Annotated in this window: 54 protein-coding genes and 3 pseudogenes; 22 read left to right on the forward strand and 35 right to left on the reverse strand. The window is 71.0% G+C overall.

Annotated elements, in window-relative coordinates:
- From ACLJPL_RS31745 to ACLJPL_RS31755, 3 genes are all read right to left on the reverse strand, one after another.
- Nucleotides 1-288 (reverse strand): transposase (locus ACLJPL_RS31745; protein ID WP_411084415.1); only part of this gene is annotated, 288 nt, incomplete at its 3' end.
- Between the two features lie 79 nt (nt 289-367).
- Nucleotides 368-814, reverse strand: coding sequence for a MerR family transcriptional regulator (locus ACLJPL_RS31750; protein ID WP_411084416.1), 447 nt, complete (start codon nt 812-814; stop codon nt 368-370).
- Nucleotides 811-1,143: a hypothetical protein gene (locus ACLJPL_RS31755; protein WP_411084417.1), complete on the reverse strand. Its 333-nt coding sequence runs from the start codon at nt 1,141-1,143 to the stop codon at nt 811-813. The genes ACLJPL_RS31750 and ACLJPL_RS31755 overlap by 4 nt, the downstream gene beginning before the upstream one ends.
- A 332-nt stretch (nt 1,144-1,475) precedes the next feature.
- Between ACLJPL_RS31755 and ACLJPL_RS31760 the strand changes: the two genes are divergently transcribed.
- Nucleotides 1,476-2,123, forward strand: coding sequence for a hypothetical protein (locus ACLJPL_RS31760; protein WP_411084418.1), 648 nt, complete (start codon nt 1,476-1,478; stop codon nt 2,121-2,123).
- A 75-nt stretch (nt 2,124-2,198) separates the two neighbouring features.
- On the opposite strand, the gene ACLJPL_RS31765 is transcribed toward ACLJPL_RS31760, so the two are convergent.
- The gene (locus ACLJPL_RS31765; protein ID WP_411084419.1) at nt 2,199-2,678 is read right to left on the reverse strand and encodes a MarR family winged helix-turn-helix transcriptional regulator; all 480 of its coding nucleotides are present in this window, start codon (nt 2,676-2,678) and stop codon (nt 2,199-2,201) included.
- A gap of 105 nt (nt 2,679-2,783) precedes the next feature.
- Between ACLJPL_RS31765 and ACLJPL_RS31770 the strand changes: the two genes are divergently transcribed.
- Nucleotides 2,784-3,665, forward strand: coding sequence for an NmrA/HSCARG family protein (locus ACLJPL_RS31770; RefSeq protein ID WP_411084420.1), 882 nt, complete (start codon nt 2,784-2,786; stop codon nt 3,663-3,665).
- Nucleotides 3,666-3,769: 104 nt separating this feature from the next.
- Here the strand turns inward: ACLJPL_RS31770 and ACLJPL_RS31775 are convergent, their stop codons facing one another.
- On the reverse strand, nt 3,770-4,339 hold the full coding sequence (locus tag ACLJPL_RS31775; RefSeq protein ID WP_411084421.1) for an SMI1/KNR4 family protein: 570 nt from the start codon (nt 4,337-4,339) through the stop codon (nt 3,770-3,772).
- An 85-nt stretch (nt 4,340-4,424) separates the two neighbouring features.
- A complete protein-coding gene (locus ACLJPL_RS31780; protein WP_411084422.1) occupies nt 4,425-4,985 on the reverse strand; it encodes a CGNR zinc finger domain-containing protein in 561 nt (186 codons plus the stop codon).
- A 103-nt stretch (nt 4,986-5,088) separates the two neighbouring features.
- Here ACLJPL_RS31780 and ACLJPL_RS31785 point away from each other — a divergent pair, with 103 nt between their 5' ends.
- Nucleotides 5,089-6,261 (forward strand): epoxide hydrolase, encoded by a 1,173-nt coding sequence (locus tag ACLJPL_RS31785; RefSeq protein ID WP_411084423.1) that lies wholly within the window; start codon nt 5,089-5,091, stop codon nt 6,259-6,261.
- A gap of 30 nt (nt 6,262-6,291) precedes the next feature.
- Here ACLJPL_RS31785 and ACLJPL_RS31790 read toward each other — a convergent pair whose 3' ends face one another.
- Nucleotides 6,292-6,813 carry an AAA family ATPase gene (locus ACLJPL_RS31790; protein ID WP_411084424.1) on the reverse strand — a complete coding sequence of 174 codons (522 nt, stop codon included), beginning with the start codon at nt 6,811-6,813 and terminating at the stop codon, nt 6,292-6,294.
- Nucleotides 6,814-6,885: 72 nt separating this feature from the next.
- Here ACLJPL_RS31790 and ACLJPL_RS31795 point away from each other — a divergent pair, with 72 nt between their 5' ends.
- Nucleotides 6,886-7,614, forward strand: coding sequence for a DUF4253 domain-containing protein (locus tag ACLJPL_RS31795; RefSeq protein ID WP_411084425.1), 729 nt, complete (start codon nt 6,886-6,888; stop codon nt 7,612-7,614).
- A gap of 163 nt (nt 7,615-7,777) precedes the next feature.
- Here ACLJPL_RS31795 and ACLJPL_RS31800 read toward each other — a convergent pair.
- Nucleotides 7,778-8,332: pseudogene (locus tag ACLJPL_RS31800) on the reverse strand (DUF6002 family protein); the annotation flags it as partial.
- 10 nt (nt 8,333-8,342) lie between these two features.
- Here ACLJPL_RS31800 and ACLJPL_RS31805 point away from each other — a divergent pair.
- From ACLJPL_RS31805 to ACLJPL_RS31820, 4 genes and pseudogenes are all read left to right on the forward strand, one after another.
- Nucleotides 8,343-8,510: pseudogene (locus tag ACLJPL_RS31805) on the forward strand (transcriptional regulator); the annotation flags it as partial.
- 254 nt (nt 8,511-8,764) lie between these two features.
- The gene (locus tag ACLJPL_RS31810; protein ID WP_411084426.1) at nt 8,765-9,106 is read left to right on the forward strand and encodes a hypothetical protein; all 342 of its coding nucleotides are present in this window, start codon (nt 8,765-8,767) and stop codon (nt 9,104-9,106) included.
- A 229-nt stretch (nt 9,107-9,335) separates the two neighbouring features.
- On the forward strand, nt 9,336-10,718 hold the full coding sequence (locus tag ACLJPL_RS31815) for a Fic family protein (RefSeq protein WP_411084427.1): 1,383 nt from the start codon (nt 9,336-9,338) through the stop codon (nt 10,716-10,718).
- Nucleotides 10,719-11,156: 438 nt separating this feature from the next.
- A complete protein-coding gene (locus ACLJPL_RS31820; RefSeq protein ID WP_411084428.1) occupies nt 11,157-12,614 on the forward strand; it encodes a glycosyltransferase family 39 protein in 1,458 nt (485 codons plus the stop codon).
- Nucleotides 12,615-12,650: 36 nt separating this feature from the next.
- On the opposite strand, the gene ACLJPL_RS31825 is transcribed toward ACLJPL_RS31820, so the two are convergent.
- Nucleotides 12,651-13,460 carry a LysR family transcriptional regulator substrate-binding protein gene (locus tag ACLJPL_RS31825; protein WP_411084429.1) on the reverse strand — a complete coding sequence of 270 codons (810 nt, stop codon included), beginning with the start codon at nt 13,458-13,460 and terminating at the stop codon, nt 12,651-12,653.
- A 238-nt stretch (nt 13,461-13,698) separates the two neighbouring features.
- On the opposite strand from ACLJPL_RS31825, the gene ACLJPL_RS31830 reads away from it, so the two are divergent.
- A complete protein-coding gene (locus tag ACLJPL_RS31830) occupies nt 13,699-14,091 on the forward strand; it encodes a DUF5997 family protein (RefSeq protein WP_411084430.1) in 393 nt (130 codons plus the stop codon).
- Nucleotides 14,092-14,179: 88 nt separating this feature from the next.
- On the opposite strand, the gene ACLJPL_RS31835 is transcribed toward ACLJPL_RS31830, so the two are convergent.
- The 4 genes from ACLJPL_RS31835 to ACLJPL_RS31850 all read right to left on the reverse strand — a co-directional run bounded on the left by ACLJPL_RS31835 (nt 14,180) and on the right by ACLJPL_RS31850 (nt 18,121).
- Nucleotides 14,180-14,677, reverse strand: a complete 498-nt coding sequence (locus tag ACLJPL_RS31835) for a peptidylprolyl isomerase (RefSeq protein ID WP_128852354.1) — start codon at nt 14,675-14,677, stop codon at nt 14,180-14,182.
- 74 nt (nt 14,678-14,751) lie between these two features.
- Nucleotides 14,752-15,921 carry a serine hydrolase domain-containing protein gene (locus tag ACLJPL_RS31840; RefSeq protein ID WP_411084431.1) on the reverse strand — a complete coding sequence of 390 codons (1,170 nt, stop codon included), beginning with the start codon at nt 15,919-15,921 and terminating at the stop codon, nt 14,752-14,754.
- 89 nt (nt 15,922-16,010) lie between these two features.
- Nucleotides 16,011-16,586 carry a histidine phosphatase family protein gene (locus ACLJPL_RS31845; RefSeq protein ID WP_411084432.1) on the reverse strand — a complete coding sequence of 192 codons (576 nt, stop codon included), beginning with the start codon at nt 16,584-16,586 and terminating at the stop codon, nt 16,011-16,013.
- 65 nt (nt 16,587-16,651) lie between these two features.
- Nucleotides 16,652-18,121, reverse strand: a complete 1,470-nt coding sequence (locus ACLJPL_RS31850) for a PLP-dependent aminotransferase family protein (RefSeq protein ID WP_411084433.1) — start codon at nt 18,119-18,121, stop codon at nt 16,652-16,654.
- Between ACLJPL_RS31850 and ACLJPL_RS31855 the strand changes: the two genes are divergently transcribed.
- Nucleotides 18,120-19,151: a DMT family transporter gene (locus ACLJPL_RS31855; protein WP_411084434.1), complete on the forward strand. Its 1,032-nt coding sequence runs from the start codon at nt 18,120-18,122 to the stop codon at nt 19,149-19,151. The two genes, ACLJPL_RS31850 and ACLJPL_RS31855, sit on opposite strands and share 2 nt — an antisense overlap.
- Nucleotides 19,152-19,202: 51 nt before the next feature.
- Complete coding sequence (locus tag ACLJPL_RS31860) at nt 19,203-19,412, forward strand: DUF1918 domain-containing protein (RefSeq protein ID WP_380961757.1); 210 nt, start codon at nt 19,203-19,205, stop codon at nt 19,410-19,412.
- 40 nt (nt 19,413-19,452) lie between these two features.
- On the opposite strand, the gene ACLJPL_RS31865 is transcribed toward ACLJPL_RS31860, so the two are convergent.
- Genes ACLJPL_RS31865 through ACLJPL_RS31880 form a run of 4 tightly spaced genes read right to left on the reverse strand, consistent with a single transcriptional unit; the run spans nt 19,453 to nt 21,418 of the window.
- The gene (locus ACLJPL_RS31865) at nt 19,453-19,638 is read right to left on the reverse strand and encodes a DUF397 domain-containing protein (RefSeq protein ID WP_411084435.1); all 186 of its coding nucleotides are present in this window, start codon (nt 19,636-19,638) and stop codon (nt 19,453-19,455) included.
- Nucleotides 19,635-20,507: a helix-turn-helix domain-containing protein gene (locus ACLJPL_RS31870; protein ID WP_411084436.1), complete on the reverse strand. Its 873-nt coding sequence runs from the start codon at nt 20,505-20,507 to the stop codon at nt 19,635-19,637. Before ACLJPL_RS31870 ends, ACLJPL_RS31865 begins: the two co-directional genes overlap by 4 nt.
- Before the next feature lie 7 nt (nt 20,508-20,514).
- Nucleotides 20,515-21,039 (reverse strand): DUF6879 family protein, encoded by a 525-nt coding sequence (locus tag ACLJPL_RS31875; RefSeq protein ID WP_411084437.1) that lies wholly within the window; start codon nt 21,037-21,039, stop codon nt 20,515-20,517.
- Nucleotides 20,999-21,418 carry a hypothetical protein gene (locus ACLJPL_RS31880; RefSeq protein ID WP_411084438.1) on the reverse strand — a complete coding sequence of 140 codons (420 nt, stop codon included), beginning with the start codon at nt 21,416-21,418 and terminating at the stop codon, nt 20,999-21,001. The genes ACLJPL_RS31875 and ACLJPL_RS31880 overlap by 41 nt, the downstream gene beginning before the upstream one ends.
- 461 nt (nt 21,419-21,879) lie before the next feature.
- On the opposite strand from ACLJPL_RS31880, the gene ACLJPL_RS31885 reads away from it, so the two are divergent.
- The 3 genes from ACLJPL_RS31885 to ACLJPL_RS31895 all read left to right on the forward strand — a co-directional run bounded on the left by ACLJPL_RS31885 (nt 21,880) and on the right by ACLJPL_RS31895 (nt 23,634).
- On the forward strand, nt 21,880-22,122 hold the full coding sequence (locus ACLJPL_RS31885) for a DUF397 domain-containing protein (RefSeq protein ID WP_411084439.1): 243 nt from the start codon (nt 21,880-21,882) through the stop codon (nt 22,120-22,122).
- A 198-nt stretch (nt 22,123-22,320) separates the two neighbouring features.
- The gene (locus ACLJPL_RS31890) at nt 22,321-22,719 is read left to right on the forward strand and encodes a hypothetical protein (RefSeq protein ID WP_411084440.1); all 399 of its coding nucleotides are present in this window, start codon (nt 22,321-22,323) and stop codon (nt 22,717-22,719) included.
- A 45-nt stretch (nt 22,720-22,764) separates the two neighbouring features.
- The gene (locus tag ACLJPL_RS31895) at nt 22,765-23,634 is read left to right on the forward strand and encodes a JmjC domain-containing protein (RefSeq protein WP_411084441.1); all 870 of its coding nucleotides are present in this window, start codon (nt 22,765-22,767) and stop codon (nt 23,632-23,634) included.
- A 95-nt stretch (nt 23,635-23,729) separates the two neighbouring features.
- Here the strand turns inward: ACLJPL_RS31895 and ACLJPL_RS31900 are convergent, their stop codons facing one another.
- Nucleotides 23,730-25,061, reverse strand: coding sequence for a glycoside hydrolase family 10 protein (locus ACLJPL_RS31900; protein WP_411084442.1), 1,332 nt, complete (start codon nt 25,059-25,061; stop codon nt 23,730-23,732).
- Nucleotides 25,062-25,257: 196 nt separating this feature from the next.
- Here ACLJPL_RS31900 and ACLJPL_RS31905 point away from each other — a divergent pair, with 196 nt between their 5' ends.
- Nucleotides 25,258-26,118, forward strand: coding sequence for a 3-hydroxybutyryl-CoA dehydrogenase (locus tag ACLJPL_RS31905; protein WP_411084443.1), 861 nt, complete (start codon nt 25,258-25,260; stop codon nt 26,116-26,118).
- 345 nt (nt 26,119-26,463) lie between these two features.
- Here the strand turns inward: ACLJPL_RS31905 and ACLJPL_RS31910 are convergent, their stop codons facing one another.
- The 3 genes from ACLJPL_RS31910 to ACLJPL_RS31920 all read right to left on the reverse strand — a co-directional run bounded on the left by ACLJPL_RS31910 (nt 26,464) and on the right by ACLJPL_RS31920 (nt 29,002).
- The gene (locus tag ACLJPL_RS31910) at nt 26,464-26,688 is read right to left on the reverse strand and encodes a hypothetical protein (RefSeq protein WP_411084444.1); all 225 of its coding nucleotides are present in this window, start codon (nt 26,686-26,688) and stop codon (nt 26,464-26,466) included.
- 241 nt (nt 26,689-26,929) lie between these two features.
- Complete coding sequence (locus ACLJPL_RS31915) at nt 26,930-28,621, reverse strand: TIGR04141 family sporadically distributed protein (RefSeq protein ID WP_411084445.1); 1,692 nt, start codon at nt 28,619-28,621, stop codon at nt 26,930-26,932.
- A gap of 105 nt (nt 28,622-28,726) precedes the next feature.
- On the reverse strand, nt 28,727-29,002 hold the full coding sequence (locus ACLJPL_RS31920; RefSeq protein WP_411084446.1) for a hypothetical protein: 276 nt from the start codon (nt 29,000-29,002) through the stop codon (nt 28,727-28,729).
- Between the two features lie 478 nt (nt 29,003-29,480).
- Here ACLJPL_RS31920 and ACLJPL_RS31925 point away from each other — a divergent pair, with 478 nt between their 5' ends.
- The 5 genes and pseudogenes from ACLJPL_RS31925 to ACLJPL_RS31945 form a co-directional block, all read left to right on the forward strand.
- Nucleotides 29,481-31,583 (forward strand): hypothetical protein, encoded by a 2,103-nt coding sequence (locus tag ACLJPL_RS31925; RefSeq protein ID WP_411084447.1) that lies wholly within the window; start codon nt 29,481-29,483, stop codon nt 31,581-31,583.
- A 26-nt stretch (nt 31,584-31,609) separates the two neighbouring features.
- Entirely contained in the window at nt 31,610-33,232 is a 1,623-nt protein-coding gene (locus ACLJPL_RS31930) for a type I restriction-modification system subunit M (protein WP_411084448.1), read from the forward strand.
- The gene (locus ACLJPL_RS31935) at nt 33,229-34,434 is read left to right on the forward strand and encodes a restriction endonuclease subunit S (protein ID WP_411084449.1); all 1,206 of its coding nucleotides are present in this window, start codon (nt 33,229-33,231) and stop codon (nt 34,432-34,434) included. Before ACLJPL_RS31930 ends, ACLJPL_RS31935 begins: the two co-directional genes overlap by 4 nt.
- Nucleotides 34,431-37,703, forward strand: a complete 3,273-nt coding sequence (locus ACLJPL_RS31940) for a type I restriction endonuclease subunit R (RefSeq protein WP_411084450.1) — start codon at nt 34,431-34,433, stop codon at nt 37,701-37,703. Before ACLJPL_RS31935 ends, ACLJPL_RS31940 begins: the two co-directional genes overlap by 4 nt.
- A gap of 406 nt (nt 37,704-38,109) precedes the next feature.
- Nucleotides 38,110-38,275 (forward strand): annotated as a pseudogene (locus ACLJPL_RS31945) (3-hydroxyacyl-CoA dehydrogenase family protein); the annotation flags it as partial.
- 82 nt (nt 38,276-38,357) lie between these two features.
- Here the strand turns inward: ACLJPL_RS31945 and ACLJPL_RS31950 are convergent.
- The 9 genes from ACLJPL_RS31950 to infC all read right to left on the reverse strand — a co-directional run bounded on the left by ACLJPL_RS31950 (nt 38,358) and on the right by infC (nt 48,313).
- The gene (locus tag ACLJPL_RS31950; protein WP_411084497.1) at nt 38,358-38,888 is read right to left on the reverse strand and encodes an NUDIX hydrolase; all 531 of its coding nucleotides are present in this window, start codon (nt 38,886-38,888) and stop codon (nt 38,358-38,360) included.
- 88 nt (nt 38,889-38,976) lie between these two features.
- Entirely contained in the window at nt 38,977-40,326 is a 1,350-nt protein-coding gene (locus tag ACLJPL_RS31955) for a transcriptional regulator (protein WP_411084451.1), read from the reverse strand.
- A 412-nt stretch (nt 40,327-40,738) separates the two neighbouring features.
- Entirely contained in the window at nt 40,739-43,252 is a 2,514-nt protein-coding gene (gene pheT, locus ACLJPL_RS31960; RefSeq protein WP_411084452.1) for a phenylalanine--tRNA ligase subunit beta, read from the reverse strand.
- Nucleotides 43,252-44,391 carry a phenylalanine--tRNA ligase subunit alpha gene (pheS, locus tag ACLJPL_RS31965; RefSeq protein WP_411084453.1) on the reverse strand — a complete coding sequence of 380 codons (1,140 nt, stop codon included), beginning with the start codon at nt 44,389-44,391 and terminating at the stop codon, nt 43,252-43,254. Before pheS ends, pheT begins: the two co-directional genes overlap by 1 nt.
- Before the next feature lie 168 nt (nt 44,392-44,559).
- Nucleotides 44,560-45,714: an ATP-binding protein gene (locus ACLJPL_RS31970; RefSeq protein WP_411084454.1), complete on the reverse strand. Its 1,155-nt coding sequence runs from the start codon at nt 45,712-45,714 to the stop codon at nt 44,560-44,562.
- 172 nt (nt 45,715-45,886) lie between these two features.
- Entirely contained in the window at nt 45,887-46,732 is an 846-nt protein-coding gene (locus ACLJPL_RS31975; protein ID WP_411084455.1) for a TrmH family RNA methyltransferase, read from the reverse strand.
- A gap of 114 nt (nt 46,733-46,846) precedes the next feature.
- Nucleotides 46,847-47,230: a 50S ribosomal protein L20 gene (gene rplT, locus ACLJPL_RS31980; protein ID WP_003970214.1), complete on the reverse strand. Its 384-nt coding sequence runs from the start codon at nt 47,228-47,230 to the stop codon at nt 46,847-46,849.
- A 107-nt stretch (nt 47,231-47,337) separates the two neighbouring features.
- Nucleotides 47,338-47,532, reverse strand: a complete 195-nt coding sequence (gene rpmI, locus ACLJPL_RS31985; protein WP_003970213.1) for a 50S ribosomal protein L35 — start codon at nt 47,530-47,532, stop codon at nt 47,338-47,340.
- A 121-nt stretch (nt 47,533-47,653) separates the two neighbouring features.
- On the reverse strand, nt 47,654-48,313 hold the full coding sequence (gene infC / locus ACLJPL_RS31990; RefSeq protein ID WP_411084498.1) for a translation initiation factor IF-3: 660 nt from the start codon (nt 48,311-48,313) through the stop codon (nt 47,654-47,656).
- A gap of 387 nt (nt 48,314-48,700) precedes the next feature.
- On the opposite strand from infC, the gene ACLJPL_RS31995 reads away from it, so the two are divergent.
- Complete coding sequence (locus ACLJPL_RS31995) at nt 48,701-49,063, forward strand: DUF1844 domain-containing protein (RefSeq protein ID WP_411084456.1); 363 nt, start codon at nt 48,701-48,703, stop codon at nt 49,061-49,063.
- 75 nt (nt 49,064-49,138) lie between these two features.
- Here ACLJPL_RS31995 and ACLJPL_RS32000 read toward each other — a convergent pair whose 3' ends face one another.
- From ACLJPL_RS32000 to ACLJPL_RS32010, 3 genes are all read right to left on the reverse strand, one after another.
- Nucleotides 49,139-49,846 carry an MIP family channel protein gene (locus ACLJPL_RS32000; RefSeq protein ID WP_411084457.1) on the reverse strand — a complete coding sequence of 236 codons (708 nt, stop codon included), beginning with the start codon at nt 49,844-49,846 and terminating at the stop codon, nt 49,139-49,141.
- A 103-nt stretch (nt 49,847-49,949) separates the two neighbouring features.
- Entirely contained in the window at nt 49,950-50,726 is a 777-nt protein-coding gene (locus ACLJPL_RS32005; RefSeq protein WP_411084458.1) for an SseB family protein, read from the reverse strand.
- A 49-nt stretch (nt 50,727-50,775) separates the two neighbouring features.
- Nucleotides 50,776-51,381 (reverse strand): TetR/AcrR family transcriptional regulator, encoded by a 606-nt coding sequence (locus ACLJPL_RS32010; protein WP_411084459.1) that lies wholly within the window; start codon nt 51,379-51,381, stop codon nt 50,776-50,778.
- Nucleotides 51,382-51,447: 66 nt separating this feature from the next.
- Between ACLJPL_RS32010 and ACLJPL_RS32015 the strand changes: the two genes are divergently transcribed.
- Nucleotides 51,448-52,476: a DMT family transporter gene (locus ACLJPL_RS32015; RefSeq protein ID WP_411084460.1), complete on the forward strand. Its 1,029-nt coding sequence runs from the start codon at nt 51,448-51,450 to the stop codon at nt 52,474-52,476.
- Here ACLJPL_RS32015 and mycP read toward each other — a convergent pair.
- Nucleotides 52,379-53,560: a type VII secretion-associated serine protease mycosin gene (gene mycP / locus ACLJPL_RS32020; RefSeq protein ID WP_411084461.1), complete on the reverse strand. Its 1,182-nt coding sequence runs from the start codon at nt 53,558-53,560 to the stop codon at nt 52,379-52,381. The genes ACLJPL_RS32015 and mycP overlap by 98 nt on opposite strands.
- On the reverse strand, nt 53,557-54,288 hold the full coding sequence (locus ACLJPL_RS32025; protein WP_411084462.1) for a hypothetical protein: 732 nt from the start codon (nt 54,286-54,288) through the stop codon (nt 53,557-53,559). Before ACLJPL_RS32025 ends, mycP begins: the two co-directional genes overlap by 4 nt.
- Nucleotides 54,289-54,883 lie beyond the last annotated feature (595 nt).

Here is a 54,883-nt window from a genome sequence, read left to right on the forward strand (position 1 = left end):
CAGGTTCCACGTGATCGCACCTTCCGCATCGGCCAGGGACTGGAGACGGGTGAAAAGCCGGTGCCAGGTGCCGTTGCGCTGCCACCGGCGGAACAGGTCGTAGACCCGGCTCCACGGTCCGTACTCGGCGGGCACGTCCCGCCACGGAACGCCGGTCCGGACCCGGAACCGTATGCCGTCGATCAGCTGCCGCCGAGGCCAGAGGGGCGGCCGCCCCAACCTGGCACCCTTCGGCAACAGCGGCTCCAGCACCGCCCACTGCTCGTCCGTGAGATCTCCCCGACCCATGAACCGTGATCATCCACAGCCCAAGATCCACTTTCGATACAGGCCCTAGGTGTGTTGATCACGAGCGTTGACAACGGAATCAGCAGCGGGGGCCGTCCTGGCGGTTCCCCTCGGCGAGGTCGGTGAAGGGGAGGGGACAGCACGCGCTGGACGCGCAGGCCGTCAGGTCGTCGCAGCCCGCGTCGACGGCCGCGGCCAGCGTGGTGCGGATCGTGGTGAGGTCCGCGATCTTCGCGTCGACCTCGGCGAGCTTCGCCGCCGCCCGCTCCTGCAGCCCGGCGACCGGACGGCCATGGCGGTGGCGACCGGTCTCCAGCAGTTCGGCGACCTCCTCCAGCGTGAACCCGAGGCGCTGCGCGGCCTTGATCACCCGCAGCGCGGTCACCGCGTCTGGGCCGTACACCCGGTGCCCGCCATGGGTCCGGCGCGGCTCGGCCAGCAGCCCCCGGCGTTCGTAGTAGCGCAGCGTCTGCACGTTCACGCCGGCCGCCTCGGCGGCCTGCCCGCTGCGCATGCCCGCGCTCACCGCGACGCTCCCGCGCCCGCCCGCGCGGCGAGAGCCTCCAGAACCGCCGCGTGGGCCCGGTCCACCGAGATGTCGAGGCGGACCAGATCCTCACCCGGGGTGATGGCGAAGGTGAAGAACGAGCAGCAGGCACTCTCACGCGCCGCCAGCTCGCGGACCTGCTCCTCCGCCCCCGGACCACCCGCCAGTTCAAGACGCAGCCGCAGTGCGGCCGGGCGGGATCGCGCGGTCAGCCGCTCGGCGAACAGCGCGTCCCACTCGGCGACCCGCAGGGGCTGCTCCTCGGTGGGCAGGGCACAGGACTGCGGCACCCAGGCCGGCTCGGTCATCACGCTCTCCCGTCGTCATGCCCCTGGAAAAAAAGGGGGGCACTTCCGACGGTAAGCCTGTACCCGGGTACCGGATACAAGCACCCGAGCGGACCGGTCACCGGATGGCGTGCTCGGGAGGCCGGGAGCTGGTGGGGCTCACCGGCGTGCGAGCCGACTATCCTTCCCGGGACCTGCCCACGAAGATCCTCCGAGCCCGTCAGACCTGCGCGGCTCGGGCCGAGAACCCACCGATCGCCTCTCTCGCCGTCGAACAGCGGGCACGGGGGTCTCCCAGGACCGCGTACGGGAGATCACCGCGGCAGGAGGCGGCAGGGGAAGGGAGCGCACGAGTGCCGCTGATCCCTCGGGCGCCGGACGGCCTGAGCCGCCGAGCTCGCTATTTCGTCGAGGCGCATGGGCTGCGGGTTCCCCGCCGCGACCTCACGCCCTGTCGGGAGGCATGGCTCGAACACGGGATACCGGCTGCCGAGATCGACCGGGCCCTGGCCTTCCAGGAGCGCTGGGGCGGCATCGCGCTGCCCCCGGCTCCCGCATACGAGGGTGGCCCGCGCGTCCTGGGGGCCGACGCTCCCGAGGGCTCGGCCGCGGACGGGTGGCGGTTCCCGGCCGGCGACTGCCGTGTCTCCATGGCTTACGGGTTCATGATCGGGCCGGGAGGAGAGTTCGGGATCGACGCCGACCACTGGACACCGCTGCACGCCGGCATGGAGGGATGGGTGGAAGCCCTCGCACTGGCCGAGCACGCGGGCCGCTGGGCCAGGACCATCACGAAGATCAGGGGCAGCGCCGTCGATGAGCTGGACCTTGACGGATGCGAGCCGGTGCCTGAAGTCCAGGGCCTCGCCGACACCTGGTGGCGGGGCAAGGACTCGCTGATCGCCGTCTACCGCGGCGACGCCTCGGGCTTCGACGCCCCTCATTGTCTGAGGGCCCATATCTACGGCGGACTCGACGCCTGGGCGCTCAGCGGCGGTTGACACGGGGACGGTCCAGCCCTCCGACCCGGCACCAGACCCGTGACCGAGCTTTCGGAGGGGGCGCCGCCACGGGGCTCAGTCCGGCTTCGGCAGGGATCGCAGGTGTCGCATCTGGGCGTGGCTGAGCTCGTACGCCCGTCGCATATGGCGGGTGATCACCTCCAGCTCGTCCTCACCGTGGTCGTCGAGCAGCGACTCCCACGCCGGACCGAGGTCGTCCCACACCTCGGTGACGCGGGCGATGCGGTCGGGCACCGGCGTGACCAGCACCCGGCGTCGGTCCTGCCGGTCGGGCACGCGGACCACGTAGCCGCCGCGCTCCAGCCGGTCCACCAGCCGGGTGGCCGACCCCGTGGTCAGTCCCGTCATCTCGGCGATCTGCTTCACCGTGCGCGGCCCGGGGTCGGCCGTCAGCAGGCTCAGGCACTGCACATCGGTCGGGTGCAGCCCGAGGTGATCAGCGACGGCCTGGTTGAACAGCACATACGCCGCCAGGTAGCGGCGCGACTCCGTCGACAGCTCCTCGCGCAGACGGGCCCGACGTGGGTCTGTCATGGGGATCACTCCTCTAATCACTGCGCGACGCAGCAGTATGTTTGGTACGTTCACTGCGCGACGCAGTAAGTGTGTCGCGCATTCACACTACCCGCTGGGGGAACCATGCTCACCGTCGCCGTCACCGGAGCCACCGGGTCCCAGGGCCGGGCGACCGCCCGCGCTCTGCTGGCCGCGGGTCACCGTGTCCGCGCGCTCACCCGCCGCCCCGACGCGCCTGCCGCCGACGCCCTGCGCGGGCTGGGAGCCGACGTGCGCCACGCCGACTTCGACGACCGCGCCTCCCTCGATGCCGCCCTCTCCGGGGCCGACTCCCTCTTCGCGGTCACCACCCCGTTCGGGACCAGCACCGCCACCGAGACCCGGCAGGGCAAGACCCTGGTCGACGCGGCGGAAGCCGCCCGCCTCGGGCACATCGTCCTCACCAGCGCCGCCCACGCCGACCGTGACACCGCGGTCCCGCACTACGAGAGCAAGCACCTGGTCGAGCAGCACCTCCGCACCACCGACGTGCCCTGGACCGTGATCGCCCCGGCGGCGTTCATGGACAACTACGGCAGCGGCTGGACCCTCGACGGGCTGCGCGACAACACCTTCGCCTGGCCCATGCCCGCCGACCGGCCGCTCACGCTCATCCCCGCCGCCGACATCGGCGCGTTCGCGGCACTGGTCCTCCAGCGCCGCGACGAGTTCGCCGGCCGCCGGATCGACATCGCCTCCGACGAGCGCACCCCCGGCCAGATCGCCGAGATCCTCGCGGCGGCCGCCGGCCGGCCGATCGTCCACCAGGAGGTCCCGTTGGCCCATGTCCGCAGCCGGTCCGCCGACCTGGCCGCCATGTTCGCGTACTTCACCGCTGTCGGCCTCGACGTCGACGTCGCCGGGCTGCGACGCGACTACCCCGAAGTCGGCTGGCACAGCTTCGCCGACTGGGCCGCGGACCAGGACTGGCCCGCGCTCCTGGCCCCCACCCCGGCGAATCGGTGAACGGTCCCCGCCCTTGCCGGAGTTCGGGCGAGCAGGGGCGAGTTCGGGCGAGCAGGGGCGAGGACGCCTTCATCCTGATCAGGGGTGTCGCGGGATCTCTTGTTTCACGACCAGACGAGTCGCCCCTCGGCGACCTCGCAGACCGGATGGCTCCCGTCCGCGATCCTCGTCAGCATCTCCGCCACGGAGTCGAAATAGTGCGCCAGTGATGCGTACTCGCCCGTGACCGTGATCTCACCCACGAACCACCCGCCGACCCGCCCGTCCCGCGCGTCGATGAACTTTCCCGTCCAGCCGTCCTGGTCGGACAGGAACGGGATCCACTCATTGCGCCAGAACGGATTGTCCGGCCGGTCCGGAGGGTCGAATCCATCGGGCACGACGCGGTTCGCGTAGAGCCTCTCCATCGTCCGGATGCCCAGGAAGAAGCTTCCCTCATCCGGGAATCCGGCGAATCCGTCACAGGCCGTATCGTCGTCCACCTCCTCCTCGGGAGGATCCAGGCTGTTCCGCAGCAGCCACGCCCGCAGATCCTGGGGGAAGGTGATGCCCATTCGTCCCTCGGCGGCCGCGAGCGTCTCTTCCGTAGCGGGCCCGGGCAGATCCGCGTGATCGGCCGGGGCGTGCCGCCGAAGAAGATCCATCACGCGGGACCAGCTCTCCACCACGCTCATTCTCCCCTGCCCTCTCCGCCTTCTCCGCGCCGGACGGCCATGAGCAGGCCGCCGCGCCCGAGGAACCTCTACCGCACCCGCCTCATCACCCGTTGCGCCGGTTGGCGTTGAAGCGCGCCTTCTTCTGACGATTGCCGCATGTGTTCATGTCGCACCATTTACGGGTGCGGCTCTGGCTGGTGTCGAAGAAGGCCGCCTGGCAGGTCGGTGACGCGCACAAGGCCAGTTTTCCGTCTCGTTCGCCCGCGATGATACTGACCGCGTCGGCGGCGATCACGCTGAGGGCGTCTTCCGCACGGGAAGCCGGGCCGAGCCGCCATCGCCGCTCGCCCTCCGGCGTGAGGACCGCCGCGGCCCGGCCTTGAGCGCTGCGGTCGTTGATGACGTGGATCGCGGCCTCGGGGAGAGCTTCCTGGATCGCGGCCGCCGTCGCGGCGGCGTGGATCGACTCCCTCAGCTCCCGGGCGAGGTCGAGCTGGGCCGTGGTGCAGGAGTCCACGGCGAGGCCGTTCACCGCCAGCCAGTCGACGAGTCGGTGCGGAACGGGGATGCGCTCCACGGCGTCGCCATGACGTTCCGACAGGGTCCCGGTGAAGCTGGTCGCCAGCACCTTGCCGAGGCGGAAGTCAGGGAACTCAGAGGGCATGGAACCACCTTAGCCGGTTGCGGCGCGGCTCCGAGAACTGTTAGAACCGTCTTAGCTGGTTCTCGACAGTCGACAGCCGGTTCCCCGATGGCCAGGAGGCGTCATGACCCGTCCGACCAGCGACGTACAGGCATATGAAACCCACGCGACCGACGCCGAACTCGACGATCTGCGCGCGCGACTGGCCGCGGCGCGCCTGCCGGAGGCCGAGACGGTCCACGGTGCCGCGCCCGGCCCTCGCCGGTGGGAACAGGGCGTTCCGCTCGCCGACCTCGTCGACGTCGTGGACTACTGGCGCACCGGGTACGACTGGCGGTCGTTCGAAGAGCGCCTCGACCGCATCGGCCAGTTCCGCACGACCATCGATGATCTGGGAATCCACTTTCTGCACCGCCGATCCCCGCGCGCGGACGCCACCCCGCTGATCCTGACGCACGGCTGGCCCGGCAGCATTGCCGAATTCGTCGATATCGTGGACGAGCTGGCAGATCCGGAAATCGCGGACGCGCCGGCATTCCACGTCGTCGTTCCGTCGTTGCCCGGCTTTGGTCACAGCGACAAGCCGGCCACCACCGGATGGGGGACCGAAAAGATCGCGGCCGCCTGGGTGGAACTGATGGGAAGGCTCGGTTACCACGAATTCCTCGCCCACGGCGGCGACTGGGGAGGCAATATCACCACGGTTCTCGGCGGCAGGTTCCCGGCGCATGTTCTCGGCATCCACACACTGTTCGCGGAGGCGCCGCCCGGGTTGACGACGGACGGGCTGACGGCGGTCGAGCGCCGATGGACCGAGGAGACCCACGACTTCTGGCGCCACCGCGCGGCGTACGCGAAGCAGCAGGCGACGAGACCGCAGACCATCGGCTACTCGCTCGTCGACTCACCGGTCGGGCTTCTCGCCTGGATCCTCGACAAGTTCGCCGAGTGGTCGGACACCGAGGACAGCCCGTTCGAGACGATCTCCCTGGATCGCGTCCTTGACGACGTCACCCTGTACTGGCTGACGCGGACCGGCGCATCGGCGGCCCGCCTCTATTACGAGAGCCACAATTCGCTGGACCCCGAACTCCGGGTCGACGTCCCGTCCGCCATCACGATGTATCCCCGCGACATCGAGAAGTGCCCGCGCCCCTGGGCGCAGGAGCGGTACCGGCGGATCGTCCGATGGAATGCGCCCGAAACCGGGGGGCATTTCCCGTCGCTGGAGGTTCCCGGGTATTTCGTCAAGGACCTGCGAGAGGGCCTCGCCGCCGTGCTGGCCGCTCCTCGGTGAACGCGGTCGGCGACCCGGCACGCGATCACCTCAATTCTTGACGGCCTCCGCGATGCGCCGGGCGGCCTGGGCGGGTGTGAGGTGCGTGGTGTCGATGACTTCGGCCTCGCCGTGCAGCCATGTGCGGGCCGCCTCGGCGTAGGGCTCGAGGTGTCGGAGACGGAAGGGCGAGGGGCCGAGGTCGGTGTCGCCCTCGATGCGCCCGCGCAGGGTGTCCTGGTCGGCGTGCAGGACGAAGTGCCGTACGGGAACGGCGTGCTGGGCGAAGCCCGCGCTGATCTCGCGCCAGTACTCCTCGACCAGGACGGTCATGGGCATCACCAGTGTGCCGCCCGTGTAGTCGAGTACCCGACGCGCGGTCTCGACGACGAGCGGCCGCCACGGCGGCCAGTGCTGGAAGTTGCCCGTCGCGGGCAGCCCGGGTGTGATGTCCATGAGCGTCTCGCCGACCTTCTCGGCGTCCAACACCCGCGAGTCCGGAATCAGTTGCCGCACGAGCGCACTGGTCGTCGTCTTGCCCGCGCCGTGGGTGCCGTTCAGCCATACGATCATGGGGCCACGCTAGCGTTGAGCGGGGCTGAGCCGTCAGGCGGCTCTGTCAGAGGCGTCGCGTAGGTTGCGGTCATGTCCGAGTCCTTGAACGAAGAGCACAGACGGTTGCTGGACGGCCTGCCGCCCGGCGCGCTGATAGGGCCGTGCCGCGATCCGCATCCGGTGGTGTGGATGAGCGACGGGCCGGTCAGGGACGCGGCCGACCTGTGGAAGCAGCTGTACGCCCGCCGCCGGGAGACCGGGCTGTACCCGCTGCTGCTCGAGTATCCGGACGACTCGCTCGCGCCTGCGGACGGTGGCCACGGGGCCGACGCCGACGCCGACTCGTATTTCCGGAGCACGTGGACGGACGACTCCTGGCCGCAGTTCGCCCAGTGGCCCGGTCTCGCGTCGCCCGCCTCGGTGGTGACCGACGTCGACGTGTGCGCGGGTGACGAGGCGACCGCCGTCGTCCGTGACGGCCGGGCCCGGTGCCTCGCGCTCGTCCAGGTCGCGCGGGGCGCCGACGCTCCCGCCGCGCTGAGCTGGCGTGGGGCGGCGCAGCACCTGACGACGTACGAGCTGTCGGCGGTGCTGCGCTCCTGGGAGGACCGGTTCGGCCTCCGTGTCGTGGGCCTGGGGCACGGCAGCCTGTACGTCTCGGTCGCCGCCCGGCCGACCGACCCCCACCAGGCCCGGATCCTCGCCGCCGAGCATTACCTCGTCTGCCCGGACGTCTTCCACGAGGACCCGGACCTCGACTGGTCCACGTATGAGGAGGACCTGATGAGGCTTCGTGCGTGGCGGTTCTGGTGGGACTGACGGCTCCCTGGGGGGCCTGAGGAGGGGTGCCTGAGCGGCCTGGGCGGGTGCGCCCCGGCGGGCAGGCGGTCCGGTCGGGTCCGATCCGTACCGCCTGTCGGTCTCAGCGGATCGCCTGCCGTCCCAGCGGATTCATCTGTCGTCCCAGCAGGCCGCCCGTCGTTCAGAGGAGCGCGGCGGCGATGTCCTCGACCGTCGAGACGGGTACGAGCTCCGACTCGGCCGGTGTCCGCACGTCGTCGTCGGCGTACCAGCCGGAACCGTGCACCACCACGTCGCGGCCCGCCTCGACCAGTCCGCGGTCGACGGCGTTGCACACCCCGGTCAGCGCCATGACGAGCGACCACTCGCGCAGTGCCGCCGGATCGGCCGGCAGGGGACGCGGGTGGTCCGCGACCAGTTCCCGCAGCGCCGCATAGCGTTCGAGGCACTCGTGGCGCGAGATCACGATGCCGTCGCCGCCGTGCCGGGCGATGATGGCGTTCATCGCCGGTGAGGTGGCGGGGCGGTGGGTGTAGAAGGTCGGGTCGAGGATCTCGTCCACCGCGTCGGCGACGCCCGGGAAGCGCGGGTCGGTCCCCTGCCGCCACAGCCCGTCGCCGCCGCGCTCGTAGTGCGGCAGTCCGGACCGGTCGAAGTCGCCCCGGCGCAGGCTGAGCACCATGTCCGGGGTGCCCAGGTGCTGGACGAGCAGGGTCGCCGGGCGGCTCGCCGGACGCGCCTCGCCGCAGTGGGGCGAACAGAACTTCTTCGCCCCCGGCGAGCCGCACTCGGAACTACTCGACCGCCGGCGGGGACAGCGCCTGCGCGCTCTGGAAGTACTGTCCGCGGACGGGCGACGGCTCCACGCCGACGACACCACCGTCCACAAGGTCCCGGAGCGCGCTGGCGGATAGCACGCCGAACGCACGGAACGGCAGTCGGCGGAGTACCCGGAGGGGGAGGCGGTGGGCGCGACGGCTCTGGACCGGCTGAGGGAACTGCTCGGCGAACCGCAGACCTGGGGGTGGGCGCGGCCGGCGTTGTGGGAGGCGTCGGAAACGTATCTGGGACTCCAGCTGCCCTCGGACTACAAGGCGTTCCTCGACCTCTACGGGGCGGGCTCTACGGGGCGGGCGCGATCGACGGATTCCTGTGGCTGGACCGGCCCGTGGACGGCAGCGCGGAGGAAGCGGAGCGCCTCTGGCCGCCGGAGGGGCCGGAGGAGAGGGACCCGGGCCTGTTCCCCTGGCCGTTCCATCCCGAGGAGGGCGGCCTCCTCCTGTGGGGCTCCGACGAACAGGGCAGCTCCTACTACTTCCGGCCCGTGGAACCGGACCCCGACGCGTGGCGCATCGTCGTCCGGAGCGAGTGCGGCGGCTGGTTCGAAACCGCCGGAACCTTCAGCGAGTTCATCGTGCGGTGCTTCGACCGGATCGACCGCCCGCCGTTCATCGCCCGCGACTGGCCCGGTACGGCCCCGAGTCACCACCAGGCCGACCCGGGCCGGTGACGCGGGCCGGTCACCGGTGAAGCGGATCGCGGCTGATGCTCATCGCGGTGGATGCGCGTCACAGGGGGTGCGCACTGCAGTGGATTCGCATCACAGGGGTGCGAACCGCGGTGGATGCGCATCACAGGGGTGCGCATCGCTCGGTGACGGTGCTGGACGGCCGTGCCCCGCCGCGGCTCCGTAAGGAATCGCCTGTTCGAACGCCGAGCGGGCATGCCAGGCTGACGCGATGATCCCTCAGTCGGTCCCTCGCTTCCTGCACTGGTACGAGGTGGATCCCGACCGCCATCCGTTCGAGGCCGCGTCGGCGGCGCGAACGGTGCACGCGCTCGGCCCAGCCCGGTCCGTGCCCCGCCGCCCGGACGTTCCCCCCGGCGAGGCCGCGCTGATCGCCCGGGATCACGGCGAGGCAGAACTCTGGGCCGAGGCCATGTCGCACGCCCTCGTCCAACGCTACGGCCGCTGGGCGCTGGGCTGGCGCTGGGCACACGACGAGGGGGATTTCGACGGGGGGCCGGTCGGGAGCTGGTGCTGCCCGTCGCATTCGATCACCACGCCGGAGGCGACGCTCGGCCGCGTCGTCGCGGCACTGTGCGAATGGCGTGACTGGCTGGAGAGCCTCGCCAGATGGTTCGAGGCCCATCCCCTGCGGCCGGCCGACATCGAGAACCAGCGCATTCTGTGGGAGCGCGTCGCCCGGAACCTGATTCTTCAGGTCGTCGACCGTACCGGGTGCGGTAGCGGCTGGCACGGGCACTGCCACCAGGTGCTCACCTGGTTCCTCGACCGCTGGGGCATCGAGCCCGACACCGCGCGACAGCTGGTCGACCAGGCGATCGGAGGCCGGTTCACCAGTTGGACCACGCCCCGGGCGGTGGTGGTCGACGACATCGCGGAGCACCTCGCGTCGTTGATACCGCCCGGCGACGGCACGCGGCCCGCCGCCCCGGTCCCGGACCACACGGCGGGGTGGCTGGCGCTGCGCGAGTCCGTCCCATGGCAGGAGGCTTCCCACGACGTTGACGAAGGACCGGTGACTCCGTCGAGCGACGGCGCGGCGGACGACATCCGGGCTTTCGACGGTGCGGTGGACCCCGCGCGTGCGGCGGGCCTGCTCGCCGCCCTGGAGGCGGTGCGTGCCGATGCGGCGCGTGGGGCCGTGCTCGACTTCGAACGGCTCCGCGGCTGGCAGCAGCACGTTCTGGGCACTCCGCAACCGCCGCCGTTCCGCAGCTCCCCCGCCTTCGCCAAGGAGGGCCGTGAGCGCTACGGGCTCGATGCGCATACCCGTACCCGCCTCGACGCCTGTCTCGCCCAGAGCGCGGCGGACGGCGACCGGCCGCTCCCCCTGACCGCCCGCGCGGCACGCGCCTACCTCGACGTCTGCTTCCTCCACCCCTTCGACGACGGCAACGCCAGGTCGGCCTTTCTCACCCTGGTCTTCGTCCTCGCCCGCGAGGGTGTCGCACTCGGCAAGGTCGGCCTGCTCCGCCGCGTCGCCTTCCGGGCCGACGCGCCCGAAGACCCGCTGGTCCTCGCCTCGCACATCCGCCTCCACCTCGCAGAGACCCGACGCTCGGCGGCTCCCTCTCCCGGCCCCGTGCCGAGGTGACCGACTCAGGCGCGCACTGCCGCGCCGCCCGGGGCGGGCCGGGGCTGGGGCGGGGTGGGGCGGGGGTGGTCGCGATCACCCAGCACGACGTCCGGTACGACAATCCGATCAACGGGGTAGCATCCTTGATCGCGCCGACTTCCAGGGGGGCCACAGGGGGAAGTCCCGGCGCACAACCGGTGGCCGGTGATCGGCGGTCGGCGGTCGGCGGTCGGCGGTCGGCGGTCGGCGGTCGGCGGTCGGCGGTCGGCGGTCGGCGGTCGGCGGTCGGCGGTCGGCGGTCGGCAAGCACAGCTGCACGCCTCTCCGGTTCTCCGGTACTCCGGCTCTCCGGCTCTTCCGGCTGTGGTCGGCGACCGCTCCGGAACTCCTCCCTCCTGTCCACCGACCGCGCGGCGCGGTCGTCGTAGCGCTACCCGAGGGTCGGTTTCAACGTTCATGGCATCTCCAACAGCAGCCCCGCGCCGCCCCGTTCTCGTCTGGCTGACCCCGATGCTGTGGACGGTCGCCTTCGGTCTGTGGGGGCTGTCCCGGCAGAACAGCGTGTGGCGGGACGAGGCCGCGACCTGGCAGGTGGCCCAGCGCTCCACGGCCGAGATCGGCCGCATGCTGGAGAACGTCGACGTCGTGCACGGGTGCTACTACCTGCTGATGCACGGCCTGTTCAGCTGCTTCGGCGCGGGCACCACGACCCTGCGGCTGCCGTCCGTGCTGGCCATGGCGGTGGCGGCGGGCTGTGTGGCGGTCATCGGCCACCGGCTGGCCGGCAAGTGGGCGGGCCTGGCGGGAGGGCTGGCGTTCGGGTTGTTGCCGGCCGTGCAGTTCTACCTCCAGGAGGGCCGGCCGTACGCCCTCGTGGCGGCCGGGGCCGGGCTCTCGACCCTGCTGCTGGTGACCGCGCTCCAGGGGCGCGCCCGGACCGTGCACTGGGTCGCCTACGGCCTCGCCGTCCTGGTGTGCGGGCTGCTGAACTGGTTCTCGCTGATGGTCCTGCCCGCCCACCTGGCGACCCTGCTGTGGACGCGGGCCGGGCGCGGGGTGTGGACGCGGTGGGCGGCGGCCTCCGCCGCCGCCACGACGGGCGTGCTCCCGCTGGTGCTGTTCAGCCGGAGCCAGTCCACGCAGGTGTCGTGGATACCCCCGCTGACGTGGCACATGCTGATCGGCCCGGCGATCCTGCTGGCGATCGGCGGCGTCGGCGCGCTGCTGGACCGGCCCCGGGCGGGCCGGCTGTCGGTGGCGGCCGTGGGGCTGCCGCTGCTGGCGCTCCCGCAGATCGGCCTCATCGGCCTTTCGCTGATCCAGCCGCTGTTCCTGGACCGGTACGTCCTCTTCAGCCTGCTGGGCCTGGCCCTGCTGATCGGTGCGCTCGTCGGCCGGGCGGTCCGGGCGGCCGAACCCCGCTTCCCGAGGGCGTCGCGGTGGGTGCTGCCCACGGTGGTCGCCCTGGCGCTGGTGGCACTGCTGCCGCAGTCGCTGGCGAAGCGGTCCCCGGTGAGCCGGGTGGACGACGTCCTGGCCATAGCGTCGGACGTACGGCGGATGAAGGAGCCCGGGAGCGCGGTGCTGTTCCTGCCCTCCGCACGCCGGGACACGAAATCCGTCTCGCCCGACGCCTTCGCCGGGCTGCGGGACATCGCGCTGACGCAGAGCCCGAAGAGCTCCGGAACGCTGAAGGGCGTGGAGGCGGACGCCGGGCGGATACGCGCCGCGATGCTGTCCCAGCGCCGGATACTGCTGGTGGCGGACGCACCCGGGGTGGCGAGACCGGTGAACGGCGCACGGGACGAGATGAAGGCGGCCGTGCTGAAGGAGCACTTCACGGCGGTGGCCGACGAGCAGGTCCGCGGCCGGAGGGTGACGGTGTACGAGCGTCGCGCGTCCGCCGCCCACTGACCCGGTCGTGATCCGCCGGCCAGCCGGCCGCTAGCGCTAGCGGCCGCGCGGCTTCCCGCGCTTGCCACTGCCGCTGCCGCCCTGGCCGGCCCGGCCGCCCTTGGGCGCGCCCGCGCGCCGGCCCGTCCCCGCCTGCTTGCCCGGTGCGGGCTTGCGCCCGGTACCGCCGCCGCCCGTACCGGCCCGCTTCCCCTTGGCCTTCTCCTTCGCGGTCGGCTGCGGCGGGGTGGCCGCGCGGCCCCGGGTGCTGTTGACCGTGCGCCCCCGGACGATCCCGATGAACTCCTCCACCAGGTCCGGGGTGGGCTCCTCCTGCGGCCACGACAGGGCGACCCGGGACTCGGGGGCATCGAGGACCGGCCGGTAGGTGAGGTCCTTGCGGTGGTGCAGCCGGGCCAGGGACTGCGGGACCAGGAGCACGCCCACGCCCGCCGCCACCAGTTCGATCGCGTCCGCGGTGGTGGCCGGTCGTTCGATCGCGGGGCGGCCGGGGAGCGTCTCCCAGTCGAGGAGGTTGTCGAGCGGGTGGAGGACGATCTCGTCGGCCAGGTCGTCGAGCGTCACTTCCTCCGCCGCCGTGACGGCGTGGTCCTTGGGGATCACGACGACGGTCGTCTCGGTGTAGAGGGGTATCGCGCTGAGGACGTCCCGGTCGACCGGCAACCGTACGAGCCCGGCTTCCGCACCCCCGTCCGCCAGCAGCCGCGACGCCTCGGCCGCGGGGACCTGGACGAGCTCCAGGGGGGTGCCGGGCAGCCGCTCGTGCCAGACCCTCACCCACTTGGTGGGCGTGACTCCGGGAACGTACGCGAGCCTGAAGGATGAGGGGATGTCCGAGCCTGTCACGGAACCAGGCTACCGGCCGGAGGCCGGTGCCCAGAGGCCAGTGGGCAAAGCCCGGTGCTCACAGACCAGAGACCAGCGGCAGGGACGAGAGACCAAGACCGGAGACCGGAGGTCACAGACCAGAGACCACAGGTCACAGGTCACAGGTCACAGGTCACAGTCTGGCACTCAGGGGCCGACAGCCGAAGGCCCCCGCTCAGTGGTCGGAGGTATGTCCCACGGTCGATACCCTGGACCCATGACGTCGCACAAGACCGCCCAGACCATGAAGCCCGCCACCGCGGCGAAGAAGCTGGGTGTGTACCTCCAGGCCACCCCCGCCGAGTTCCAGGAGGGTGCGATCTCGCGCACCGAGCTCAACGCCCTCCAGACCGACCCGCCCGCGTGGCTGGTCGAGCTGCGCCGCACCGGACCGCACCCCCGTCCGGTGGTCGCGGCGAAGCTCGGCGTCTCCATCGCGGGGCTCGCCCGCGGCGGGGTCGCGGACGCCCTCACCACCGAGCAGGTCGACGCCCTCAAGGACGAGATGCCCGAGTGGCTCCAGAAGGAGCGGGCCACCCAGGCGGAGGTCCGCAAGGAGGCCGCCCGGATCAAGGAGCGCAACGCGGAGCGCGCCGCCCGGTCGAACTGACCGCGGCCGACGAAGACCAGGAAGCCCGGCCGACGCGCGATGCGTCGGCCGGGCTTCCTGTCTGCCGGGCCGAAAGGCCCCGCTTCGGTCAGAGAACGCCGGACTCGGCGATGGTGACCTTGGCGCGGGTGCGGCCGCTGGAGGAGCCGAGCGCCTCGATCTTGCGGACCAGGGCCAGGCTGTCGTCGTCGGCGACCTCGCCGAAGACCACGTGCTTGCCGTCCAGCCACGGGGTGAGCACCGTGGTGATGAAGAACTGCGAGCCGTTGGTGTTCGGGCCGGCGTTGGCCATCGAGAGCAGGCCCACGCGGTCGTGCTTGAGCTTGAAGTTCTCGTCGGCGAACTTCTCGCCGTAGATGCTCTTGCCGCCGGTGCCGTCGCCGCGGGTGAAGTCCCCGCCCTGGAGCATGAAGTCGGTGATGACGCGGTGGAAGGACGAGCCGGCGTAGCCGAAGCCCTTCTCGCCGGTGGCGAGCGCGCGGAAGTTCTCCGTCGTCTTGGGGACGACGTCGTCGAACAGGTTGAACGTGATCCGCCCTGCGGGCGCGTCGTCGATGGTGATGTCGAAGTAGACCTTGGTTGTCATGGTGACATCCTCACATTCCTGGCAACCGCAGGCGAAACCCGGGTTGGGTCCGGGCAGGGGATGTCGCGTTCCCCTCACCCTCCGGCGGCGTCCCGGCGGGCCGCGTAGACCGCGTCGACCAGGGCCGTCTTCCGGGGGTCGTCGGCCACACCGGAGCCCATACGGTTCATGACGTACCCGAGGGCGATCCCCGCCTCCGGGTCGGCCAGACCGCAGGAGCCGCCCGCGCCGTCGTGGCCCACGGCCCGCGGGTTGGGGCCGTAGGAGCGGTTGCGGCCGCTCAGCCAGAGGCCGAGGGCGAGCTCCGTCTCGTGGGGGAAGGCGTCACCGAGTACGAGGTCGCGGCAGGCGCCCTGCCCCTCCCGGACGCGTTCGGCGGCCGGCTCGGACAGGACGCGCCGTCCGTCGAGCGCGCCGCGTCCGGCGACGATCCCGTAGAGCGCGGCGACCGCTCGGGCCGTGCCGTGCCCATTGGCGGCGGGGATCTCGGCGGCCCGCCATTCGGGGGTGTTGGCGGCGGCCCGGCCGCTGGGCGGGTTGAGCAGGGAGGCGACGGCCACCGGGGGCATCCGGGCCAGGAGGACGGCCTGGGCGGTGCGGTCGGCGCGGTCCTGGACGAGTTCGGCGAGCCGGTGGCTCTCCTTCTCCGGGAGGCCGAAGGTGAAGTCGATGCCGAGCGGGCCGGTGATCTCCTGCCGCAGGAACTCCCCCGGCAGCAGCCCGCTGACCCGGCGGACCACCTCGCCGACGAGGAATCCGTACGAGATCGCGTGGTAGCCGGACCGGGTCCCCGGCTCCCACATGGGCGCGGTGGCGGCGAGCCGGGCGCAGGTCAGGTCCCAGTCGTACAGCTCTTCCAGGGTGTGCGGCACGCCCACTCCGGCCACTCCGGAGCGGTGCGAGAGGAGGTGGCGTACGAGAACGGCTTCCTTGCCGTTCGCCGCGAACTCCGGCCAGTAGGCGGCGACGGGGGCGTCGAGGTCGAGGAGGCCCCGGTCGGCGAGGACGTGGGCGCAGAGCGCGGTGGGCCCCTTGCCGGTGGACCAGACGTTGACGAGCGTGTCCCGCTCCCAGGGCCGGGTGCGGGCCTCGTCGGCCCAGCCGCCCCAGAGGTCCACCACCGGTAGGCCGCCGGCGAGGACGGTGACGGCCGCGCCCAGTTCGCCGCGGGCCGTGAAGTTCTCCTCGAAGGCTGCCCGTACTCCGGCGAACCGGTCGTCGCAGTGGCCGTGGATCTGCGGCACGTGGCTTCCCCTCGCTGTGGGCCGGACCGATGACCCAGCAACGTACCGACTGGTCGGACCGGTGGGAAGAGCGGGCGCCGATCCGCGCGTCAGCGGACGCCGGACTCCAGGCTCAGGCTCCACCGGCCGGGCGATCCGGCGATGGTGACGGTGGAGAGCGGGCGGACGTCCACGTTCCAGTACGCGGAGGGCGGCGCGTTCAGCGCGTAGACGACGGCGGCGCGGATCACGGCGGGTTCGGCCACCGCGACGATGAAGCCGTCGCAGGCGGGGCGGGTGTCCAGCCAGCCCCCTATCCGCCCGATGAAGCCGAGGAGGGACTCGCCGCCGTGCGGGGCGCCGCCCGGGTCCGCGAACCAGGCGTCGACGGCGGCGGGTTCCCGGGCGGCGGCCTCGGCCAGGGTCATCCCCCGCCAGCGGCCCATGTCGCAGTCGCGCAGGGCGGGCTGGGCCATCGGGGCGAAGCCGAGCACGTCGCCGGTCGCGCGGCTGCGCGGGCTGGGCGAGCAGTAGCGCAGTTCGGCGGCCCCGAGCGGCGCCAGGGCGTGGGCGACGAGCTGCACCTCGTGCCAGCCGGCGTGGTCGAGCGGCCGGTCGTCGTCGAAGCGCTCGGCCAGGCGGGGGGAGGTGCGCGCCGCCGCGACCAGGATGACCCGATGCGTCATGGCCGGATCGTGGTGCCGAACGGTTGAACGGTCAAGAGGGCGGCGGGCGACGCGGACCCGCCTGGTCAGTTTTCGGCCACACCTGGCCGATCCAGCCTTTCGTACGCGGCACGGAGCCGGCGCACGCCCTCCGCGATCTCGGCCGCTCCGGAGACGGCGGCGAAGCTGAGGCGTACGTGTCCGGCCGGGGGTTCGGCGCAGAAGTACGGGCTGCCGGGGGCGATGGCGACCGAGGCGCGCAGGGCGGCGGAGGCGACGGCGGACTCGTCGGCCCCCGTGCCCGCCCCGGTGGCCGGGATCCGGAGCCAGAGGCTGCCGCCTCCCGCCGGGACGTGGGGCAGGGCGAAGGCGGGCAGTTCGGAGCGCAGGGCGGCGGCCATCACCGTACGGCGGTCGCGCAGCTCGCCCGCCACGGCGGCCAGGTGGCGGCCCCAGGACGGGGAGCCGACGAGTTCGAGGGCGGCCTCCTGGAGCGGCCGGGGCACGAAGAAGCTGTCGACGACCTGGATGGCGCGCAGGCGTTCGAGGACCGGGCCCCGCGCGGCCAGCGCGCCGACCCGGAGGCTGGGCGAGGTGACCTTGGTGAGCGAACACACGTGGACGACCACGCCGTCCGGGTCGTCGGCGGCCAGCGGCGCGGGGAGCGGTCCGGCGTCCTCGTGGACGAGCCGCCGGGCGAAGTCGTCCTCGATGACGAACGCCCCGGCCGCCCGGGCGATCGCCAGGATCTCGGGCCGGCGGGCGGGCGCGAGGGTGGCTCCGGTGGGGTTCTGGAAGAGCGGCTGGGTGACGAGGACCCGGGCCCCGGTGGCGCGGAACGCGTCGGCGAGCAGTTCGGGCCGGACCCCGTCCGCGTCCATCGGGACGGGGACGGGGCGCAGCCCCGTGGCGCGGGCGACCGCGAGCATGCCGGGGTAGGTGGGCGACTCCACCAGGACCGGGGCCCCGGGCGGGGCGAGGGCGCGCAGGGCGGTGGCCAGGGCGCTCTGGCCGCCCGCGGTGATCAGGACGTCCGTGCCGTTCACGGCCGGGCCGATCTCGCGGGCGAACCAGGACCGCAGCTCGGGCAGCCCGTCCGTGGGCGGGCGGCCCCAGGCTCCCGGGCGGCGGCCGGCCCGGGCGAGCGCGGCGGCCAGGGCCCGCTCGGGCTGGAGGGAGGCGTGGAGGTAGCCGCCGTTGAACTCGATGACGCCGGGCGGTGGTGCGGCGAGGGTGGCCAGGACCCCGGAGGCGTCGACCGTACGGGGCACGACCTCGGGACCGCCGTCGCCGCTGAGGGACACCTCCTGCCAGGAGGTGTCGCCGGGTGCGGGGACCTCGGCGCGGGGCGCGGCCCGGAACGCGCCGGAGCCGGGGCGGGTGACGACGAGCCCTTCGGCGGCGAGCTGGGCGATGGCGCGCGAGACGGTGACGGGGCTGACCCGGAAGCGTTCGACGAGCGCCCGACTGGACGGCAGCTTTCCACCTGGCGAGTAGCGGTTGAGTTCGACCCGGAGGGAGGCAGCCAGTTCGGCGACGCTGCTACGCTCTTGCATGAGAGCACAGGATAGCGCTACCACCTCGGGAACGATAGCGGTCCCCCTCGGTACGGAGACCTCCCCGACGCTCGGCACGGGCGCGACGCAGCACACCGTGAAGGCCCCCGCCCGCCGGGGTGCCGCGCTCGCCGCGCTCGGCGTCGTGGCGTTCTCGCTGACCTTCCCCTCCACCGCCTGGGGCCTGGAGAGCTTCGGCCCCTGGTCGCTCGTCGCCCTGCGCTCCACGCTCGCCGCCGTCATCGCGGGCGGCTTCCTGCTGGCGGTCCGGGCCCCGGTGCCCGAGCGCCGTCACTGGGCCGGGCTCGCGGTGGTGGCGGGCGGTGTGGTGGTGGGGTTCCCGCTGCTCACGACCCTCGCCCTGCAGACCTCCACCACCTCGCACGCCGCCGTGGTCGTGGGGCTGCTGCCGCTGACGACGGCGGTGCTGGGGTCCCTGCGCACGGGGGAGCGCCCATCGCGGGCGTTCTGGGTCGCGGCCCTCGCCGGGGCGGCGGTCGTCATCGGCTTCACGGTGCAGCAGAGCGGCGGGGCGCTGACCTCGGGCGACCTGTATCTGTTCGGCGCGCTGCTGGTGTGCGCGGCCGGGTACACCGAGGGCGGCCGGCTGGCCCGGGTGATGCCGGGGTGGCAGGTGATCGGCTGGGCCCTGATCCTGTGCCTGCCGCTCGCGGTGGCGGGCAGCGCGGTGGCCCTGCCGCTGGAACCGGTGCGCCTGACCGCACACGGCGTCCTCGGCCTGGCCTGGGTGGCGGCGGGATCGACCTTCTTCGGCCTGTACGTCTGGTACAGGGGCATGGCCGAGATCGGCGTCCCCCGGGCCAGTCAGCTCCAGCTGGCCCAGCCCCTGCTGACGCTGGCGTGGTCCGTCCTCCTGCTCGGCGAGAAGGTGTCGGCGGCGGCTCCCCTGGCGGCGGTGGCGGTGCTCGTCTGCATCGCGGCCACCCAGCGGACGGGCCGGAACAAGGCGGCCCGGAACACGTCGCCCGCACCCGGCGCAGCAGGAGAGGCCGGGCCCGTACGGTCATAGACTTGGCCCTACGGACATGCGGGTCCGCCCACTCGCGAGGAGGTCACTCCGATGGAGGCACACGCGGGCGACCGGCTGCTGATGCACGGCAGGACCGTGGGACAGCACGACCGGGTCGCAGAGATCATCGAAGTGCTCGGGGACGGGGGCGCTCCCCCGTACCGCCTCCGCTTCCCGGACGGCCACGAACACCTGATGTCCCCCGGCCCCGACAGCGTCGTCCAGCACATCGAGGCCCCTCAGGGCCGGCCGCCGCAGTAGAGAGGGGAGGGGCCCAACTCCGCACTCGTGAATCGTGAATTCACAGAAGGAGTCCCTTCGCATGATCCACGAAATCCGCCCAGGGCGCTGACCTGACGGTCATGGCGCCTTGTTCCCGGTGCTTGGTGTCCCGGACCATCACTCTCACCGGATCGTTGTCGGCCACCTCCACACAGGTGTCGGACTTCGTGTAGCTGCTGGTACGCCAGTTGGGCTTGCCTCTCAAGTCGACCTCTCCCCATCACTTGCCATGCCGTCGAAGTGCCGGATCGCGGCCAGTATCAAGTTCCTGGCTGCTTGTCCGTAGACGGCGGACCGTCTGTGCAGCTCGAATGCCTTGCGGTAAAGCTCGATCTCTCGTGGCTGTGTGACGGACATTTCCGCGGAGTACGTCTCCACCATGACGAGCTGGTCGTCAAACATGGAGAAGGCGTGCCCGATCCAGAGAGCAAGGTGCGCGGACCGTGGGACGATGCCCAGGCTGAGCCTGGGAAGCGCCATCACAGCCATCAATCGATCGAGCTGCCCCCTCATGACCTCCGGGCCACCGTGGTTCGAGTAGAGGGCCTGCTCGCCAAGCAGGACGCTGAAGACGCGGTCGCCCTTGTACAGGTATGACTGCCGTTCGAGGCGCTTCGCCACGGCAGCGTCCGTGTCGGCAGGCGTCTCGTGGAACTCCGATACCTGCTGAAATACATCCTGCGCGTACTCGGCAGTCTGGATCGTTCCCCACACGGTGGCAGGGTCCCAGATACGAAATACCTTGGTCTTCCTGTAGAGGGGCAGGGACTGCTTCTGGCGGTTCTCGGTCCCGGCCGCAAGTACTCGTCGCCACTCCAGCCACAGCTCGTCGATGTGGCGGACCGTGGCGATCAAGTCAGACAAATCAGCCTCGTGCCCGGTCTTCTGACACCAGAGACGTATGTCGTCCTCGCTTGCGTTCTGCTTGCCGTTCTCGATCCGAGAGACCTTGGACTCCTGCCACCCTGTCGCAGCAGCGAAGGCCCGGCCGCTGCCGAATCCCGCGTCCTTGCGGAATCCGCGCAGCCGGGCGCCCAGCACCTCTCGTGTCTCTTGTGCCTTCTGCTCACTCACGGAACGGTCAGAGCTTGTACTCGTTGTGCGGGATGGACTGGCCCCAGAGCAGATCCCGGATTCGGACGCACTCGGCGACGACCGCGGGGGTCGCGATGATCTCAGAGCCCAGGACGCGCCCTGACTCGTCGAAGTGCCCCACGGCCAACGTCGTGTCGTCGAAGAGCCACCAGTCGTTGCCCGCGACGGGAAGCACCAGGCCCTTGGGCATCTCGTGGCGCGGCAGCCAACGGATGGACTCGCCGGCCTCCTCATTGACGTGGGTTGAGATGTACTCCCACCGGATGTACGGCGCGTGCGGCTCAGTAACGACGCGCACGCGGCGCACGGTCTTCCCCTCGTCGGTGACACGCCTCATGAGCTGCAACCACGGTGCCATGAACGAGTCGTCCTCCTCGGCCCCGTCGAGCCATGCCCGGTACGGGCCGTCCTCGTCCGGGACTGAGTAGTCGTCTCTCAGCTCCAAGTGGAAGGCGTCGTGCGCGAAGCTCTCAAAGAGCTGATTGCGCTCCTCGCTGGAGATCAGCTCCACGCGGTTCCTCCAGTAGCGCTGCGATCGCGGCCCTGGAGACCTCGACCACGGTTTCGTAGTCCGGGATTCCCATCTGTGCCAGGGCTTCGGTGTCCGTCACCTCCTGGCCTTGCACAACGTACGTACCTCCAGGGGTGAGGACCATCAAGGGGTCCCCAAGACGCCTGAACTCACCGGAGGCAAGTCCGTCCTTCTCCAGGTGCTCGAACAGCTCGGTGGGCACCTCCACGGCCGTTTCGCCCTCGCGAATGGTGAGCTGTATCAGCAAGTCGTTCGCGAAGATCCTCCAGCCCTGAACGAGGTACGTGTCCCGATCCGTCGCGTAGAGAGTCGGGCAGTCTCCGCTCTTGGAGTTCCTACCAAGAAACCGTAACCGCATGGTCGATCTCCTGTCTGCCGGCTTGCGCGGGATTGCGCGCCACGGCAAGCGTCGAGCAGGGGTTCGGTGCCGTCAATCCTGTTGCTGCAAACTCGCGCAATCCGCTTGGGACTTGGGGCACGGCACCTCTACGTTCGTCTCGTGCCCAGCCTGCACGGGCAGCCGCCCCGCAGGCGGTGCCGGTCTCCGGCCGCCTTCACTCGCTTGAGGGAGGTGGCCGGCGACGCCCGGCGGCTCCCGTGGATCCGGGCTGAACCGAATGGTGTGGAGCCCCCTCAGAGCTCAGCAGGTTTCCTGCGTGCCGGCTCTGCCCCGCCTCATGACTCCAGCCCCGCACCCGCCGGGGCTGGAGCGGGTCGGTTCCCCATGCCCATGGACGGTTCGGCCAGGCAGGTGGGGTGCACGTGCACGACGGTGCGGAGAACGCATCTCCGCAGCCCTAGCACCAGAAGGACTATCCCATGGACGGAAACCTCTACGCCCTGCCCCTGCCCGAGACCGCCGCGTTCGAGCAGTACTGCGGTGGCAACCTCGGCGGGTCCAACGAGACGTGCGTGACCCTCGCGGCCATCCCCGGCGCGGAGTCCTCGTTCGCCCTCCGCGACAGCAAGCCGGAGGGCTCCGGCAAGGAGCTGCGCTTCACCGGGGAGGAGCTGAACGCCTTCGCGGTGGGCTGGGTCGAGAAGCAGGGCCTGACGGTCTGATCCGACCGTCCCACCCGAGCACGACGCACAAGGCAGGCGGGTCGCCCAGGGCTGTGCCCTGGGCGGCCCATCGTTCCCCGAAGGGCACATATGAGCTGGTCAGGGCACTGGCACGGATACGGTCCGTGGATCGGACCATCGGCTGACTACGCGAAAGAGGGGGGCCGCCGGCCCGCACACCCGAACGGCCCCCCTTCGGTGCCGGACCCCGAGGACAAGAAGCAGCAAGCAGTCCTCAGCCGGTATCGCGAAGCTGCCGCCGAGTTCCGGACGGGCGACGTGCCGCCCACGATGACCGGCCACTGGCTGATGAAGGGGAGCCAGGCATCGGCTGAGCGCACCTGGATCGATCTGGGTGTCACCCTGGCCTGGCTCACGAAGAAGTACGAGGAGAACCCGCCCTTCGTACGAACGGACGGGCTTGTGGCGTACACCGGCCTCGACAGCAGGCTGGAGTACGCCACTGACGTCCTGCCTCGTGGCGTCGACGTGAGCTGGGTGTACTACACGGCATCCAAGAACCTGACGTCGTTCTCGGTCGTGTGCTGCCCCAACCGGCTCCACCCGGACGTCCCTTGCCCACTCCCACCGTCGTAAGGAGCCGACGCGATGTCGCTCAGTCTCTTGCTCCCCGATGAGGGCGTGACCGCCCTCCTGACGTCCTGGCCGAACGAGCCCCTGGTCTTCGAACGAGGCTCGACCGAGCTGGACCGCACTGTCACACCGGAACTGATCGACCATTACATCGACACGGGATGCGTCCACGCCGACGAAATCGCTCTTGTGAAGTCGGGCCCTTCCCTGCACCCCGACTGCCACCGGACGAACGGCCGGACTGATCCGGTGAAGCTCCGCAAGCTCTACGGCGACGGCTACACCATCCGGCTCGGCAACCTTCAGCGCGTGGTCCCCTTCCTGGCGGATGTGGCCCGAGGCATTCAGCAGGAGACCGGCTACAGCAATTACCTCCACGCCTTCCTGACCCCACCGCGGAGTCAAGGTCTTCTGCACCACTGGGATCAGCAGATGGCCGTGATCGCACAGATCGAGGGCGTCAAACGGTGGCAGCTCTGGCGTCCGGAGTACTCCGCGCCGATGCGCGAGTATCAGGAATCCTTCCGGGTCTGGGACCCCGGCTTCATCCCGAAGTGGGAGGCGGCCGGCCCGGACATGGAGGTGGACCTGAAAACGGGGCAGTCGCTTCTCCTGCCGCGAGGGTGGGTTCACAACCCTCACGCCCTGGACTCCGACGAGCGGAGCGTTCACCTCACGTTCGCGATCCGCGAGCGCACTCCGCTCTGGATCGCCGAGAAGCTGATCGCGGCGGCGATCAAGGACCCCGACTTCCGTCGCGTGATTCTGCCCGACGATCTCCTGAGCACGACGCCCCTGACCGGCCGCGTTCAGGAGATTCGTCAGGCGCTCATCGGCTACCTCGAACGGGTGGACGTGGATCAGCTCGCCCTGGCCGTACGCAAGGCCGCTACAACCGAGCTGGAGTACAGCACATGACCTCGCCCCCGCAGCAGCAGTAGCGATCGCAAGGACCGGGGCCGGGACCGGGACCGGGTCGGTCCGAGTGGCCACGGTCCCGCCCCCTGCCCCTCTCACCGCGGCGCGCGGACCCGGTCCTGGTAGTGGTCGGCGACCACCCGGGCCATCGCGCCGATCCGGTCCGCCGCAACGTGCTTGGCGGAGAAGAAGACGTGCCCGCCCACCTCGTCGTGGTCCTTGGCCAGGGTGAGGTGGCGCGAGAGTTCCGCCGGGTCCTGCCAGGGGGCCGGCTGGGCCGGGTCGCCGGCCTTGTACAGCGCCTCCCCCACGTACAGACCGACGCCCGTCCCCCGCACGGTCCTGGTCCACCAGGCGAGGACCTTCGCGTAATCGGCGGAGGCCAGTCCGATGTGCCAGTAGATCTGCGGGCAGATGTAGTCGATCCACCCCTGCTCGACCCACTTGCGGGTGTCGGCGTGCAGGTCGTCGTACGTCTGGACGCCCGCCCGGGTGTCGGAGCCTCGCGGGTCGGTCGACGCGTTGCGCCAGACCGCGAAGGGGCTGATGCCGAACCGGACGCCCTGCCGGGTCTCCCGGATCCGCTCGCCCATCTCGCGCACCAGCCGGTCCACGTTGTCGCGACGCCAGGCGGCCCTGTCCGGGAAAGCGGAGCCGTACCGCTCGTAGGCGGCGTCGTCCTTGAACTCCTGGCCGGTCACCGGGTACGGGTAGAAGTAGTCGTCCCAGTGCACCGCGTCGATCGCGTACCGGCGGACCGCGTCCAGCATCGCGTCCTGGACGAAGCGGCGGACCTCCGGCAGCCCGGGGTTGTAGTAGAGCTTCCCGCCGTACGGCAGGACCCACTCCGGGTTACGCCGCGCCGGGTGGGAAGCGGTGAGGCGGGTGGGGTCCGTGTGGTTCGCCACGCGGTACGGGTTGAACCAGGCGTGCAGCTCCAGACCCCGGTCGTGCGCCTCCCGGACGGCGGTGCCGAGCGGGTCCCAGCCCGGGTCCTTGCCCTGGACGCCGGTGAGGCAGTCGGCCCAGGGTTCGTGCGGGGAGGGCCACAGAGCGTCGGCGGTCGGGCGGACCTGGAGCACCACCGCGTTGAGCCGCAGCTCGACCGCCCGGTCCAGGTGGGCGAGCAGCTCGGCCTTCTGCGCCGCCGCCGTCAGGCCCCGCTTGGAGGGCCAGTCCAGGTTGGCCACCGTGGCGATCCACACCCCGCGCAGCTCGCCCCGCGCCGCCCGGGCGTCCCCGCCGCCGCCCCGCGCCACCCGGGCATCCCGGCCGCCCCGCGCCGCCCCGGCATCCTCGCCCCCTCCCCGTACCGCCTCCGCGGCCGAGGAGGCGACCGCGTCGCCGCCCGTCGTCATCGCCGCCACCAGCCCGGCCGCGCTCACCACGAGCGACCTCCGGGTCATTCCTGTACGTCGTCGTCGCATGCGCCCCACTCGTCCCTTCGCGGTCACCACGACCCCGGTCGCTTTACGTAACTGCATCATGCCCTTCCGTAGCCGGATGACCCGCAGGTCATCGGGGCGGGCTCGCGGAGTAACGTCGTGGGGTCGAGGCGGGCACCGGAATCAGACGGGACCCTGCGATACGGAGAACAGCGAAAGGCACGAGGTGACGGACTCTATGGCCGACATTGCACGCGTCGGGGTGGTGGGCTGTGGCCAGATGGGCGCAGGTATCGCGGAGGTGTGCGCGCGCAGCGGCCTCGAAGTGAAGGTCGCCGAGACCACCGGCGAGGCGCTGGAGATCGGCCGCACCCGGCTGCACAACTCCCTCTCCAAGGCCGCCGAACGCGGCAAGATCACCGCGGAGGAGCGGGACGAGACCCTCGGCCGCCTGAGCTTCACCACCGACCTCGGGGAGTTCGCCGACCGCGACCTCGTCATCGAGGCCGTCGTGGAGAACGAGCAGGTCAAGACGGAGATCTTCCAGATCCTCGACCAGGTGGTGACCCGGCAGGACGCGATCCTGGCCTCGAACACCTCCTCCATCCCGCTGGTGAAGCTGGCCGTCGCGACCTCGCGCCCGGACCGGGTCATCGGCATCCACTTCTTCAATCCGGCCCCCGTCCAGAAGCTGGTCGAGCTGATCCCGGCGCTGACCACGTCGGACGAGACGATCGCGCGCGCCGAGGCCGTCGTGCAGGACGTGCTGGGCAAGCACCCGATCCGCGCCCAGGACCGGTCCGGCTTCGTCGTGAACGCGCTGCTGATCCCGTATCTGCTCTCCGCGATCCGGATGTTCGAGTCGGGCATCGCCAGCCGCGAGGACATCGACAACGGCATGGAGATGGGCTGCGCCCACCCGATGGGCCCGCTGAAGCTCGCGGACCTGATCGGCCTGGACACCGTGGCCTCGGTCGCCGACTCGATGTACGCCGAGTACAAGGAGCCGCTGTACGCCGCTCCCCCGCTGCTCCAGCGCATGGTCGACGCGGGCCGCCTCGGCCGCAAGACGGGCTCGGGCTTCTACCCGTACGGCTGACCGTCCTACCGCCGGGCCCGGCGCTCACGCCGCCGGGCCCGCGAGGGCACGTTCTCCGAGGTCAGGAACGTGCGCGGCCCCGAAAGAGCCTCGCCTCCCACTGCCGCCCCGGCTCCGTGCCGGAGTGCTACGGAGCGACGGCGCGGATGCGCGGGCCTGAGGCCCTGGGCCTTTCAGCGCTGTCGCAGCCTTCCCTGCTCGTACTGCGAAGACATGCTCGGGCCGCTCGACACGCCATCTGTTGTGAACCTACAAGCGGGAGCGGCGACGAACAGGACTCGGGCCTCGTGATCGCGCGATAGATCGGTCCCCGGCACTGCGCCGGAAGGGGCGGGGGATGGTCCGTCAGCGCCCTCCCCGCTGGGCGCGGCGCCGGGCCGAAGGCGCGGGCGCCGGTGGCGGGGGCTCGGGGCTGTCCTTCATCACGTCCAGCAGCCGGAATGCGCGTTCGCTGGTCTCGTGGGGTGCGCACAGCGCGGCCAGGAGCAAGACTCCGACAGTGGCCAGTCGGGCGGTGAACAGCACCGCGTCCATGTCAGTGTCCACTGCGTGCTGGTCTGTGGTCTTCATCGGCGTTCTTCCTCTCATTGAGCCGACGCCCGGCACGCCGGGCGTACGGGCTCAGGGTCTACGGTCGTCGAGCATGAAGGGCCTCGTCGAGGCCACGATCACTCCGTCCGGGCTCCGGTTCCGCTGCGGACCCTGGGGCCCGTACAGGAGCTGCGTGATGCTGGTCCGTGGTTCTGGCAGCGGAGGGCTGCCACCTTCCCCCAGGGCGCGGTCTGCCGTCAGGTAGATCCCGGGGCGCTGCCTACGCGGCGTCGGCGAAACCGCCGTCAGCGGCCGATCCGGCCGCGCTGATGCCCACGACCTCAAGCGAGACGCCGCGCGCGGCCAGTGCCTTCGCGGTCTGAGCGAGGGTGATCTGGGAGAAACCGAAGAGGGATTCAGGGGTGAGTTCGGCTCCGGTCTTCAGGTGGATGGCGAGGACGAGGCGCTTGGGGAGGAAGTCGTCGGGCAGCGTGCGCCGGCCGTCGCTCGCGATGCGAACGCGCTGGGCGAAGTTCGCGCGGGCGACCGCCGAGTCGTACAGAGCCTCGACGGCTACCCGGGCCTGGTTGTAGAGGTGGCTGAGGGCACCGGAGCCACGGGCCTGCTTGACGAGGACGAGCGTGTCGTCCTGCGTGAGGAAGTCGCAGATCTCGATCTGGTCGCTGGGCTTCGCCGGGTTGGGAATGGTCTTGCAGTCGAGCGCAACCCAGTCTTCCCAACCGACGGTCCGGGCCGTCTTCTTGTTGTAGGGCGTCTCCGACATTCCGCGAGGCCAGGCCGGCAGGACGACAGAGGGAACGGGAGCGAATAGCCGCCGCACCTCGGTGTGGAGGTAGGCGAGGTACGACGCCCCGAACTCGTACCACTCACCGTCCAGCAGGCAGAACACGTGGGAGCCGAGGGAGACGGTGGCCTCGATCCAGCGCAGGGTTCCGACTGTGGCGATCACGTCGTCCGGCGCGCTCCGCCTGCGGCGCTCCCGAAGGAGCTTGACGGTGCCGGACTTGAGGGCTTCGAGGCGGCTCCCGAAGGGGAGATGGCGGACGCGGCCGAGCACGTAACCAAGGTCGAACTCGTCCGACTCGAAGCTCCCGTCGCTGTTGATCCGCGTGCGGTAGCCGGCGGCCTCCGCGTCGTTGCGCAGGTGGTCGAAGGGCACGGTCTCGGCGATACGGCCGTCGGCGGGCAGGCCGAGCTGGTCGTCCAGCGCCCGCTCGAGCTGGGTGAGGACGGTCTCGTCCTTGACCGGGACGATGTGCTCAACGAACTCGAGGTCCTGATGCGGCAGGCGTTCGGTGCACGTGCGGGCGATCTGGCGGATGTCGGAGACCAGGTCCGCCGGCTCGACCCCGAGGGGCAGGCGCAGTCCGCAGCCGCCCAGCACGCTGAATCCTCCGGCCCTGCCCTTGAGGGTCCGCGTGAGCGGGGCGTCGTTGAGGTAGCCGCCGAGACTGCGCACGATCCGGGTGTGGTCGCCGAGTCCGAGCGCGGGCACGGGAGCACAGTGGGGAACAAGGGAGATGTCCGTGCGAGCCTGACCGAGAATTCCGGAGACGGCACCGCGGACGAGGGTCGGGTCGATCTCCCGGATCGCGAAGGACAGGCCGAACCGCTTGTCCTTGAGCTGCTCGGGGATGAGCCGGTACCCCTGGTCACAGCCGATGGCGTACACCTGGCCGTCGACGGCGAGCAGCAGCAGGGCGGCGGTGCGACGTACAGCCTCGGTGACGAAGATACCGGTGGTGCGGGCCATCTGCTCGCACCAGCCGGCCTCGTCCTGCTCCATGCCGCAGGTGAGGTAGACCGCCGGCACTCCGAGGCTGTCCGGCGTGTGCAGTTCCGCGCCGAGTGCGCTCAGGTAGTCGTGATCAAGGACGTCGTACATGGCTTCCCTGGTGGGGACCACGCCGTGAAGCCGGTAAAGGGTGCGCGAGACGGTGGCGGGTGCCATGAGGGTGCTCCGGAGTATTGGGGGCGCGTGAAAACGCATGCGGTGGACAGGAGATCGGGCCTTACGAGGAGAACGCGGTGGAAGGGGACGGCGGGGGGGGTGGGTTCAGGCCGCGGTGGTGGTCGGGGCGGTGGGCGGCTTCCTGACCGCACCGTCGATGGCACGCCGGGCGGTGCGCTCGGCGATGCGGCCGGTCGCCCGGCGCAGAGCGAGGTTGGCGAGGGTGTCGGCGGTCTCGTTGAGTTCGTGGCCTATGCGGCCCTTGAGCCGGCGGACGTCGACGCGTCCGGCATGCGGGAGGGGACGTTCGAGAAGGCTGCCGCTTTCGGGGAAGAGCAGGGCCCGATGTGCGGGATCAGGCGATCTCTCGGTGAGGGCCATGCGGAGGCGTGTCGTCGTCCTGTGCGCAGGGCCGGGAGCGCTGCTTCACGGAATGCCGATGATCGCGGCTTCGCCTCCTTAGGGGCGACGCGCCTTGTGACGGCTCGCCTTCTTCGGCGCGCCCGGCTCGGCCATGAAGCCGCGTACCTGGGGCGGGGCGGGCTCCTGAAGTAGCGGGGGGGAGGTCATGTCGGTCTCCGGTCTGCCAGTTCGGGGCCGGACTCGAATGAGGCCGGTGTCCCGATCGATGTCGTCGTGCTGACAGGGACCAAAGTGGCAGAACTCAAGACACGTGATGCTCTGAGAGTTCGATAACTAGGGTTATCAGACGTCCCAAGTGAATGAATCGTTCCGCAAGTACTGTGTGCAGAGTTCTGAGGTGCCGCATCCGCGAAGGGTGTCGGGATCGTCCATGAGGAGGGAGCGGAGCGAAATGACCGGTGCCCATGGAGCGGCTGCTCCCAACCTGCCGGAGGTTATGTCCGGGCGGATCAGTTACGCGGAAATCGCAACACTCGCGCAGGTCAAGCGGCCCGTCGTCACCACCTGGGCCCGCCGGCACGCCGACTTCCCGCAGCCCGTAGGCAACGAGGGCGGCAGTCCGGTCTTCGACGGTCGTGCTGTCGTCGAATGGCTTCTGACCACCGGCCGGGGCAAATCCGACGCTCGCCGGCTCCAGGCCGAACTGGCTCTGCACACTCTGTCCTCCTGGTGCCGGCGAATGCCCGCCAGGACGATGCTCGACGGAGTGACGGCGCTGATCCACCTGCGATACGAACTGGACGAGCCCCTGGCCGATCTCGGCTGGGACGCGCTCCAGCAACGGGCCGACGAGATCGACTTCGAGGACACATACATCCGCCGGGAGGTATTCGCGCTCACCGCTGACGACGCGGCCGGGCAGGCTCTCGTATGCCTCGCCGACGAGCTCGTCGAAGCGGCCTACTCCCCCGCCGAGGCCGTCGAGTGGGTCATGGAGGCCCGCCGCCGGCTGGGCTGCCATGACCTCGCCATGAACGAGCCCGCACCCGCCGTCGCCTCGGCTCTGGCCCGTCTGTCCGGCATCGCCGAGCTGGAGGAGGACGCGGAGGACGTCACCGTCGCGGTTCCCTACGCGAGCAGCGGCGACCTCCTGGTAGCCCTGCACGCGCAGACCGACCCCGAGGTCCGCCCCTTCTTCCTGGCTGCCGAACCCACCCAGGACCTCGCCCGTCTCGCCCGCCGCCGTATGCTCGTACGCGGCGTCCAGGAGTACGAGCTGGACTTGGCCGACGGTCAGCACCTGGCGACCGACGACTGGGGTTACCCCCGCGTCATCGTCTGCGTCCTTCCCTACGGGGCGGCCGAGGCGCGGAGCCCGCTCGCCGTTCTCCAGCAGGTCCAAGACCTGACCGATCTGCTGACCGACCACTGCGCGGCCGTCGTCCTCGGTCCCTCCGACGCCCTGGTCCACGCGCTGCCCCCGCGGGAGGAGGCCGACCGCCTGCGGCGCTCCTTCCTCACCGAGGGCCTCCTCAAGGCCGCTGTCGGCCTCCCCGAGGGCGCTGTCCCGTACCGTCCCGCCTACCGCACCGCGATCTGGGTCCTCTCCCGTACGCCGAAAAACGAGCGGCATGGTCAGGTACTGCTCGCCGACCTCTCCTCCAAGCCGCTCACGGCACCCGCCCTGGACGCCCTGGTCGAGGACCTCGACATGTTCCGCACCGCTGGCTGGAGGACAGACGGACGCCACGAGCCCCGCAACGGCGAGATCCTCGCCGCGACAGAACTCCGCGACCGGCCCGGTACCGCGTTCGCCTCCCAGCACCGCACGGCAGCCCGTCGCTACACGCGCGCGGTCGTGGAGCGTCCGTCCCGTATCTCGGACCTTGAACTGCGCCTGGCCCAGCTTTCCGACAAGGCGCGCCTCGAACTCTCCCTCGCCGCCGAGCTCAGGGCGCATGCCGTCCTGCGTCCCGAGGAGCGGCCCCTCCGGCGCACCACCGTGTCGCTCCTCGTCAAGCAGCGTCGTCTACGTCGCCTGCCCGGTCACCGCATCGCCTCCGAGCATCTGACCGTCGACGGCCACTACCCCGTGCTGACCCCCGACGAGATCACCGGCTTCGGCGCCGGAGGAGCCCGCCGCATTGATCGCGGGGTGCTCCTCACCTCCTACGAGCACGCCGAGTTCACCCAGCCCGGTGACGTGGTGGTCACGGCCACCCCGTCGTTCGGCGCGTGCGTGGACAAGGACGGCCTGTCGGTGGTCGGCTTCCCGGCGCGCGTGCTGCGGGTACGGCCCGACGCCGAGCGCCCTGTACGGCCGCGCGTGCTCGCCGCGCTGCTGCGGGCCGCCGCGGCGGAGTACGCGCGGGTCGACGGCGCGGTCAGGGCGGCCCGCCGCATCGAAGACTTCCCCATCCCCGACCTGGACCAGGACGAGGCCGACCGGTACGAGGCCCTCCTCGCCGAGATCGACCGCCGTACCGCCCTGCTCCGGCAGCAGACCGCGGCTCTGGACGACCTCGCCGCACTGACCGCCGCCGGCCTCACCGACGGCACCCTCACGCTCATCGAACCGCCCGCATCCTTCCGTTCCTGACCTCTCTCAAGGAGACCCGAGACTCCATGCCCCCACGGCAGAAGAAGCCCGTCGACCAGGTGGAACTGTTCACCGCCTCGACCGCGAAAGAGATCCAGGCCATCCTCTGGAAGGCCGCCGACAAGCTGCGCGGCTCCATGGACGCCGCCCAGTACAAGGAGTTCGTCCTCGGCCTGATCTTCCTCAAGTACGTCTCCGACGCCTTTGATGAGCGCCGCGAGCAGCTCGCCAAGGAACTCGCCGACGACGGGATCTCCGAGGACCGCGTCGCGGAGTTCCTGGAGGACCAGGACGAGTACACCGGCCACAACGTCTTCTGGGTCCCCGAGACCGCCCGCTGGTCCTGGATCGCCGCGCACGCCAAGAGCAAGGGCGTCGGCCTCCTCCTCGACGAAGCGATGGACGCCGTCATGCGGGCGAACCCCTCGCTGACGGCCGTCCTCCCGAAGATCTTCAACCGGGACAACGTCGACCAGAAGCGGCTGGCCGAGCTCGTCGACCTCATCAGCGACGCCCGCTTCGGCGGCGGCAGCAACGACAAGCCGGCCCAGGACGTGCTCGGCGAGGTCTACGAGTACTTCCTCGGCAACTTCGCCCGCGCGGAGGGCAAGCGCGGCGGTGAGTTCTACACGCCGAGCAGCGTGGTCCGTCTCATCGTCGAGATCCTGGAACCGTATGAGGGCCGGGTGTACGACCCCGCCTGCGGCTCCGGCGGCATGTTCGTCCAGGCGGGCAAGTTCATCGAGGCGCACCGCGGTCGCGGCCACAAGTCCGACATCGCGGTCTACGGCCAGGAGCTCAACGAGCGCACCTGGCGCCTGGCCAAGATGAACCTCGCCATCCACGGCATCGACGGGGACCTCTCCACCCGCTGGGGCGACACCTTCGACCAGGACCGGCACCCGGACCTCAAGGCCGACTTCGTCATGGCCAACCCCCCGTTCAACATCAAGGACTGGTCAAGGAACGAGAACGACCCGCGCTGGAAGTACGGGGTCCCGCCGAAGGCCAACGCGAACTACGCGTGGCTCCAGCACATCCTGAGCAAGCTTGGCGAGCGAGGCACAGGCGGCGTCGTCCTCGCGAACGGCTCGATGAGCAGCCAGCAGAGCGGCGAAGGCGAGATCCGGCAAGCGATGGTCGAGGCTGACCGAGTCGCCTGCATGATCGCCCTCCCGTCACAACTCTTCCGGACCACCCCGATCCCGGCCTGTCTGTGGTTCCTCTCGAAGGACAAGGGCCCGCAGGGACCGCGGCGGCTGACCGACCGTCGCGGGGAGATCCTCTTCATTGACGCGCGCGCCATGGGCGAGATGGTCGACCGCACGGAGCGCGACCTGAAGGCAGCCGACCTCGCGACGATCGCGGATACGTATCACGCATGGCGCGGGACGCAGTCGGCGCGTGACAAGGGGGTTCCGTATGCGGACGAGCCCGGATTCTGTGTCTCGGCCGACCTGGCGACGGTACGTGAGCAGGGCTATGTGCTGACGCCGGGACGGTACGTGGGCGCGGTCGATGTAGCGGAAGAGGGCACGGAGGCGATCGCGGAGAGGATCGCGAACCTCACGGAAGAGTTGTATGAGCTCTTCGATAAGTCGGACGAATTGGCCGTCGTGGTCCGAAACCAGCTGAAGGAAATCCGATGACCGAATGGAAGGTTCTGACTGTCGGCCAAGTAGCGAGTGTCGTCACGAAAGGAACCACCCCGACGAGCGTAGGTCATGAATTCCATTCCACGGGAATCCCTTTCGTGAAGGTGGAATCCATCACGCCGGATGGAATCATCAATCCAAGAAAACTCGCCTACATTTCCGAAAATGCACATGAACACTTGAAGCGCTCACAGCTCCAGGTCGACGACGTGCTGTTCACGATCGCAGGGACCATCGGGCGCGTGGCGCGGGTCCTCCCGGATGACGTTCCCGCGAACACCAATCAAGCAGTAGCGATTGTCCGATCTGATCCCACGAAGGTCAGTCCTCGTTTTATGCTGTACTGCCTTCGCGATGAACAGCGAGTCATGCGGGCCCAGTCGCGAGTCGTTCAATCCGTACAGGCCAACCTGAGCCTAGGCGAACTCAAGTCTGTTGAAATTCCGCTACCGTCGCTGGGCGAGCAGAGAGCAATCGTTTCGGTACTCGGAGCATTGGACGACAAGATCGCCGTCAACGAACGTATCGCGGCCACGGCTGATGACCTGGCAGAAGCCCACTACCATCACGAGCGAAGCATTCCCATCACAGAATTCACCCGGCTCGGCGAACTCGCACACGTGGTGGTTGGAAGCACGCCAAGCCGCTCGAAAGCAGAATACTGGACCGGCGGTACGGTTGGTTGGATTAATTCTGGAAAAGCCAACGAGTTCCGTGTCCTGACTCCCAGCGAGATGATCACCGAGGAGGGACTGTCCAAGAGTTCAGTCAAAATGATGCCGCCCGGCGCCACATTGATTGGAATCACTGGCGCCACTATGGGGCAGATCTCGCGCCTCGAAATCCCTGCCGGAGGAAGTCAGAACGTGGCTGGAGTCTGGTCTAGCAATTCCACTCTCAATGATTGGCTTTTCTACGACATCAAGGCTCGAGTATTCGATCTCACGAAGCACGCCTCTGGTGGCGCTCAACAGCATATCAACAAGAGGATTATCGTCGAGCTGGAGTGCGCGGTACCTGACGTCTCACGACTTGCGGCATGGTCTGAAAAGACCTCTCCACTTCTGAAGACCACAGCACAGGTATTGGTGGAGAACCGCACCCTCGCCGCCCTCCGCGACACCCTCCTCCCCCAGCTCATGTCCGGCCGCCTTCGCGTCGGAGACGCCGAGAAGATTGTCGAGGATCACGCATGACGCCCCACGGTGAGCACGCGTACAGTGCGGACGACTTCCGCCCGTTGGAGATCGACTGGGAGCGCTTCGCGCTCGGAGAGCTCCTGGAGCTCGACTGGCCGACCGCCGAAGGCAATGTGCTTGCCCCCGGTTCCGGTCACCGCGCGTCCTGGGACGACCTGATCCTGTATTCCGACCTCCGCGAGGCGATCGAGCGGCTGAACCCGGCCCTCTCCCCCGACGCCGTGCACGACGCCGTCGCCACTGCCGCCACGCCGGCCTCCCAGGACGCGTACGAGGAGAACCGGACCGCACACGGCTCCCTGACCGACGGCATTCGCTCCGTCACGTACGTCGACGCCCTCGGAGCCGAGCACAACCCGACGATCCGTATCGTCGACCTCGACGACGCGGACGCCAACACCTACCGCGCTGTCCGCCAGGTCACCGTCATCGACGGCGAGCGGAACCGTCGCTTCGACCTCGTCCTCTACGTCAACGGCCTGCCGCTCGCCGTCATCGAGCTGAAGCGGGCCGGCGACGAGGACGCCACCCTTGAGACCGCGCACGCGCAGATCAGCCGGTACGCCGAGGAGTTCCCGACCGCGTTCCGGTACAACGCGGTGATCCTCCTCTCCGACGGGATAACCGCCAAGTACGGCACCCCCTTCACACCGTACGAGCACTTCGCTCCGTGGAACACCGACGAGTTCGGGGCCCGCGTGGAGACGCTGGAGAGCGACGGCCTGGCCGAGACGGGTCAATCCCTCGCGCTGCACGGGCTCTTCGCCCGGCCCCGGTTCCTCTCGCTCGTGAAGTCCTTCATCAACTTCGTGCCCGCCAAGCGCATGAAGCGGATCGCCAAACCCCACCAGTACTTCGCGGTCACCCGCGCCGCCGACGCCGTCCGCGCCGCCGCGGCCAGTGACGGCAGGGCCGGCGTGGTCTGGCACACCCAGGGCTCGGGCAAATCCGAGGAGATGGTGCTGACGACGAATCTCGTCAGCCGGGATCCCCTCCTGCACAATCCCACCGTCGTGGTCATCACCGACCGCAACGACCTCGACGACCAGCTGTACTCCACCTTCCTGGACAGCGAGGTCCTGCCCGAGGACCCTCGGCAGATCGCCACCCGCGCCGAGCTGCGCGAGGAACTCGCCGCCAAGCGCACCGGCGGCATCCTCTTCACCACGCTCCAGAAATTCGGCAGGACCAAGCAGGAGAAGGAGTCGGGAACCGACCACCCGCTCCTCTCCGACCGGCGGAACGTCGTCGTCGTCGTCGACGAGGCCCACCGCAGCCACTACGACAGCCTCGACGGTTACGCCCGCCACCTGCGCGACGCGCTCCCGCACGCCACGCTCCTCGCCTTCACCGGCACTCCGATCTCCGAGGCCGACCGCGACACCCGCGATGTCTTCGGCGACTACATCGACGTGTACGACCTCAAGCGGGCGGCCGACGACGGCGCGACCGTGAAGGTCTACCACGAGAGCCGCGTCGTCCAGCTCGTCCTCGACCGGGACGTCGATCCCACCACCATCGACGCCGAGGCCGACCGCATCACCGACGGCCTGGACGACACCGAACGCCGGCGCGTCGAGCAGCTCGTCGCCACGATGAATGCGATGTACGGCGCGCCGGCCCGTATCCGCGATCTGACCGCCGACCTGGTCGAGCACTGGGAGGCCCGCCGCGAGCGCATGAAGGCGTTCGTCGGGGTGTCCGAGGAGCCCGGCGGCGCGGCCGGCAAGGCGATGATCGTCTGTGCTACCCGTGACATCTGCGTCAGCGTGTACGACGCCCTGCGCGAGCTGCGTCCCGCATGGCACAGCGATGAGGTCGACAAGGGCTCCATGAAGATCGTCTTCTCCTCGGACTCCCGCAAGGACCCCGAACGCCTGCGTACGCACGCCCTGCGCGGATCCCAGCGGAAGGCAGTCATCAACCGGGCCAAGGACCCCGATGACGCGCTGGAACTCCTCATCGTCAACAACATGCTCCTGACCGGCTTCGACGCCCCGCCGATCCACACCATGTACCTGGACCGCCCGCTCAAGGGCGCCAACCTGATGCAGGCCCTGGCCCGGGTCAACCGGCGCTTCCGCTCGAAGCAGGACGGCCTCCTCGTCGGCTACGCCCCGCTCACCGAGAACCTCCAGCGGGCGATCGCCGAGTACTCCGAACCCGACCGGAGAGACCGGACACTCGGTCAGGAGATCGACCGGGCGCTGGACGAGCTGCGCAACGAGTACGAGATCCTCGACGGCATCCTGCACGGCTGGGACTGGCGCGGCCGTCTCGCCAAGCCCTCCCAGCGGGCGTTCATCGAAGCGGCCCTCAGTACCGCGAACCACCTCCGCGACCCGCGCACTCCCGGCAACAACCCGCAGACGCTCGACAACCCCGACGAGACCCTGGGCCGCCGCTTCCGCGAGCACGCCCACCGCCTGGAGCGCTTCTTCGCGCTCGCCGGATCCTCCGCCGACATCGGCTCCCGGTTCCCGGACCAGCCGCAGTGGAAGCGCGACATCCAGTTCCTCGTCGAGGTCCGCGCCTACATGGCCAAGCTCGACGCCATGGACCGCGAGGCGCGCGGCCTGCCGGTAGCCCGCGACGTAGCCCTGTACCTCGCCCAGCTGACCTCCGCCGTCATCGAGACCGGCGGGGTGACCGACCTCTTCGCCGAGGCCGGTCTGGAGACGGCCGACCTGACCCACCTCAACGACGCCCTCATCGCCCAGCTCCAGAAGAGCGACACGCCTCACCTGGCCACCGAAGCGCTGCGCCGCCTCGTTGAGCAGAAGATGCGCGAGGTCACCCGGCACAACATCGTCCGGCAGACCGCTTTCTCCGACCGCCTCCAGGACCTCATGGTCAAGTACATGCGGCAGCAACTCACCAGCGCGGAAATCATCGCCAAGCTGGTCGAGATGGCCAAGGAAATCGCGAACGACGCGAAACGCGGCGACCAGTTCGATCCTCGCCTGAGCAACGACGAACTCGCCTTCTACGACGCCGTTGCCGACCTCGGCTCCGCGCGAGAGCTGATGGGCGACGAGGTCCTCTCCGGCATCGCCCGCGATCTCGTCGCGCAGATCCGCAAGAACCTCAAGCCCGACTGGATCGCCCGCGAGCCGGTCCGCGCCAAGCTGCGCAGCACCATCAAGCGCCTCCTGGCCAGGCACGGCTACCCGCCGGCCCAGGCTCCCGCGGCTATCGACCTCGTCCTGAAGCAGATGGAGCACTTCGCCGACGAGTGGGCCGCAGACGGAAGCGCCGGCACCTGACGTCCTGCCCGATCGGCAGGAAGGCGAAAGCGTGGTCTCGAACCACGGTCGACGCGGTGCGGGACGGACTACAGGAGGTACCGAATCGCCGTGGACCTCGGGCTCGCACTCGGAGTTCGCCAAGGCGCGGCGCTCGGCCTCGCGGAAGAGGACTTCGACTACGGGGCGGGCGGAGGTGGTCCACGTACGGCGCCAGCTCCTCTGGGACGGGGAAGGGAGGCCGTACTTTGCCTCCCCAAGGGCCGAAAGACCCGTGATGTTCCCCCCTGGCGCAAGCAAGCGCGGGCCGGCCGCGATGGACACATGGCTCGTGCGACGCAGGATCGAAAGTCCCCCGAGAAGTCCCCGGCACCGCCAAAGCCGCCGCGCAACCGACGAAACCTCAGGTCACAGGGCTACGCGCAACGCGGCCCCGTTGTACGCCGAGTACAAGGAGCCGCTGTACGCCGCTCCCCGCCGCTCCCCCGCTGCTCCCCCGCTGCTCCCCCGCTGCTCCCCCGCTGCTCCAGCGCATGGTCGACGCGGGCCGCCTCGGCCGCAAGACGGGCTCGGGCTTCTACCCGTACGGCTGACCGCCCCTCGGTGGAGCCGGTCCCGGAGACACCGGGACCGGCTCCTCTCGCGTACGAGGACTCCTCGTGCCTACGAGCGCCCTCAGCCCAGCCGCAGGTGGTGCAGCATCAGCAGTGCGGCCGCCATGTTCGCCCCGGGCACCTCTCCCCGGGCGATCATGTCCGGGACCAGCTTCAGCGGCACCCACTCACGGCGTGAGGACTCGAAGGCGTCCTGCGGCGGGCCGGTGTAGTGCGCCTCCTGGGCCCAGTAGAGGTGGTGGCGGGCGTCGGTGAGGCCGTTGGCCGGTTCCACGGTGAGCAGCGGGCGCAGGGGGCCGGGGCGCCAGCCGGTCTCCTCCTCCATCTCGCGGGCCGCCGCCACAGCGATGTCCTCGCCGTCCTCGACGACCCCCGCCGCCAGCTCCCACCCCCAGCTGTCGGTGATGAACCGGTGCCGCCACAGCAGCAGCACCTCATCCGCCTCGTTGACGACGGTGGCCGCGGCGACGGGCCGCAGCCGGATGACGAAGTGGTCCAGGTGGCTGCCGTCAGGGAGCTCGACATCCGCCAGGTTCACCCGGAACCAACGGTTCTGGTACACATTCTGTTCGCTTAAGTTCGTCCACTGCACGTTTCTGCCGCCTTTCGACATGTTGGTGGGCAACATGCCAGCAGGGTCGGCCCGGGAGCGGAACGAACGGCGGGTGCACCGGCGGAGCTCACAGAGGCACGCGGAGCGCCCCGTCGATCAGCCCGGCCGTCTGTACGGCGTCGGCGCAGCCGCTCTCCGCCAGCTCCGCCCGCACCTGGCGCAGCCGGTCGCGCAGCCGCTGGGACTCCATCCCCCGGGCCCGCTCGGCCATTTCGGCTGCTGTACCGGCCGCCCGGTCCGCCTCGCCCTGGAGCAGCTCGATATGGCTGAGCATCGCGAGGCGGTGCACGCGCCCCCGGTCGTGCGCCGGGGCGCGCACCGCCGAGTCCGCGTGCTCCCGTGCTGCGGGCAGATCCCCGAGACTGAGCAGCGCCTCCGCCACCTGGACGTCGACCAGGCCCGGCTGGACGTACCCGGTCTCGTCCGGCTCCGGCCCGGTGTGGGTGCGGCCCGCCTGCGCCTGCGCCCGCCGGATGCAGGCGCGAGCGCTCGCCGCGTCGCCGAGGTGGGCGTACGCCTTGGCCTGCATGGCGTGCAGATCGGCGGCGAGCGCCGGGGTCACACAGTCCCCGGCGGCCCGCAGCGCGGCCTCCGCGAAGGCGATGGACCGGCGGTGGTCGCCGAGGAAGAGGGACTGGGTGACCAGCAGGGCGATCACATAGCCGCCGAGCGCCCGGTCGCCGCTGGACTTGGCGAGCCGCAGCGCCTGGTGGAAGTAGCGCTGGGCGAGGCCATGGGCGTCGGAGTCGTACGCGCAGATGCCGGCCACCGCCACCAGCGCGGCCGTCGCCCGGTGCAGGCGACGGCCGAGCGCGTCGCTGTGGCCGCCGCGCAGCAGGGGCGCCGCCTCGGCGTTGAGGAAGCGCACGATCCGGGGTCTGGTCGCGATGCCGCCCGCCTTGCGGTACATCTGCTCGTAGTGGTCGCGGGCGGCCCGCAGGGTCTCTATGTCGGCCATGCTGACGCGGCCGGGCCCCGGGCGGGAGACGTCGGTGTCCTCCGGCGGGTTCTCCCACTCCCAGACCGGCATCACCGCCGTGGTCCCGGTGACGGCGGGCGCGGTGGCCAGGTGGGGACGCCGCTGTTCGTCCGAGCGCCACAGCGCGGTGGCCCGCTCGACGAAGCCGGAGAGGGAGGCGCTGTGCGGGGCCGTCCCGGTGTCGTGGCCGCCGGCGAGGCCCATCCCGATGTCGTCGAGCCCCACCGGGCGCGCCAGCCGGCCGCCCAGCACCTCGCAGATCAGGTCCGGCACCTGCCCGCGCGGGCGCTGGCCCTTCAGCCAGCGGGAGACCGCCGTGTGTTCGTACCGCAGGCTCAGGCCCCGGGCCCGGCCCGCCTGATTGACGTGACCGGCGAGCCCCGCCCGGGACATCCCGGCTTCGTCGATCAGGGATTCGAGCAGGACATTCGGCTCCATCGTCCCCCCAGTGCGTGTCGCGAAGAGCCTAGTCGAGCACGTTTCACACGGGGTGTGAACGGAATGCCCGAACCCTCCGGCTGTGCACCCTGCCGCGCGGCGGCGGGACTCGGTTGAATGAGCTCCTCGCAAGAGGCGGGCGGGTCGTCGGCTCCCCCTCGTAACGGTTGACGACCCGCACCCGCGTCCGTCCGCACCGCCGGCCTGCCCGACACTCCGTGGCCGTGCGGACGGCGCAGGACCGCACGACCCACTGCCTGACGACGAAGGAGGGTGGCTGCGGGTCGGGGGCCGGAACCGCGCTTCCTCCCGGTTCCGTTTCCCGGTCCGCGTGCGGTCCCGCCGCCCGGCGGGACGGAGAAGGGGCGTATCCGGTGGCCGGATACGCCCCTTCTCAACGCCCTGAGGACCGCTACGCCCCCCGCAGCACCGCGCCCGTGCGCTCGGCGGCCAGGGCCACCGCGCTGTCGCGGGCGGCCGACGCCTCCTCGACGGTCAGCGTGCGGTCGGCGGCGCGGAAGCGCAGCGCGTACGCCAGGGACTTGTTGCCCCCGCCGATCTGCTCGCCGGTGAAGACGTCGAACAGCCGCAGCGATTCGAGGAGTTCACCCGCGCCCTCGCGCAGCGCCCGCTCCACGTCGGCGGCCGGGACATCCCCGGCGACGACGAGCGCGACGTCCTGGGTCGCCACCGGGAAGGTGGAGATCCGGGGGGCCTGGAGCGCTCCGTCGACGGCCTGTTCCAGGACGTCGAGCTCGACCTCGGCGGCGCAGGTCCGCTCGGGCAGGTGGAGCGCCTTGGTGACGCGCGGGTGGAGTTCGCCCGCGTGTCCGAAGAGGGTCTCCGCGCCGTTCACGGTGACGTACAGCGCGGCGCAGCGGCCCGGGTGCCAGGGGGCGTGCTGGTCGGCGCGGACGGTGACCTCGACGCCGGCCTCGGCGGCGATGGACCGGGCCGCCTCGACGGCGTCCGCCCAGGTCGCCGGGGTGCCCTTGCCCCACCAGCCGGCCTGCTCGCGGGCGCCCGCGAGGACGACGGCGGCGCGGCGCGGCTGACGCGGCAGGGCCGCGTCCAGACCGGCGATCTCCTCGTCGGTGGGCCGGCGGTCGACGGGCAGCCGGAGGGCGGGCGTCTCCTGGCCGGTCGGCCTGAAGACAAGACCGGTCTCGAAAAGCGCCAGGTCGTGGCTGCCCCGGCCGTCGTTGCGCCGCAGTGCTCCGAGGAGGCCCGGCAGCAGCGTGGTGCGCAGCGACGGCTCCTCGTCGGAGATCGGGTTGACGAGCTTCACCGTGCGGCGGCGCGCGTCGTCCGCCTCCAGGCCGAGCTGGTCCAGGACCGCGTCCCCGATGAACGGGTAGCTCAGCGCCTCGACGTATCCGGCTCCGGCCAGCACCCGGCCGATGCGGCGGTGCAGCCGCTGGCGGTCGGTGAGACCGCGCCCGGAGGGGGGCGTCGGCAGGGTGGAGGGCAGGTTCTCGTAGCCCTCGAGCCGGATGACCTCTTCGGCCAGGTCGTTCGGCTCGCTCAGGTCGGGCCGCCAGGACGGGGCGGTGACGATCAGCTCGTCCTGCCCGTAGACGTCGCAGCCGACCTCCTGGAGGCGGCGGACGACGGTCTCGCGGCCGTACGCCACACCGGCCACCTTGTCCGGGTGGTTCGCCGGCATCGCGATGGTGCGCGGGGCGTGGGGCGAGGTGATCTCGGTGACCCCGGCCTCGGCGGTGCCGCCCGCGAGGAGGACCAGCAGGTCCACCGTGCGCTGCGCGGCAGCGGCGGCGGCCTGCGGGTCGACGCCGCGCTCGAAGCGCTTGGACGCCTCGGAGGACAGCTTGTGGCGGCGGGCGGTGCGGGCGATCGAGATCGCGTCGAAGTGCGCGGCCTCGATGACGACCTCGGTGGTGAGGGCGCTGTCGCCGTCCGCGTCGGCGATCTCGGTGTTCGCGCCGCCCATGACGCCCGCGAGGCCGATCGGCCCGCGGTTGTCGGTGATGACCAGGTCCTCGGCGTCCAGCACGCGCACGGCGCCGTCCAGCGTGGTGAGCTTCTCGCCCTGCGTGGCGCGGCGCACGCCGATGGGGCCCTCGACCCGGGTGCGGTCGTAGGCGTGCAGCGGCTGGCCGAGCTCCAGCATCACGTAGTTGGTGACGTCGACGGCCAGCGAGATCGGCCGCATCCCGGCCTTCTGGAGCCGGCGCTGCATCCAGATCGGGGAGCGGGCCTCGGGCTGGAGACCGGTGACGATCCGCGCGGTGAAGCGGTCGCAACCGATCGGGTCGGAGATCTGGACCGGGTAGCCGTACGCGTTCGGCGCGGGCACGTCCAGCAGCGCCGGGTCGCGCAGCGGCAGCCCGTAGGCGGTCGCGGTCTCGCGGGCGACACCGCGCATGGAGAGGCAGTAGCCCCGGTCCGGGGTGACGGCGATGTCGAGGACCTCGTCGACGAGCTGGAGCAGCTCGATCGCGTCGGCGCCGACCTCGTGCTCGGGCGGCAGCACGATAATGCCGTGCGTGCCGTCGTCGCCCATGCCGAGCTCGTCGGTGGAGCAGATCATGCCGTGGGAGGTCTTGCCGTACGTCTTGCGGGCGGCGATCGCGAAGTCGCCGGGCAGGACCGCGCCCGGGAGGACCACGACGACCTTGTCGCCGACCGAGAAGTTACGGGCGCCGCAGACGATCTCCTGCGGTTCGCCGGTGCCGTTGGCGGAGCCGACGTCGACCGTGCAGAAGCGGATGGGCTTCTTGAACCCCTCCAGCTCCTCGATGGTCAGGACCTGTCCGACGACCAGGGGGCCCTTGAGGCCCGCGCCGATCTGCTCGACGGTCTCGACCTCGAGGCCCACCGAGACCAGCTTGGCCTGTACGTCACGGCCGGTCTCCGTCGCCGGCAGGTCGACGTACTCCCGCAGCCAGGAAAGCGGGACGCGCATCAGATCTCCATCCCGAACGGCCGGGTGAACCGGACGTCGCCCTCGACCATGTCTCGCATGTCCTCGACGTTGTGGCGGAACATCAGCATCCGCTCGATGCCGAACCCGAAGGCGAATCCGCTGTACTTCTGGGGGTCGACACCGCAGGCGGTGAGCACCTTGGGGTTGACCATGCCGCAGCCGCCGAGCTCGATCCAGCCCTCGCTGCCGCAGGTGCGGCAGGGGCGGTCCGGGTTGCCCACGGACTCGCCGCGGCACACGTAGCACACCATGTCCATCTCGGCGGACGGCTCGGTGAACGGGAAGAAGTTCGGCCGCAGCCGGGTCTTCATGTCCGGTCCGAAGAGCGCCTGGACCATGTGGTCCAGGGTGCCCTTGAGGTCGGCCATGGTGAGGCCCTCGTCGACGGCGAGCAGCTCGATCTGGTGGAAGACCGGGGTGTGCGTGGCGTCGAGCTCGTCGGTGCGGTAGACCCGGCCGGGGCAGACCACGTAGACGGGGGGCTTGCGCTCCAGGAGCGTGCGGGCCTGGACCGGGGAGGTGTGCGTACGCAGCACGACGCCGGACTCGTCGCCCTCGGTCGCCTTCCCCTCGGGCGTTGTGCCCCGGACGAAGAAGGTGTCCTGCATCTGGCGGGCCGGGTGGTCGGGCACGAAGTTCAGGGCGTCGAAGTTGAACCACTCCGCCTCGACCTCGGGTCCCTCGGCGATCTCGTAGCCCATGGCCACGAAGACGTCCGCGACGCGCTCCATGATGGTCGTCAGCGGGTGGCGGGCGCCGGCCGGGGTGCGGTCGTAGGGCAGTGTGACGTCCACGGCCTCCTCGACGAGCACCCGGGCGTCGCGCTCGGCCTCCAGCTCGGCCTGCCGGGCGGCCAGCGCCTTGGAGACGGCGCCGCGGGCCTGGCCCACGCGCTTGCCCGCCTCGGCCTTGGCCTGCGGGGGCAGGGCGCCGATCTCGCGGTTGGCGAGCGACAGGGGCGAGGTTCCTCCGGTGTGCGCGGTCTTCGCCTGAGCGAGCGCGTCGAGGTCGCCGGCGGCGGCGAAGGCGGCGAACGCCTCGTCCCGCAGACGCTCGATCTCTTCCGGTTTCAGTGCCTCGACCTCGACTGGGTCGTACGACTTGTTCGGTGCCGACATCTCTTCCCGTGCTTCCGATTGGCTGGTGGCGCGACCCGGCTGGAGACCGCTGGACGCAAAGGCGCCAAAGGTCGAGTCTACGGGCCGCAGGACGGTCGGGGGGCCCGCGGGCTGCTCAGCCCTCCCGTCGCCCACCACCACCCTGTCTGATGTGCTGCGCAAACCCCTCTACTTCAGATAGGCGGGCGTGCTCACGGGCAGAATAAATCGGAACTCGGCCCCGCCCCCGGGCCCCCTGCCGACGGTGATCGCGCCGCCGTGCGCCTCGACGATGCCCTTGACGATGTAGAGGCCGAGGCCCGTGCCGCCGCGTTTGCTCCCCCGCCAGAAGCGGGTGAAGACACGGCTCATCGACTCCTCGGGGATGCCGGGGCCCTCGTCGCTCACGGTGACAGCCGTTCCCATCTCGTCGTCGGTCCCCGGCGCGGGTGCGGGGGCGATGTCAATGGTGACGGTTCCCTCGCCGTGGCGCACCGCGTTTTCCAGGAGGTTCCCGAGGACCTGGTCGACCTTGTCGGGGTCGGCCCACAGGTCGGGCAGCGGTCCCCGGGTGCGGACGAGGAAGCGCTCGGGGGCCTGGCCGCCGGTGATGAGGGCCTGGATGTGCCGTGCCACGGCGGCGGAGACGTCGACGGGCTGGCGGCGCAGCTCCAGCCGGCCGGAGTCGATCCGGGAGATGTCCAGCAGTTCGGCGATGAGCCGGGTGACCCGTCCGGCGTCGGCGTCGACGGTCTCCAGCATCAGCCGCTTCTGGTCGTCGGTGAACCGCTCCCACTTGGCGAGCAGGGTGGCGGTGAACCCTTTCACCGAAGTCAGCGGGGAGCGCAGTTCGTGGGCGACGGTGGCGATCAGCTCGGCGTGGCTGCGTTCGGTACGCCGGCGGGCCTCGGTGCCGCGCAGCGAGACGACGACCCGGCGCACCGGCCCGGTCGGATGCTCGCGTACGTAACGGGCGGAGACCAGCACCTCGCGGCCGCCGGGCAGCAGCAGATTGCGCTCCGGCTGTCCGCCCCGGGTGGCGAGCCCGCCGTACGGGTCGGTCAGCGCCCACCACCGCTTGCCCTTGAGGTCCTCCAGCGGGAGGGCCACGTCCAGGGGGCGGCCGATCGCGTCGGCGCGGGGGGTGGCGGTGATGCGGGCGGCGGCGGCGTTGAAACAGATGACGCGGCCGCGCTCGTCGGCGACGACGAGCCCGTCCGGCAGGTCGTCGGGGTCGATGCCCGCGCCGGCGCCGATGGCGTCCGGTCCGGCGTCGCTCCCCCCGCGGTCGCCGTCGTCGGCGGCGGTGTGCGCCGGACGCGGCGAGCTCATGCCGACAGCCATATTCCCGTATCCCCACCTCTCGAACCGGTGCAGTGGGCCCCCGAGTTCGTCACCCTACTAGCCGCCGGCGAGGCGGCGACACCCTGTGGGGGCGCACGGTGGGAGTGCGCCGGGGGCGGCCGTACCGGAATGGCCGGGACCGTTCGGTGACGGGCCGTCGCACGGCGCTTCGTTACGCGTCGGGGGCGCGCCGGGACCGCTGTGCGCGGGCGGAGGCGTAGAGGCAGACGGCGGCGGCGGTGGCCAGGTTCAGGCTCTCCGCCCTGCCGTGGATGGGGACCCGGACGACGGCGTCGGCGAGCGCCCGGGTCTCCTCCGGCAGCCCCCACGCCTCGTTGCCGAAGACCCAGGCGGTGGGGCCGCCCATGGTGCCCGCGTCCAGCTCGTCGTCCAGGTCGTCGTCCCCGGCCCCGTCAGCGGCGAGGATGCGCACCCCGGCGTCCCGGAGCCCCTGCACGGCCTGCTCGACGGGCACGCCCACGGCGACGGGCAGGTGGAAGAGCGAACCGACCGACGCCCGTACGGACTTGGGGTTGTACAGGTCCACCGACGCATCGGTCAGCACCACCGCGTCGGCCCCGGCGGCGTCCGCGCAGCGCAGTACCGTACCGGCGTTCCCGGGGTCGCGGACGTTGGCCAGAACGGCCACCAGGGCGGGCTTGGCGGCCAGGATCTCCTGGAACGGGGAGTCCAGGAACCGGCAGACGCCGATCAGGCCCTGCGGGGTGACGGTCTGCGAGACGTCGGCGAGGACGTCGTCGCCGGCCAGGTGGACCCGGGCCCCCGCCGCGTGGGCGGCGTCGACGATGTCGGCGTACCGGTCGGCGGCCTCGGGGGTGGCGAACAGCTCGATGAGCGTCGGCTCGCCGTCGCCGCCCCGGTGGGCGGCGGCCTCGCGTACGGCCTGGGGCCCCTCGGCGATGAACCTGCGCTCCTTGCCGCGGAAGTTGCGGCGGGCCAGCCGGCGGGCGGCGGCGACGCGCGGGGAGCGCGGGGAGATCAGTTCGGGGGTGCCCATGGTCGGCGGCGAGCCTCTCTGCGTACGGAGTGGGGGTCAGGGGTCAACGCACCGGACCCGCAGACGGCGTGCGCCTGCGGGTCCGGTTCACATACCTGGAAGGTGATGCCTTGATCAGGCGGCCTTCGGGGCGTTGACGTCGCTCGGGAGGGCCTTCTGGGCGACCTCGACGAGAGCGGCGAACGCGTTGGCGTCGTTGACCGCGAGCTCGGCCAGGATCTTGCGGTCCACCTCGATGTTGGCGGCCTTCAGACCCTGGATGAGGCGGTTGTACGTCATGCCGTTCTGGCGGGCAGCGGCGTTGATGCGCTGGATCCACAGCTGACGGAAGTCGCCCTTGCGCTTCTTGCGGTCGTTGTAGTTGTAGACCAGGGAGTGGGTGACCTGCTCCTTGGCCTTGCGGTACAGGCGCGAGCGCTGACCGCGGTAGCCGCTGGCGGCCTCGAGGATCGCCCGGCGCTTCTTGTGGGCGTTGACTGCCCGCTTGACGCGTGCCACTTGTTAACTCCTTGTAGCGGGGCCGTGGGTGTCCTCACACGGCCCGGAAACGAATTGGTCCCGGTGTGATCGAGGTCGTGCCTCCGGCGTGAGCCGGAGGCCGAGCCTCACTTGCCGAGAAGCTTCTTGATCTTCTTGGCGTCGGCCGGAGCCACGACGACCGTGCCGGTCAGCGAGCGGGTCTTCTTGGACGACTTGTGCTCGAGCAGGTGGCGCTTGCCGGCCCTCTCGCGGAGCACCTTGCCGGAGCCGGTGATCTTGAAGCGCTTGCTGGCACCGCTGTGCGTCTTGTTCTTCGGCATCGCGCCGTTCTCTCCTCGTCAGTGGCGCCCCTCACGGTGCGGGGCACCGGACTGCAGGGGCGTCAGATCTCTATGGGATTCCGGGTGGACCCGGGGGCGCCTGGATGGCGGCCCCCGAAGGTCACGACTCGGAAGGTGTCTCGGCCGGAGCCTCGGCCGCCGCGGCCGGAGCCTCAGCGGTCTCGCCCTCGGACGGTGCGTCGGTCGTGCCCTGACGCTCCGCCTTGCGGGCGGCCTGGGCCTCACGGGCCTCGGCCATGGCTTCGGTCTTCTTCTTGTGCGGGCCCAGAACCATGATCATGTTCCGGCCGTCCTGCTTCGGGTTGGACTCGATGAAGCCCAGGTCCTCCACGTCCGAAGCCAGACGCTGGAGCAGTCGGAAGCCCAGCTCCGGGCGGGACTGCTCACGACCACGGAACATGATCGTGATCTTGACCTTGTCGCCCTGCTTGAGGAACCGGACGACGTGACCCTTCTTGGTGTCATAGTCGTGCGGGTCGATCTTCGGCCGGAGCTTCATCTCCTTGATGACCGTGTGCGCCTGGTTCTTGCGCGCCTCACGGGCCTTCATGGCCGACTCGTACTTGAACTTCCCGTAGTCCATGAGCTTGCACACGGGCGGACGGGCTGTCGCCGCCACCTCGACCAGGTCGAGGTCATACTCCTGTGCGAGTTCCAGGGCCTTGGCAAGCGGAACAATCCCGACCTGCTCACCGCTGGGACCGACAAGTCGGACCTCGGGAACGCGAATCCGGTCGTTGATGCGGGGCTCGGCGCTGATGGATCCTCCTCGGTAGCACCACGCGACCGCCTGGCGGACAGCCGCGTTACGTGTGTGACGTCAAGACCAACCGAGCCGGAAGCGCAAAAATGCCCCGGACGGGACACAGGCGGGGCTCCATGAACTACCGGAGCACCGCCGCGGTCAACCGCGGGGCGCATCGGACGGCTCCATCGTCCGTACGGAACGATGGGGGCCGTCTGACCGGTGACCCGCCGTCCGGTGGGGACGGCCAGGTGGGAGATCGGAGCCTCCACTTGTGGGCCGGGCACATAGGTGTCCGGCCGGTCGTTACACAAGGTTAGCAGCCTGCTCGCGGGGGCGCCAATCCTCCGTCTCCCGGCTCCCGCCGACCGGACACGCGCGGCCGGGCCTTATCGTGTGGGCATGAGCGACACGCCCCCCAGCAGTGACAACCCCGGCTTCGACGACATGGCCCGCGACATCGCGGAGGTCCCCGCCGTCGAGGTGATCGTGACGGTCGCCGTCAACCTGATGAGCGCCGCCGCGGTGAAGCTCGGCCTGACCGAGGAGGGCGAGGCGCACAAGGACCTGGACGAGGCCCGCAAGCTGGTCCACGCCCTGGCCGGACTGCTGGACGCGAGCACCACGGAGATCAGCACCTTCCACGCCTCCCCGCTGCGCGACGGCCTGAAGTCGCTCCAGCTCGCCTTCCGCGAGGCGTCGCTCGTGCCGGACGAGCCCGGTCAGGGCCCCGGCGAGAAGTACACCGGCCCGGTCTACGGCTAGAGACGCCCCCGTATCTCCCCTGTACGCATACGTGAGCCCGCCACCCCTCGAAGGGGCGGCGGGCTCACGTGTTCCTCAGGCAGGCTCCTCGGCCGGCTGCACGTTGGGGTACGGGTGGGTCAGCTTGTGCGCGTACGCGGCGAGCACGCCGCCCACCAGCGGGGCCAGGAGGAACAGCCAGAGCTGGGAGAGGGCCGGGCCGCCGGCGAAGAGGGCCGGGCCCAGGCTGCGGGCGGGGTTGACCGAGGTGCCGGTCAGCGGGATGCCCACCAGGTGGATCGCGGCGAGGGCCAGGCCGATGGGCAGCCCGTCGAAGCCGACGACGGCGACCTTGTGGGTCACCGCGAGGACCACGTAGACGAGCAGGAACGTGAGGACCACCTCGGCGAGGAACGCGCCGCCGATGTTGATGCCCACGGCCGAGCGGTCGCCGTAGCCGTTGGAGCCGAACTCGCCGCTCGTCTCGAGGCCGGGGATCTGCTTGGCCAGCAGGAAGAGCAGGGCCGCGCCGACGATCGCGCCGAGCAGCTGGGCCACCCAGCGTTCGACGGCGCTGCGGAGGTCGATCCGGCGGGCCATGTACATCCCGAGCGTCACCGCCGGGTTCACATGGCAGCCGGAGATCGGTCCCAGCGCGTAGGCCAGCGCGAGGAGGGTGAAACCGAAGGTCAGGGCGATGCCCACGGTGCCGAGGTACTCGACCGCGACGACCGCGGAACCCACGGCGAAGAACACCAGCAGCAGCGTGCCGAGAAACTCGGACGCCACGATCCGCCTCTCCATACAACCACCTCGCGAGCTAGCCGGTTCATCGGATTCATCCGAATTCCCGACAATTCTCACGGTGCGCACGGTAATGCGCATGCTGAGCCGAACGGTCGGCTGATCAGCGGGTGAAGAGGGGCTCTCCGGGCGCGGCGGCTCCGGCGGGGAGCAGCGCCAGGTCCAGTCCGCCCACCAGCCGGGCCCGCAGCACTTCGCTGCCGGCCAGCGCCGAGGCGATCCGGCGGGCCGCTTCGGCGGGGACCGCGTCCGGGGCGAGAACGAGGGCGAGGGTGCCGTCCGCGCTTCCCGGGCCGAGGTGGGCGCGGAGCACGGCGGGTTCGGCGGCGACGGCTTCCCGTACGGCGTCGATCACCGCCGGGTCCTGGAGCGGGTCGGTGCTGGCGCGGTTCTCCGCGAGGGCCAGGAGCGCCTGCCCGGTCAGCTCGAAGGCGACGGGCCCGGCGAGGTCCAGCACCACGGTGTCGGCCTTCTCGTGCGCGGCGGCCTGGAGCGCCTGGTGCAGCGGTACGGCGACGGGGCGCGCCTCGGGGTCCCAGCGGGCCAATGATGCGGTCGAGGTGAAGGCGGGCAGCGCGCGCCGGTCGCCCGCCTGGAGGGTGGGCACGGCCATGTCGCTGGTCTTCTCGCGCCGCAGCCCGCCCCCCCGTCTCCCGCCACCGCCCTTCTGATGAGCGTCGCGCCCCTCTCGACCGTCCTCCTCCACCTCGCCGAGGACGGCGACGACCGGGACCAGGAGCCGGGCGTCGCGGAGCGCCGCGAGGACCGGGCCGATGGCTTCGGGGTCCCGCGACCAGGCGTCGAGCGCGCTGGCCAGGGCAGGAGAGGCCGAGCCGTCGTCGTCGGAGAAACCGGAGTCCGGGATGTTCTTGAGCGCCACGGGACGAGCGTAGTGCCTGGGCGTCGAGGCCCCGGCCTCAGGGCGGGGCTCAGCCGCGGCCGCCCCGCCCGGCCGTCGTCAGGAGTGCGCGCGCCTCTTCGCGGGCGTGAGTGAAGGGGTCGGGCAGGACGTTCAGTCCGTGGGCGACCAGCGCGCCTTCGTGGAGGAGCATGAGCGTCCGGCCGGCGCGGTCGGCGTCATGGGGTGCGACGTCCCCGGCGAGCCGGGTGAAGAGGTCGAGCATCCACCGCTTCTGTCCGGTGATGATCGCGTGGGCCGGGTGGGCGGGGTCGCTGATCTCGGCGTGGGCGTTGACCATGCTGCACCCCTTGGAGCCGTACTCCGACGACCAGGCGCGCGAGGCGTCGAAGACGGCCAGGACCCGCTCCACGGGCTCCGGCGAAGCGGCGTCGAGGCGTTCGGCGAGGAAGGCCCGCCAGCGCTCGTCGCGGTGTGCGAGGTACTCCACGACGATTCGCTCCTTGGAGCCGAACCGGTCGTAGAGCGTCTTCTTGGTCACCCCGGCCTCGGCGGCGATCAGGTCCACCCCGACCGCGTGGATGCCCCGTTCGTAGAAGAGCCTCTCGGCCGCCGCCAGCGCGCGTCGCGCGGCGGGCGTCATGGTGATCCGTCGCGGATTCTCCGTACTGCCCATGGATCTGAGTATACCGATCTGTATAGTGAAGGGTGAGTAGACCGATCTGTTTATCGGAGGTGCGGTGTGAACGTCCTGCTGTCGGCCGCCTTCGTGCTCTGCTGGAGCTCCGGGTTCATCGGGGCCAAGCTCGGCGCGGGCAGCGCGTCCGCCGTCACCATCCTGATGTGGCGCTTCCTCCCGCTGACCGTCGTCCTGATCGTCGTCGCGGCGACCGTCGCCCGGGCGTCGTGGCGGGGCCTCGCGGTACGGGACGTGGCCCGGCAAGCCGTGATCGGCGCGCTGTCGCAGAGCGGCTACCTGCTCACCGTCTACTACGCGATCCAGCTCGGCGTCTCCACCGGCACCACGGCCCTGATCGACGGGGTCCAGCCCCTGGTGGCCGGAGCGCTCGCCGGGCCCCTGCTCCACCGGCACGTCTCGCGCCGGCAGTGGCTCGGCCTGTGCCTGGGAGCGGCCGGCGTCGCCGTCGTCACCCTGGCCGACGCCGGGGCCGGTCCGGGCGTCGCCCGGTGGGCCTACGCGGTGCCGTTCGCCGGGATGCTGTCGCTGGTGGCGGCCACCTTCCTGGAGAGCCGCTCCCGCACCCGGGTAGCACCCTCGGTGTCCCTGACCGTCCACTGCGCCACCAGCACCGCCGTCTTCACGGCGCTCGCCGTGGGTACGGGGAGCGCGCGGCCGCCCGCAGAGACGTCGTTCTGGGTCGCGATCGCCTGGCTCGTGGCGCTGTCCACCTTCGGTGGATACGGGTTGTACTGGCTGATCCTGAGGCGCTCCGGGGTCACCGCGGTCAACACGCTCATGTTCCTCATGGCCCCGGTGACGGCGGTGTGGGGGGCGCTGATGTTCGGCGAGCCGTTCGGCCCGCGCACCGCGCTCGGTCTGGCCCTCGGCCTGGTGGCCGTCGTCGTTGTGCGGCGCGGCGAGCGGCCGTCCGGCGGCGGGCGCGGGCGGCCGTCGCCCGACCGGGGCGGGCACGGGCGGACGGGCGACCCGGTCAGCGGCGGCCCGGGGCGTTCCGGCCGCGCCACAGGACGACGGCCGCTGCCAGCAGGGCCGCGCCGAGACCGCCCGCGAGCGGGGCCGGCCAGTTGACCGGGTCGTCGGCGGCAGGCGGCGGGGTGGGGCCGGGGCCGAAGTACTTCTTCCGGTGGCCCACCGCGGCGGCCTGGGCGTCCACGTCGGCGGGGCGCAGCCGGGAGCCCGCTTCGATGGCCGCCGCCGGGTCCACGAAGCCGTAGCCCCGGGCGTCGTCGCGCCCCTCGGCGGGGGCGTCGCGGGCGGTGTCAGCGAGGAGCTTCTTGATCTGGGCCGGGTCGAGGCCGGGGTGGGCCGCGCGGACCAGGGCGACGGCCCCGGAGACGAAGGCGGCGGCGGCCGACGTTCCCCATTCGATGTAGTAGTGGCCGTCCGGGTTGGCGACGACGACGTCGACGCCGGGCGCGCTGACGGTGGCGTACCAGCGGCGGGTGGAGAACGCGGCGTGGGTGCCGTACTCGTCGACGGCGGCCACCGCGATCACCCCGGGGTAGGCGGCGGGGTAGGAGACGCCGTCCCCCTTCTCGCCGCCGTTGCCCGCCGAGGCGACCACGGGGACGCCCTTGGACAGGGCGTACTGGATGGCGGAGTCCTCGCCCGGGTCCGCGTGAGCGGACTTGCTGTCGTCGCCCAGGGAGAGGTTGATGACGTCGGCCCCGTTGTCGACGGCCCAGCGGATGCCGTCCGCCAGCGCGGCGCCCCGGGTCTTGCGGGCCTTGGCGCGGGCGGGGTCCTTGGACTCCAGGATCACCCGGACGGGCAGGATCTTCGCCTCGGGCGCGATGCCGAGGACGCCGTCGCCGCGCCCCGGGCCGTTGCCGCGTCCCGCGATGATCCCGGCCATCGCGGTGCCGTGCATGGCCCAGGAGGCGTCGCCCCGGGCCGCGCCGAAGCCGACGAGGTCCTTGCCGGGGAGCACCTGGCCCGCCAGGTCGGGGTGGGCGCCGTCGACCCCGGTGTCCAGGACGGCGACGGTGACGCCGCCGCCCCTGGTGGTCTGCCAGGCCCGGTCGGTGTGCAGCGCCGCGAGGGCCCACTGCTGGTCGCGGATGGCGTCCGCGTGGGCGGGGACGGGGGTGAGCGCGAGGACGGCGGCGGCGCAGACCGCGGCGAGGGCGCGGTGGGGTCGTCGTCGGGTCATTCCGGCGGCTCCGTGAGTTCGGTGACGGTCCTGCGCAGCCCTCGCTCCACCCGGTCCGCGACGCCCTTCGCCTCGTGGCCGAGCCCGGCCTGCGCGATGTCCGAGGCGGCCCCCGCCTCCGTCGCCGCCTCGGCGGGCTGCGGCTCGGCGACCGTACGCGCGTCGGCGAAGCCGGAGACGGAGAAGACGACGACCGGCATCTCGGTGAGCGGGCGGACGGTCCAGCTGGCCCGCTGCCGGTCCCCGAACCCCGCTGCCGCGGTGCCCTCGGGCGCGTACGCACGCGGCATCAGGTCCTTGCGCGTGGCGAGGTTCTGCTCGGTGAACCGGGTGCTCAGCGCCTCCATGCCCGCCGCGTCGGCCTCGGTGACGACCAGGCCGACCGTGGTGACGCTGGAGCGGGTCGCGTCGGTGTAGGTGGCGCGCACCATCCGCTCGCAGCCCACGGACCGCAGGGTGGTGCGCAGCAGCGGGTCGAAGCCCTTGGAGCAGTCGCTGTCGGCGGCCACGGCGAGCCTGGTCCAGGTGCGGTCCGTGCCGCCCGGGCCGGCCCCGGAGCCCTTGAGCGTGCGCGGGAAGAGCGTGTCGACGGGGACGCTGTGCCAGACGGTACGGGCGGTGGTGTACGGAGTCCGGGTGGGCTCGGCGGAGGAGTCCGCGGTGAGCCACGCCCCGGTGACCGCCCCGCCGATCAGCCCGAGGCCGAGGACGACGCAGGCGGCGGCCATGGGGGCCCGCCACCGCTGCTGGGGCCGCACCGGCCGCAGCCGGGCGGTGGTCTCGGCCGGCGTCTCGGGGTCGCCGTAGGGGTCCGGGGCCGCTCCCGGGGGCGGCTGGGAGCCGGGGCGCGGGGAGAGGAGGGACGAGGCGTGAGGCCCTGGGGACGGCTGGGGAGACGGTGGAGTCGACCGGGCGGGAGGCGTCGGCGGGAGCGGCGGGGCGGGAGGCGCAGGCGCGGGCGGCGGGGCCACTGAGGCGTGGGGGGCCTGCGGGGCTTGAGGGGGTTTCGGCACCCCGGCGGACGGTGGCTGCGGGGCCCCGGCGGAGGGTGCCTGCGGGGCCACGGCTGAGCGCGACTGCGGAGACTGCGGGGGCCTCTGCGGCTGGGGAGGCGGGGGCGACTGCCGCGGCTGCGCGGACTGCCGTGTCGGCCGCGCCGGCCGCGCCGAAGAGGTCTGCGCGGGCGGCGGGGACCTATGCGGCTGCGCGGACTGCTGCGGCTGCTGGGACCTCTGGGGCTGCGGAGGCGGAGAGGACTGCTGCGGCCTCTGCGACTGCGGAGACGGCTGCGCGGACCTCTGCGACTGCGAAGGCGCGGGTGAC

This window comes from Streptomyces sp. cmx-18-6, assembly GCF_046548915.1.
Taxonomy (GTDB): domain Bacteria; phylum Actinomycetota; class Actinomycetes; order Streptomycetales; family Streptomycetaceae; genus Streptomyces.

Excerpts from the sequence above, each read along its gene's own strand:
- ACLJPL_RS31970 (WP_411084454.1), bottom strand. The coding sequence starts at position 45,714 with ATGGCTGTCGGCATGAGCTCGCCGCGTCCGGCGCACACCGCCGCCGAC.
- ACLJPL_RS31925 (WP_411084447.1), top strand. The coding sequence starts at position 29,481 with ATGTCCGGGCGGATCAGTTACGCGGAAATCGCAACACTCGCGCAGGTC.
- ACLJPL_RS31905 (WP_411084443.1), top strand. The coding sequence starts at position 25,258 with ATGGCCGACATTGCACGCGTCGGGGTGGTGGGCTGTGGCCAGATGGGC.
- ACLJPL_RS31860 (WP_380961757.1), top strand. The coding sequence starts at position 19,203 with ATGGAGGCACACGCGGGCGACCGGCTGCTGATGCACGGCAGGACCGTG.
- ACLJPL_RS31920 (WP_411084446.1), bottom strand. The coding sequence starts at position 29,002 with ATGGCCCTCACCGAGAGATCGCCTGATCCCGCACATCGGGCCCTGCTC.
- ACLJPL_RS31850 (WP_411084433.1), bottom strand. The coding sequence starts at position 18,121 with ATGCAAGAGCGTAGCAGCGTCGCCGAACTGGCTGCCTCCCTCCGGGTC.
- ACLJPL_RS31930 (WP_411084448.1), top strand. The coding sequence starts at position 31,610 with ATGCCCCCACGGCAGAAGAAGCCCGTCGACCAGGTGGAACTGTTCACC.
- ACLJPL_RS31885 (WP_411084439.1), top strand. The coding sequence starts at position 21,880 with ATGGACGGAAACCTCTACGCCCTGCCCCTGCCCGAGACCGCCGCGTTC.
- ACLJPL_RS31935 (WP_411084449.1), top strand. The coding sequence starts at position 33,229 with ATGACCGAATGGAAGGTTCTGACTGTCGGCCAAGTAGCGAGTGTCGTC.
- ACLJPL_RS31785 (WP_411084423.1), top strand. The coding sequence starts at position 5,089 with ATGACCCGTCCGACCAGCGACGTACAGGCATATGAAACCCACGCGACC.
- ACLJPL_RS31955 (WP_411084451.1), bottom strand. The coding sequence starts at position 40,326 with ATGGAGCCGAATGTCCTGCTCGAATCCCTGATCGACGAAGCCGGGATG.
- ACLJPL_RS31880 (WP_411084438.1), bottom strand. The coding sequence starts at position 21,418 with ATGCGGTTACGGTTTCTTGGTAGGAACTCCAAGAGCGGAGACTGCCCG.
- ACLJPL_RS32000 (WP_411084457.1), bottom strand. The coding sequence starts at position 49,846 with ATGGAGAGGCGGATCGTGGCGTCCGAGTTTCTCGGCACGCTGCTGCTG.
- ACLJPL_RS31855 (WP_411084434.1), top strand. The coding sequence starts at position 18,120 with ATGAGAGCACAGGATAGCGCTACCACCTCGGGAACGATAGCGGTCCCC.
- ACLJPL_RS31770 (WP_411084420.1), top strand. The coding sequence starts at position 2,784 with ATGCTCACCGTCGCCGTCACCGGAGCCACCGGGTCCCAGGGCCGGGCG.
- ACLJPL_RS31915 (WP_411084445.1), bottom strand. The coding sequence starts at position 28,621 with ATGGCACCCGCCACCGTCTCGCGCACCCTTTACCGGCTTCACGGCGTG.
- ACLJPL_RS31845 (WP_411084432.1), bottom strand. The coding sequence starts at position 16,586 with ATGACGCATCGGGTCATCCTGGTCGCGGCGGCGCGCACCTCCCCCCGC.
- rpmI (WP_003970213.1), bottom strand. The coding sequence starts at position 47,532 with ATGCCGAAGAACAAGACGCACAGCGGTGCCAGCAAGCGCTTCAAGATC.
- ACLJPL_RS31780 (WP_411084422.1), bottom strand. The coding sequence starts at position 4,985 with ATGCCCTCTGAGTTCCCTGACTTCCGCCTCGGCAAGGTGCTGGCGACC.
- mycP (WP_411084461.1), bottom strand. The coding sequence starts at position 53,560 with ATGACCCGACGACGACCCCACCGCGCCCTCGCCGCGGTCTGCGCCGCC.
- ACLJPL_RS31835 (WP_128852354.1), bottom strand. The coding sequence starts at position 14,677 with ATGACAACCAAGGTCTACTTCGACATCACCATCGACGACGCGCCCGCA.
- ACLJPL_RS31820 (WP_411084428.1), top strand. The coding sequence starts at position 11,157 with ATGGCATCTCCAACAGCAGCCCCGCGCCGCCCCGTTCTCGTCTGGCTG.
- ACLJPL_RS31790 (WP_411084424.1), bottom strand. The coding sequence starts at position 6,813 with ATGATCGTATGGCTGAACGGCACCCACGGCGCGGGCAAGACGACGACC.
- pheS (WP_411084453.1), bottom strand. The coding sequence starts at position 44,391 with ATGTCGGCACCGAACAAGTCGTACGACCCAGTCGAGGTCGAGGCACTG.
- ACLJPL_RS31830 (WP_411084430.1), top strand. The coding sequence starts at position 13,699 with ATGACGTCGCACAAGACCGCCCAGACCATGAAGCCCGCCACCGCGGCG.
- ACLJPL_RS31900 (WP_411084442.1), bottom strand. The coding sequence starts at position 25,061 with ATGCGACGACGACGTACAGGAATGACCCGGAGGTCGCTCGTGGTGAGC.
- ACLJPL_RS31755 (WP_411084417.1), bottom strand. The coding sequence starts at position 1,143 with ATGACCGAGCCGGCCTGGGTGCCGCAGTCCTGTGCCCTGCCCACCGAG.
- ACLJPL_RS31910 (WP_411084444.1), bottom strand. The coding sequence starts at position 26,688 with ATGAAGACCACAGACCAGCACGCAGTGGACACTGACATGGACGCGGTG.
- ACLJPL_RS31795 (WP_411084425.1), top strand. The coding sequence starts at position 6,886 with ATGTCCGAGTCCTTGAACGAAGAGCACAGACGGTTGCTGGACGGCCTG.
- ACLJPL_RS32010 (WP_411084459.1), bottom strand. The coding sequence starts at position 51,381 with ATGGGCAGTACGGAGAATCCGCGACGGATCACCATGACGCCCGCCGCG.
- ACLJPL_RS31940 (WP_411084450.1), top strand. The coding sequence starts at position 34,431 with ATGACGCCCCACGGTGAGCACGCGTACAGTGCGGACGACTTCCGCCCG.
- ACLJPL_RS31995 (WP_411084456.1), top strand. The coding sequence starts at position 48,701 with ATGAGCGACACGCCCCCCAGCAGTGACAACCCCGGCTTCGACGACATG.
- pheT (WP_411084452.1), bottom strand. The coding sequence starts at position 43,252 with ATGCGCGTCCCGCTTTCCTGGCTGCGGGAGTACGTCGACCTGCCGGCG.
- ACLJPL_RS31975 (WP_411084455.1), bottom strand. The coding sequence starts at position 46,732 with ATGGGCACCCCCGAACTGATCTCCCCGCGCTCCCCGCGCGTCGCCGCC.
- ACLJPL_RS31765 (WP_411084419.1), bottom strand. The coding sequence starts at position 2,678 with ATGACAGACCCACGTCGGGCCCGTCTGCGCGAGGAGCTGTCGACGGAG.
- ACLJPL_RS32025 (WP_411084462.1), bottom strand. The coding sequence starts at position 54,288 with ATGGCCGCCGCCTGCGTCGTCCTCGGCCTCGGGCTGATCGGCGGGGCG.
- ACLJPL_RS31775 (WP_411084421.1), bottom strand. The coding sequence starts at position 4,339 with ATGAGCGTGGTGGAGAGCTGGTCCCGCGTGATGGATCTTCTTCGGCGG.
- ACLJPL_RS31815 (WP_411084427.1), top strand. The coding sequence starts at position 9,336 with ATGATCCCTCAGTCGGTCCCTCGCTTCCTGCACTGGTACGAGGTGGAT.